The following is a 53,297-nucleotide window of genomic DNA, read 5'->3' on the forward strand; positions in this document are numbered from 1 at the left end:
CGTCGGACGTGCGCGGCCCCGGGACCGGCGCCGGCGGCACTGGCACCGGCACTGGCACCGGGTCGGGCGCAGGGGCGGGCGGCGGCGGAGGCGGCGGAGAGGCGACCCGGCCGACCATCATTCGCGGAATTGAGGGGCGAGACTATCCGCCACAGATCCGGCGCCGATGGCCGCGCGGCGGCGCCATCTTCCTGCGGCTGAGAATCGAGCCGAACGGGCGCCCAAGCCAGTGCGACGTGATGCGCTCTTACGGCGATCCCGTGGCCGACCAGTGGACGTGCAGCCTGATCATGGACCGCGGCGTCTTTCGGCCTGCGACCAATGCGCGCGGGCAGCCGGTCGCCGCCTGGTACGGCTACGTCCAGCGAGAAAGGGACCGCTGAGGAAGGGCGCTCGCCATTTGTCGGCGCTGTGCGTAGAGCCGCGCTTCAGGAGGGCCGAATGATTGAAGCGGAATGGTGGGAATATGACAGCGTCGAGGAAATGGCCGACGCGGTCGCCGGCGACGTCGGCTTCATCGTCGAAAGCGCATTGGACGCCCGCGACTCGGCGCTGATCGCGCTTCCGGGCGGCACGACGCCCAGGCCGATCTATCCGAAGATCGCCGAGCGCCAGCTGTCGTGGAAGCGGGTGACGATCATCCCGACCGACGACCGGCTGGCGCCGCTCGACAGCGACTTGAGCAACATCCGAGCGATCGCTCAGACGTTCCTGCCCACTGGCGCCCGGGTGTTCCCGATCGCGACCACCATCGAGGACCATAAGCTCGCCGGCAACGCGGCCGATGCGCGGCTCCAGGATCTGTCGTGGCCGCCCGACCTGGTCTGGCTCGGGATCGGCGCCGACGGCCACACCGCCTCGATCTTCGAAGGCCCCGACATGCAGGACGCGCTCGATGCGCCCAAGGCGCGCCGAGCGGTCGGGGTGATGCCCGATCCGATGCCGCAGGACGCCCCGGTGCCGAGGGTCACCCTGACCCGCGCGGCGATCCTCTCGGCGCGGACGCTGCTGATCACTATCACCGGATCGGAAAAGCGCTCGCTTCTGGAGCAGGCGATCGCCGATGGGCACAGCTCGAAGCTGCCGATCGGACGCGTGCTCGCCGAGGCGGAGCAGCCGATCGATATCCATTGGTGCGCCTAGACCGAGTAGCGGCGCCTCAACCCTTTTCTAACCCTTGCCTGCCACAAGGCGGGCAATGGCTGAAATTTTCTCCACGCTTGGGGCGCTGCTGCTCAAGATCGGGATCGTTGCGCTCGTCGCCAACGAGGTCCGCGGCTTTATCCTCGCCGCGCCCGTGCTCTACGGCATGTATCTGTCGGGTGGGACGGTCATGGCGCTGTGGATCGGCTTCTGCTCGCTGGCCGGCATCTTTCTCTCGGTTGCCGCGCCGCTGTTCGTCGCCAAGAAGCTCAAGCTGCTGCCCAGCCGCGCCTGAGGCCGCGCCCGGCTTCAAACCTCTTCCAGGGGCTTGCCGCGCGTTTCCTCGAGGAACAGCGCAGCCACCACCACCGACAGGCCGGTAAAGAAGATCGGGTACCACAGGCTCGCGTAGATATCGCCGGTGATCGCCACCAGCGCGAAGCTGGTCACCGGCAGGAAGCCGCCGACCCAGCCGGTCCCGACATGGTAGGGCAGCGACATCGCCGTGTAGCGCACACGCGTCGGGAACATTTCGACCAAGGCGGCGGCCTGCGGCCCGTAGAGCGCCGTCGCGGCGACGACGAACAGCAGCAGCACGGTGATCAGCAGTGGGTAGTTGATGCCCCGCGGCTCGGCCTTGGCCGGGTAGCCGGCTGCCGACAGCAGGCCAGCCAGTCGCTCGGAGGTCGTCGCCTTCAACGCCTTCAGCGCGTCGCCGGACAGACCCGCTCCCGTCGCGACGGGGATGCTGCGGTCGCCGGCGATGATGCTGGTCGAGCCCCCGTCCATGCGCGCCGTCGCATAGGAGATGCCGCGAGCCACCAGCAGGCTCTTGGCGATGTCGCAGGCGCTGTCGAAGCGTCGCGTGCCGGCGGGATCGAACTGCACCGAGCAGGTCTGCGGGTTCGTGGCGACCACCACCGGCGTGGTTAGCTGCGCCTGGACCAGTGCCGGGTTGGTGGCCCGGGCGATCAGGTGGAACCCCGGATAGTAGAGCACCAGAGCGAGCAGCATTCCGGCGAGCAGCACCGGCTTTCGCCCGACGCGGTCGCTGAGCCAGCCGAAGAAGACGTAGAGCGGCGCGCTGACGACGGTCATGATGATCAGCAGCATGTTGACCGTCGGCTCGTCGAGGCCAAGCGAGCGACCGAGGAACACCTGCATGTAGAAGAAGGTCGCGTACCAAACCGCACCCTGCGCGCACATGATGCCGAAGAAGGCGATCAGCACGCGCTTGAGATTCTCGCGCTGGCCGAACGCTTCGCGAAGCGGCGTCCGGCACACCTCGCCATCCTCCTTGAGCTTGGCAAAGGCCGGGCTTTCGGAAAGCTTGACGCGCATCCAGACCGAAATCCCGAGCAGGATCAGCGATACCAGGAACGGGACACGCCAGCCCCAGCTCAGGAACGCCTCCTCGCCGATCGCGGTGCGGGTCGCGAGGATCACCAGCAGCGCGGCGAGCAAGCCGAACGAGGCCGAGGACTGGATCCAGCCGGTGGCCGCGCCGCGCTGGCGATTGGACGAATGCTCGGCGACATAGATGGCCGCCCCGCCATATTCCCCGCCCAGCGCAACCCCCTGCAATATCCGCAGGAAGATGAGCAGCACCGGCGAGAGGATGCCGGCGCTCTCGTAGGTCGGCAAAAGGCCGATCGCGAAGGTCGCTCCGCCCATGATCGAAACCGTGGCGAGGAATGCGCCCTTGCGGCCCAGCCGGTCGCCGATCACCCCGAAGATGAGCGCGCCCAGCGGCCGGAAGGCGAAACCGGCGGCGAACAGGCCCAATGCGGCGATCAGCGCGGCGGTCGGATCGAGGCCGGCAAAGAACACCTTGGAGATGGTCTGGGCGAGTGCGCCGAAAATGAAGAAGTCGTACCATTCGAACGCGGTTCCGGCCGACGAGGCGACCACCACCCGCTTCATCGACCACGGCCTGTGCTCAGCCACTCGACGCTCCCCCAGATCGCACCGTTAGCGCTCGCTTAGGGTTAGCGGCTGCATTCGTGCGCGCAAGCGGCGGCTAGGCGAGCTCGCGATTGCCGGCCAGCAGCGCCTCGACCACGCCCGGGTCGGCGAGCGTCGAGGTGTCGCCGAAGCCGCTGGTCTCGCCCTCGGCGATCTTCCTCAGGATGCGCCGCATGATCTTGCCCGACCGAGTCTTGGGAAGCGCCGGGGCGAACTGGATTCGCTCGGGCGCCGCCAGAGCGCCGATCTCGCGCCGGACCTGCTGGCCCAATTCCCGCCTCAGCTCGTCGTCGCCGGCCTGGCCGGCGTTCAACGTCACGTAGGCGTGGATGCCCTGGCCTTTGATCTCGTGCGGGAAGGCGACCACCGCGGCTTCGGCCACCAGCGGGTGAGCGACCAGCGCGCTTTCGACCTCGGCGGTGCCGATGCGGTGGCCGGAAACGTTGATCACGTCGTCGACCCGGCCCGTGATCCAGTAATAGCCGTCCTCGTCGCGGCGGCAGCCGTCGCCGGTGAAGTAGCGCCCGGGGTAGGTGGTGAAATAGGTTGCGAAAAAGCGGTCGTGGTCGCCCCAAACGGTTCGCATCTGCCCCGGCCAGCTGGCGGCGATGCACAGATTGCCGCTCGCGGCTCCAGCCAGCTCCCGGCCTTCCGCGTCGACCAGCAGCGGCTTGATTCCCGGCAGCGGCTTGGTCGCCGATCCCGGTTTCATTGGAGTCGCTCCCGGGAACGGCGCGATCAGGATTCCGCCGGTCTCGGTCTGCCACCAGGTGTCGGTGACCGGGCAGCGGCCGTCGCCGACCACCCGCCAATACCATTCCCACGCTTCCGGGTTGATCGGCTCGCCGACGGTGCCGAGCAGCCGCAGCGATTGGCGCGAGTGGCGCTTCACGGGCTCGTCGCCCTCGCGCATCAGCGCCCGGATCGCGGTCGGCGCGGTGTAGAAGATGGTCACCCCGAGCCGGTCGACGGTTTCCCACAAGCGGCCGAAGTCGGGATAATTGGGCACTCCGTCGAACATCACGCTGGTCGCGCCGTTGATCAGCGGCCCGTAGACGACATAGCTGTGGCCAGTGATCCAGCCGACGTCGGCCGTGCACCAGTATATGTCGTCGTCGCCGGCACCGAAGATCCAGTCGAAGGTGGTCGCCGCCCACACGCCATAGCCGCCGGTGGTGTGGACCACCCCCTTTGGCTGGCCGGTCGATCCCGACGTGTAGAGGATGAACAACGGGTCCTCGGCGTTCATCGCCGCGGGTTCGCACTCGATCGGGAGCTTGTCGCGCACGTCGGAATAAGAGACGTCGCGACCCTCCTTCATCGGCACATCGGCGCCGGTGCGGGTGACGACGATCACCGTCTCGACGTCGCGCCTGGCGAGCGCGGTGTCGACATTGGCCTTGAGCGGAATCCTCTTTCCGGCGCGCACGCCCTCGTCGGCGGTGATCACCGCGCAGGCGTCGCAGTCGGCGATTCGGCCGGCGAGGCTGTCGGGCGAAAAGCCGCCGAACACGACCGAGTGAATCGCCCCGATCCGGGCGCAGGCGAGCATCGCCGCCGCCGCCTCGGGGATCATCGGCATGTAGATCATCACCCGGTCGCCGCGCCTGATCCCGCGGTCCTTGAGCAGATTCGCCATCCGGCAGGTCTCGGCGTGCAGCTCGCGGTAGGTGAGTGTCCGCCCGGTGCCTGGCTCGTCGGGCTCGAAGATCAGCGCAATCCGGTCGCCGCGCTCGGCGAGGTGGCGGTCGAGGCAATTGACCGACAGGTTGAGCTTGCCGTCGCCATACCAGCGAATGCCGAAATCGGCCTCGTCGAACGACCAGCGGCCGGCTTCAGTTGGGAAGCGGGACCAGTCGAGCCGCCGCGCCTGGTCGAGCCAGAAGGCGTCCGTTTCATGATCCGCCCGCCGGTGCATCTCCGCGAGTTCATCGGGCCCGATCTTCGCTTTGAAACCGTCCGGGACTGGGTGCACGGCTTCGGCCATTGCAAAAGGACTCCTAACCCGCTCGTGCGAGAACGCGCTGCGCCTGCAGGAGATGCGGGCGATCGACCATCTTGCCGCCGACCGACAGCACTCCCGAGTCGGGCTCCGCCTCGAACGCTGCGACAATCGCCCGGGCGTGAGCGATCTCGGCTTTGGATGGGGAGAAAGCGGCGTTGATGATCGCCACCTGGTCGGGGTGGATGGCAAGCTTGCCGTTGAACCCCTCGCTCCGCGCCGCTTCGGCCTCCGCTCGCAGGCCCTGCTCGTCCCTGAAGTCGGCGAACACCCCGTCGACCGCCTGCACGCCGGCGGCAGCCGCGGCGACCAGGCACAGGGAGCGCGCAAGCTTGTAGGTGAAGCTGAGCTCGCCGGCGGCATCATATTTGGACGACGCACCGAGCGCCGCCGACAAGTCTTCGGCGCCCCAGCTCATGGCGGCCAGCGGCGATTTCGGGTCGCGGTAGGACAGCATCCCGAACAGGCTCGCCGGAGTCTCGGTGACGATTGCATGGACCGGCAAATTCCCGGTGCGATGCGCAAGCTGGGCGACATCGGCTCCGCTTTCGGCCTTGGGCAGGACGATCCCTTCGAAATCGGCCGAAGCGAACAAGCCCAGGTCTGCCTTCAGATATTCGCTGCCGAGCGGGTTGATGCGCACCCACCAATGCGGTCCGCCGGAACGCGCGGGCAGCGACTTCAAAATCTCGCGCGCCGCTGCTTTTCGGGCCGGAGCGACGCTGTCCTCGAGGTCGAAGATCACCGCGTCGGCCTCGCTCGCCAGCGCGCGCGCGATCTTCTTCTCGCTGTCGGCGGGAACGAACAGCCAGCTGCGCGGGTGGGCCTTCATTGCGGTTTCGTCAGCAGCATCGCGGTGCGAGTGCACTCGCACACCAGCTCACCGCGCTGGTTGAAGCTGCGGTGCGCCCAGGTGACGATGCCGGCGTTCGGCCGCGACCTGCTGGGCCGTACCTCCAGGCACTCCGTCTCGCTCCGAAGTGTATCGCCGGCGAACACCGGGTTGGGGAAGACGAGCTTGTCGTAGCCCAGATTGGCGACCAGCGTTCCAAGCGTCGTGTCTGTGACGCTGACTCCGACCATCAGCCCGAACGTGTAGATCGAATTGACCAGCGGCTTGCCGAATTCCGACTGGGCGGCGACTTCGTGGTCGAGGTGCATCGGCTGCGGATTGTGGGTCAGCGCCGAGATCAGCACATTGTCGGTTTCAGTGACGGTCCGCGTGACCGAATGGGCAATCCGGTCGCCGACCTGCCATTCGTCGAAATAGCGTCCTGGCATGGCGGGCTCCCTAGGCTTTTGCCGCTTCGCGCGCCAGCAGCAGTTCGGCGACCCCCTCGGTGATCGCTTCCTGGTCGAGCCGGTAGGCGGCGTAGAGGTCGGGCAGGCTGCCGGTCTGGCCGAAGCGCTCGACTCCCAGCGGGGCGACGCGCTGGCCGAGGACTCCGCCGAGCCACGACAGGGCGGCCGGGGCGGCGTCGGCGATGGTCACCAGCCCGGCTCCCGGGGCGAGCGCGGATAGGAGTGTCTCGACATTGCTCGGCTCGCGCTTGCCGCCCCAGCGCTCGGCCTGCGCGCGAGTCCAGCCGCGGTGAAGCAGGTCGGGCGAGGTGACCGCCAGCAGTCCAAGGCCGGGGAGGTCGGAGCGAAGCTCGTCCCAGGCGGCGAGCGCCTCGGGCATCACCGCGCCCATCGCGACGATCGCCGCTTCGGCGCCGGGCTCGGGGGGCCGCAGCCAGTAGCCGCCGTTCAGGGCGCCGTCGCGCCAGCCCTCATCAGGTCGCTCGAGCTGGGCAATCGAGCGCGTCGACAGCCGGAAATAGCTGCTCTCCCCTTCGGGGTCGTCGATCAGCCGGAACGCGTGCTCGAGCATCGCCGCGAGCTCGTCGGCGTAGGCCGGCTCGTAGTGGCGCAGCCCCGGCTGGCCGAGCGCGATCAGCGGCGGGTTGATCGACTGGTGCGCGCCGCCTTCGGGACCCAGCGTGATTCCGCTCGGGGTCGCAACGAGGATGAAGCGCGCATCCTGGTAGCAGGCGTAATTGAGGGCATCGAGGCCGCGGGCGATGAACGGATCGTAGAGCGTGCCGATCGGGAACAGCCGCTGGCCGAACAGATCGCCGGACAGGCCCGCCGCGGCGAGCATCAGGAACAGATTGTTTTCGGCGATCCCGAGCTCGATATGCTGGCCGCTGCTTGTCGCCGACCATTTTTGCGCAGAGGCAATCTTTGCCTTGGCGAAGACATCCGGGAGTTCGCGCCTTCGGAACAGGCCGCGCTGGTTGACCCAAGCGCCGAGATTGGTCGAGACGGTTACGTCGGGCGAAGTGGTGACGATGCGGTCGGCCAGTGGCCCGCCTGCGCGGCTGAGGTCGTTCAAGATTCGGCCGAACGCCGCCTGGATTGATTGCTCGTCGCCGGTGGGCGCCGGAATCGCGGGCACCCGCACCGAGCCGAACGACCGCGGCCGCTTGTCGAGCGCCACCCGGCACTTTTCGAGAACCGCCTCGACCGCCGGCCGCGCGTTCGCGCCGACTCCTTCGAGCGGCTCCCACTCGCGCCCCTCGGCGACTCCCATTGCCTCGCGCAGCGCGGCCATCTGGGTTGGGTTCATCAGCCCGGCGTGGTTGTCCTTGTGGCCGGCGAACGGCAGCCCATAGCCCTTGATCGTCCAGGCGATGAACAGCGTCGGCACTTCGTCCCGCGCCGCCTCGAACGCCTCGACCAGGCTCTCCATGCAGTGTCCGCCGAGATCGGTGAACAAGGCAGCGACAGCGTTGTCGTCATGGGCCTTGAGGAACGCGGCCGCACTCTTGCCGAGATCGGCCTCGATCCGCGACCGCCACGCCGCGCCGCCCTGGTAGTGGAGCGCCGACAGCTCGGCGTTCGACAGCCCGTCGAGCCACTCGGCCAGGCTCGGGTGCTTCTCCAGCGCCGCGGCGAGCGTCTTGCCGTAGCGCAGCTCGACCACCCGCCACCCGCAGCTTTTGAAGATCTCGTCGAAGCGCTCGAACATCCGGTCGGCGCTGGTCGCGTCGAGGCTCTGGCGGTTGTAGTCGACGATCCACCAGCAGTTGCGGATATCGTGCTTGTAGGCTTCGATCAGGGCTTCGTAGACATTGCCCTCGTCGAGCTCGGCGTCGCCGAGCAGGGCGACGAAGCGGCCGCGGTCGGCCTCGTCCAGCCAGCCGTGGGCGGTGAGGTAATCCTGCACCAGGCTCGCAAAGGCAGTGATCGCAACTCCGAGCCCGACCGAGCCGGTCGAGAAATCGACCGGGATCCGGTCCTTGGTTCGGCTCGGGTAGCTTTGCATCCCGCCGAAGCCGCGGAAGTTCTCGAGCTGCCCGCGCGATTGGCTGCCGAGCAGATAATGGATCGCGTGCAGCACCGGCCCCGCATGCGGCTTGACCGCCACCCGGTCGTTGGGCCCGAGCGCGTGGAAATAGAGCGCGGCCATGATCGCGGTCATCGACGTGCAGCTCGCCTGGTGCCCGCCGACCTTGAGCCCGTCGGGCGAGGGCCGGATGTGGTTGGCGTGGTGAATGGTCCAGGCGGACAGCCAGCGCAGCCGCTCCTCGAGGATCCGGAGCGCGTCGAGATCGGTGGTTGCCGGCTTGAGCATCGCCGCGACGCCTAGACGAGGCGGCCCGGCCCGCTCAAGCGGAGTCAGTCGTCCGAGGCGCCCGAGTAGGTGTCGATCGCATCGAAGATGTCGGAAATGGCGGCGGGCTCGTCTTGGCCGAGCTCGGGCTTCCACACGTCGAACAGCAGGATGATGCGCGTCTCGCCGCTCGGATTCTTCGCCTCATGCTCGAGGCTGTCGTCGAAAATCAGAAGCTCGCCTTCGCGCCATTCGCGCTTCTCGTTGCCGACTCGCAGCCAGCCTCCAGGCGGGACGATCAGCGGCAAATGGCAGATCAGCCGGCTATTGAGCATGCCATGGTGCGACGGGATGTGCGCGCCCGGCAGAAGGCGCGAAAACAGCACGGCCGGCGTACGATGGCCGATTCGGCTGATCGGGACCTTCTCCAACGCCGCCATGGTCTGCGGACAGCGGCGGGCGTTCTCCTCGACGACCTTGCCCTCCTTCCACAGATACAGCGCCGTCCAGCTTTCGTCGCCGTGAAGACCGTGAAAGTCGCGGTGCGGCCGGTCCTCCTCGACCTCGATGTAGGGACGGAAGTCGGCGCCATCGACGAGGAGCGCCTCCAACTCCGCCCGGATGATCGGGGTCTGAGCTTCCAGTTCTTGGGCCCAGTCGAACTCGTCGCGCTCCCAGAACTGCCGCTGGGCCAAATAGGGGTAGTAAAAGACGGATGGCTGCTGGGGGTAGATGCTCCGTTTGCCCTTCAGCATGTCCATCGCGTGGGTCAGTCGCTGCCTGCCAATCGGGTCGCTCACGCCTGCGCTTTCGACGGCGCGATCGAGCGCCTGCTCGAACTCGGATGCGCGCTGTTGGACGTAGGCCTGCGCCCGGCGCAGGTCGCTCATGGTCTGGGCGTCCACATATTGAACCGCGCGCGCCGCACCGAGCGCCGCATGGTAGAAGGACATCGCCGCTCGCGCGTCGCCCTCGCCAGCACGGGAATCGCCGCGCCCGAGCAGCTCTCGGATCTTCCCCGTCTCTGCTGCCGAGCTCATGCCGCTTCCGCCTTGTCCAGCTCGGCGTCAAAGCTCGCCTGCGCCCGGTGAATCTGCTCGACATGATCGAGCGCCCATTCGGTCAGCGCCGTGACCGGCTTCAAAAGCGAATGACCGAGCGCGGTGAGCTCATAATCGACGCGCGGCGGGATGGTCGGAGTGACGGTGCGTTTGACCAGGCCGTCGCGCTCGAGATTGCGCAAGGTGAGTGTCAACATGCGCTGCGACACGCTCGGGATTTCGCGCCGAAGCTCGTTGAAGCGTCTCGATCCATCGCCCAGAGTCGCGACGACGAGCACGGTCCATTTGTCGCCGATCCGTGAAAGCAGGGTGCTGATCGTCCGGCATACCGGATTGCTCGGGTCCTTCATTGTCGTCCTCCGGCCACATGAGTGTTCCCTCGCCACAATCTTGTTCGTCGGCCACAAAAGAGTGCGTTCTTGCGGCGGGGTTTGATGTGGTTACTTAGGGTGCCTCGGTAACAAATCCATACCTAGGAGGCAATAGTGACCATCTTGCACATCGACAGCAGCATCAACGGAGACAACAGCGCCAGCCGGGCGATCAGTCGATCCATCCTCGAACAGCTGCGCTCGACGAGCCCGCAGCCGCGGGTCATTCGGCGGGACCTGGTCGCCCAGCCGCTGCCGCACCTCACAATGGCTTCGTTCAACGACCAGGAAGTGCTCGAGGAATTCCTGGCGGCGGATACGCTCGTCATTGGTGCTCCGATGTATAATTTCACGCTGCCGACGCAGCTCAAGGCATGGCTCGACCGCATTCTCGTCGCCGGCAAGACGTTCCACTATACCGCCGACGGGCCGGAGGGGCTGGCTTCGGGCAAGCGCGTGATCGTCGCGCTGGCACGCGGCGGAATCTACAACGCGGGCTCGCCGGCCGCCGCGCTCGAGCATCTCGAAAGCTATTTGCGCGGCGTGTTCAACTTCATCGGCATCGAGCCGGAATTCGTCGCTGCCGACGGCCTCAACATGGGGACCGAGCAGCGCGAGGCCTCGATCAGCCAGGCGCTTGGGCAGACCGTCCGCCTCGCCGCCTAGCTGAGCAGTCGCAGCGGGTTTTCGATCAGCGCCTTCATCGCCTGGAGGAAGCTTGCCGCGTCCCAGCCATCGACGACTCGATGGTCGCAGGACAGCGACAGGTTCATCCGCTTGGCGACCTCGATCTCGCCGTCGATCACAACGACCTTCTCCTCCACCTTGTTGACGGCGATGATCGCCACCTCGGGCCGGTTGATCACCGGGGTCGAGGTGATCCCGCCCAGCGGCCCGAGGCTCGACAGGGTGATGGTCGAGCCGGTCAGCTCGTCGCGGCTCGCCTTGCCGCTGCGCGCCGCCTCGGCGAGACGCAGGATTTCGGATGCGAGCTGCCAGACGCTCATCCGCTCGGCATTGCGGATGACCGGCACCATCAGCCCGCCCTCCGTCTGGGTCGCCATGCCCAGGTGCACGGCGCCGTGCCGCATGAGTTCCATCGCGTCGTCGTTGAAGGTCGCGTTGAGCATCGGCCACTCCGCGATCGACTTGCCCATCGCGGTGATCAGGAAGGGGAGCAGAGTCAGCTTGGGGTTGTCGCCGCGGTCGCGGTTCATCATTGCCCGGGTGTCTTCGAGCGCGGTGACATCGAACTCCTCGACGAGCGTGAAGTGCGGGATCCGGCGCTTGGCCTCGGCCATGTTCTCGGCGATCTTGCGGCGCAGGCCGACGACCTTGATCGTCTCGTCCTGGCGGTGGGTTGTTCCCCGTCCGGATACGCTGCCGCCATTGTAAAGCAGGAAAGCGTCGAGGTCGGAGTGGCGCACCCGGTCGCCCGCGGTCTTCACTTGCGCGAGGTCGATGCCGAGATCGCGCGCCCGTTGGCGGACGGCCGGGGAGGCGAGGGTCTTTGGCTTTGAAGTCTCGCTCGTCCTGAGCGAAGTCGAAGGGCGTTGCCCGGTGGTCGGTGCCGACCGCCCTTCGACTTCGGCCTTCGGCCTTCGCTCAGGACGAACGGGTTCCTCTTTGTCTTCGACATCGACGCTGGGCATCGCCTCTTCCTGAGCCGGCGTCGGCCGCTCGGCGCCGTCGGCGATCGGCACTTCTGTTTTCGATTCTTCGGCGGCCCTGGCGCCATCGGTTTCGATCACCGCGAGCACCGAGCCGATCGGGATCTGATCGCCGACCTCGCCGGCCAGCTCGACGACCTTGCCGGCGACCGGCGTTTCCATCTCGACCGTCGCCTTGTCGGTCATCATGTCGGCGAGCTGCTGGTCTTCCTCGACCCGGTCGCCGACCTTGACGTGCCAGGCGACGATCTCCGCCTCGGCGATTCCTTCGCCGATGTCGGGCAGCTTGAACTCGTATCGCGCCATTAGTCGGACATCACTTTCTCAAGCGCTTTCTGCATGCGTTTCGGGCCGGGGAAATAGGCCCATTCGTAGGAATGCGGGTAGGGCGTGTCCCAGCCGGTGACCCGTTCGACCGGGCTTTCGAGATGGTAGAAGCAGCGCTCCTGCACCAGCGCGGCGAGTTCGGCCCCGAAGCCGCTGGTCCGCGGGGCTTCCTGGACCACCAGGCAGCGGCCGGTCTTCTCGACCGAAGCTTCGATCGCTGCGATGTCCAGCGGCACCAGAGTGCGCAGATCGATCACCTCGGCGTCGATGCCCTGCTCCTCGACGGCGGCCAGGGCGACGTGGACCATCGTCCCGTAAGCCAGCAGCGTCAGCGCTTCGCCCTTGCGGACCACGGCGGCCTTGCCGAGCGGCACGGTGTAATGACCGTCCGGCACCTCGCTCGCCGGGTGCTTGGCCCATGGCGTCACCGGCCGGTCGTGGTGGCCGTCGAAAGGGCCGTTGTAGATTCGCTTTGGCTCGAAGAAGATCACCGGGTCCGGGTCTTCGATCGCGGCGATCAGCAGGCCCTTGGCGTCGTGCGGCGTCGACGGAATGACCACCTTCAGCCCGGCGATGTGGGTAAACAGGCTCTCGGGGCTTTGGCTGTGGGTCTGGCCGCCGAAGATGCCGCCGCCATAGGGGCTGCGGATGACCATCGGCATCGCCCATTCGCCGGCGGTCCGGTAGCGAATCTTGGCGACCTCGCTGACGATCTGGTCGTAGCCCGGGTAGATGTAGTCGGCGAACTGGATCTCGACGACTGGCTTCAGGCCGTAAGCCGCCATGCCGACCGCCGTTGCGACGATCCCGCCTTCTGAGATCGGGGAATCGAACACCCGCGATGAGCCGAACTCGCGCTGCAGCCCTTCGGTGGCGCGGAATACGCCGCCGAAATAGCCGATGTCCTCACCGAACACGACGACATCGGGATCGCGCGCCATCATCACCTTGTGGGCGCTGTTGATCGCCTGGATCATGTTCATGTTCGGCACGGGGCTACTCGCCTTTGCTTTCGGCGAGCGCGGCGTCGCGCTGCTCGGCGATGTGCCACGGCATGTCGGCATAGACATCCTCGAACATGCTGCCGATATCGTCCTTGCCTTGCTGGGGCAGGATGCCGAGCTTCTCGGCTTCCTTTTGCGCGGCGCGGACGATCGCATCGCACTCGTCGGCCATCGCCGATTGCCGTTCCTCGTTCCATTCGCCGAGCGCGATCAAATGAGCCTTCAGCCGCTCGATCGGGTCGCCCAGCGGCCAAGCCTTGGACTCGTTGGTCGGCCGGTAGCCGGACGGGTCGTCGGAGGTCGAGTGACCCTCGGCACGGTAGGTGAAGAACTCGATCAAAGTCGGGCCGAGGTTCGTTCGCGCGCGCTCGGCAGCCCATCGAACCGCGGCACAAACCGCGAGCGCATCATTGCCATCGACGCGCAGCCCGGCGATTCCATAGCCGACCGCGCGCTGGGCGAACGTTGCGCGCTCGGCGCCGGCGATCCCGGAAAAGCTGGAAATCGCCCACTGGTTGTTCACCACCGCCAGCACGACGGGCACGTTGTACACCGCGGCGAAGGTCATCGCGGAGTGGAAGTCGCCTTCCGCGGTCGCGCCGTCGCCGATCCAGCCCATGGCGATGCGGCTGTCGCCCTTGATCGCCGAGGCCATCGCCCAGCCGACCGCCTGCGGGAATTGGGTGCCGAGATTGCCAGAGATCGAGAAGAAGCCGTGCGCCTTGTCCGAATACATGATCGGCAGCTGGCGGCCGTGCAGCTTGTCGCCCTTGTTCGAGTAGATCTGGCACATCATCTCGGTCAGCGGGTAGCCGCGCGCGACCAGCAGCCCCTGCTGCCGGTAAGTCGGGAAGTGCATGTCCTCGCGGTCGAGCGCGGCGGCGGCCGCGACCGCGATGGCCTCCTCGCCGGTGCACTTCATGTAGAAGCTGGTCTTGCCCTGCCGCTGGGCGCGGTACATGCGGTCATCGAAAATGCGCACCGTGACCATGTCGCGCAGCATCTTCTTCAGCGTGTCCGGGTCGAGCCTGGGGTCCCACGGACCGACCGCCCGGTGCTGCTCATCGAGCACGCGCAGGAGATGCGTCGTCAATCCATGCGTGTCCGCTGGGGCCACGGTGACGTCCGGTCGCGGCGCCTCGCCGGCGGCGGGGATCTGGAGGTGCGAGAAGTCCGGCGTGTCGCCGGGCCGGAACGGCGGTTCGGGCACGTGCAGCGCCAGCTTCGGCCGGTTCGGCTTCAGCTTCGAGGGATCTCGGTCGCTCATGCGTTGCTCATTCTGGAGCAGCGCTTAATCGCCCCGCGCGGGGTCGGCAACTGCGCGCCCGCGTTGACCTTTCTCGGCCCGCGAGGCTAGGGGCGCGGCAATGGCCGACCAGGTTCCAGAGCTGCCCGACCGGCTGTCGCTCGATCCGCGCAGCCCGTTCTTCAACCAGGAAGTGCTGAGCCGCGGCGTCGGCATCCGCTTCAACGGCCAGGAAAAGACCAACGTCGAGGAATATTGCGTTTCCGAAGGCTGGATCCGCGTCGCCGCCGGGCGCAGCCGCGACCGCTACGGCAACCCCATGACCATCAAGCTCAACGGCAAGGTCGAGCCCTATATCGAGGAGCCGGCTCAGCCGGCGGGCGGCGAGGGCGTCGCGTCCGAGGGATAGGACGGGTTCAGGCGTCCGCGCCGGCCATAGGCGTAAAGCTTCTTCGCCCCGTATCCGAGGGCGAGCACGGCGGCCAGAGGTCCGAGCCCACGCCGGGCGATGGCCGCAATGCCTAGGCCCATCAAGGCGCCCTTGGCGCCGCTGTTGCGGCCGGCGATCCGGTTGCCGATCCATGCGCCTGCAAGCTTGCCAAACATCGTCGTGTCCCTTCTCCAAAGAGTGCTTCAGCGAATCAAGCGCCGGGAGGCCAATGGGTTCCGTCGTTCGCGCCGCGCCGACTTGGTGCGTTTCGCCAAGTCTTGGTTGGTGAAACCTCCCAACCGGCTCCCCGGCAGCTGGTAACGGATCGCTTTTCGCGGTTTTCCGGGATTGGCACGCACCTTGAATTGAACCAGGCAGCGAACCGCGATGATGAGCGGTCGAAAAAAGGGAGATTTAGGAATGTCTGGTCGACCGAAGATTTCGCAGTCCGTGATTGCAGCGTTCGCAGCGCTGCTGATGAGCACGCTTGCCGTCGGCGCAGCCGTCGGCCCGGCGCAAGCCGTCGCCAGCCCGGTTGGTGTCGGCCTCCATGCTTGAGCTTGGACTGATCGAGGCCCGGGTGCCGACGCGCACCCCGCGCATGCCCGAGCGTGAGCCGCGGCCAACCGCCCGCTTCGCGCCGCTCGCAGCGCTGTTCAAGGGCCCGATCTTCTCCCGCACGCGGGACATTTTCGCGGCCAACATGACCGAGCTTCTCGATCGCTCGGAGGATCCGGCGCGGATGATCCGGATGATCATCCTCGAGATGGAGGAGACTTTGGTCGAGGTTCGAGCTTCGGCGGCGCGGGCGATCGCCGACGGCAAGGAGATGCGCCGGGCGTGGAAGCGTCTGGATGAACTGCAGGCCAGCTGGACCGAGAAGGCCGAGCTGGCCTTGTCCAAGGACCGCGAGGACCTGGCCAAGGCGGCCCTGATCGAGCGCCAGAAGGCCGCCGACATGGCCGAGGGCTTAAAGGCCGAGATCGCGGTCATCGACGACACGTTGAAGGGCTATGAGGCGGACATCGCCAAGCTCCAGGCCAAGCTTCGCGAGGCGCGCGCCCGGCAGAATGCGATCGCCGCCCGCTTCGAGAGCGCGGTGAGCCGGGCCAAGGCGCGCGAGATCATGAGCGGCAGCCGCACCGAGGACGCGTTCTCGCGCTTCGAGCTTCTCGAGCGCCGCGCCGACTTTGCCGAAGGACGGGCCGACGCGCTCGGAATGACCGGCCCCAAAAGCCTCGAGGAAGAGATCGCCGAATTGAAGGCGGCCGAAAAGGTCGACGCCGAACTGGAAGCCATGAAAGCCGCCCGAAACGCGGCGCAAGTTCAATAAAGAAGGGGAAGGGCAATGGCCCGCAAGACATATCGCTATTCACTCAATCGCCGGGACGCCAAGCTGGTCGGGGTCTGCTCGACGCTGGGCGAGCGGTTCGGGATCGACCCGACGTTCATCCGCGTCGGCTTCGTCGCCGCGGTGTTCCTCATCAGCTGGGAAGTGGCCCTTGTCACCTACGCCGCGCTCGGGATCTATTTCACGATCCAGCGCAAGCGCGAGGTCGACGGCAGTCCGCGCCGCAGCGAGTTCGACCGCATGGCCGATACGCCGAAGGTGCGCCCCACCGTCCACGCGATGCGCACCGAGCTCGACGCGACCGACCGCCGGCTGATGGCGATCGACGATCACCTTGCAACCCCGAACCATGAGCTGGCGCGCGAGATCGACGCGCTGCGGGAGGAGAAGTGATGGACCCGCTTTCTATTGGGCTGCTGGCCGCAGGCATTTTCGCGGCGCTTGCGACGGCGAGCTGGGCGGCGCTCAAGGGCTGGCAGGGCTGGCTCGAGCTGAAGCGGTTCGAGCTGACCCATGGTGCCGCCGACCACAATCTGCCGCCGGCCACCGGCCGAATCGAGATAGCCGACCTTCGCGAGAGGGTGCGCAAACTCGAAGCGATTGCCGCTGGGATCGACCTCTAAAAAAAGGGAATTATATACGAAACTAGACGGAGCGGGGTCTAATTTGGCTTCCGCTTCGGCTTCTTAATCTTCTTGTCCGCTGCCTTGAAAATCGCCTTGGCAATCTTCTCTGGCGATGCAGGAATGCGCTCAACCTTGTTCGTGATCGGTCGGCCCCTTGGCCGGGCTGGATTCTCTGCCATATCTAGATGCTCTTACTGTAGGGAAGCGATTTCACGTAACCCTCCATGAAGGCCAAGTCCGGCTCGCCCGCCGCGTCGACAGGAAGCCGGATGATCGACTCTTTCATCCGGCCAAGGTGCCACTTCCGCCCGTAGCTAAACCGGAATTTCTCGCGTCGGATTAGCGCGCAAATGAACATGGCGACATAAACGTTCATATCGAATTTCGGGTAGAGAACATTGATGTCATCCGAGGCCCAGAACGGTGCCGACTGGTAGAACGCCTCGCCGACGCTGCCATTATAGCTGACGGTGATGGTCCCGGCTTCGTGGTTCGGAGCGGCGCTGACATACTGCCGGTAGCCGTTGCCTGAATCTATCGCACCGATGAAGGGCGTTTCGCCTTCCTCCATGGCGCTTTTGGTGAGCCGTTGCCCTTTCTTGATGTCAAACAGGGCGTCGTAGCGAAATGGCTTCCAGCTATCGGGCGCGATTGGCGGCGTCGGAGTGCAACTCACGCCCGCATCCGCGCCCATGATTTGATTCAGATCGACAGCATTCACCCACAATGGAATTTCGTCGACGGTAGGCACCGGTAACGTCGGAAGCGTCTTATTGGCCTGTCGGCCGTAGTTATAGCGGAAGCGGTTCGACTTGATGCAGAGGCAGTAAAACAGGACTTGCTGTTTCGTCAGCGCGACCTTCGGGCGGAGAATCGCGACATCCCTTCCGCAGTAGAACTCGGCTTCCTGGATAAAGGTGGTTAGGACGCCGTTCCCGCCAAGCGCGCACGATATGTCTCCGGCGGGGGCGGATTCCAGATCGTCGATTGGTGCCACGTAGGCGGAGATGCCGTTGTGCCCCATTTGACGGGAGACGAACGCTACCCCCTCACTCGCCGAAACTATCTCAAGCGCGTTAAGCTCTAGCGAGTGCCCATAACGGACATCAAAAACCTCGGAGACGGGGCACGTCATCCCATTGTCTCCAGTGTGAGCCGGTGGATTGCATAGTCTCTGACGGTCTTCAGAAAATCGGCTTTTGTGATCTTGGAGTAGTCAGTCTCCATGTATGCTTCGGCGCACCATTCGTCGGTTGCTGACACCGGCTGAAGCACGCTCAACTCGGGCACCTTTTCGCGGTTCACATAGGCGTCCAGCCAGCGAGCCTTGATTTTCTCCCAACGGCCCTTGTTGACGCGGCCCATGTGCTTTGTCTTGCGGAAGCCGTCGTCCTTGAAATAGCCAAAGAAGGTTTTGAACCCTTTGGGATGAGGCTTGTGCGCGTCAAAAACCATGGCGCACGTGATGACGCCTACCGGGTGAAACAGATCGTCGGGCAAGGAAAAAACGCCCGTCAAAGTGTGGCTGGCAAGCAATCGCTCTCGAACGGCCACAGTCTTTGCGTTCGAAGACGTAACGCAGCTCATCTGGACGACCGCCGCGCATCTGCCGCCCGGCTGAAGGCATGCCAGCGCATTCTCGATGAACTCCAACTGTCCATCCTCGCCGACATCGTAGGGCGGGTTCAGGAACCCCACTGTCGGCTTCAGTGAACGCACCATATCAATGATGCCCTGAGCGAAAGAGTCGCCCTGATAGATGTGCGATTTTCCGTCGCCGCTCATCATCATGTTCGAGCATGCGAATGTGAACATGTCGGTTCGCCGCTCAATCCCGAGAAGCTGGTTTTCCTTGATCGCACGGCGCTTCTTCTGATCGGATCCCGCCAGCTCGAGCATTTGCTTCATCGCCGAAATCAGAAATCCGCCGCTGCCGCAGCAGGAATCATACACAACGTCGTTCACGTTGAGGTTCACCACATCGCAGAACAACTCGGTGATGTGTTGGGGCGTCAGAACCAAGCCTGTCTTCTTGTCCGTTCCCGCGTAGCGGATGAACTCTCGATAGAAGCGCCCAAGGACATCATAGCCCTTGTCGCCCATCGTGATGAGCGGAAGCACGGATTTTTCGAGCCGCTCGGTGATGTCGCGGAGCACATAATTGTCTTGCTGATCCGATGCCTTCTTCTTCTTGATCTGGGGCGACTTTGCGATCGAATGGTTTTTGATCTTCGCATACTCGCCGCTCATCGATGCGACGCGCTCGCTATCAATCTCGGCATCCTTGAGCACGTTGCCGATGCTCGTCACGATGAACTGGGCCAAGCGCTCAGGCGTCGGCTCCAGTTTTTTCGATGTCGCTTGCTCCTTGTAGGACGCCTTGAAAGCTGCGTTCTGAAGCGCGAGCAAAATCGCGCTCACCAAAGTGCAGCGCTCATATTCGACAATCGAATAGTCATTCAGCTCTTTGTTGAGCTCAATGGCAGTTTTCGTGATTTCCGCGGATTCGATGTTTTGAGCCTGAACCTCGCCTTTGAACCGGGTGATGTAGGAGAAAATGTCGAGAAGCTTCGGGTCTTCCTCACTGACCTCGGTGCTACCCATCTTCTGGTAGAACGAGGACAGCTTCAGCTTGCTGAGCGTGTCGCCGCTAACGGCCACCGAGATGACGTTGTATTCTTGGGCCAGGAATGCTGAATAATGGAGCGCGCCATCAACGGCGAATGAAGCCGGGTTCTGTCCATCGTCGCTCTGATGAAACTTCGCGTCGGCCTTGCACTCGACCACGATGATGTCATCCGGCAACGCCGGGAACGTGATGATGAACTCCGGCGAGCCGCGTTTTCCCGTCAGATTCTTTGATGCCTTGGTTAGACAGCGCTTCGCCTTGGCTACCGACGCCTTCTGCTCATCGAGTTTGATAGCGCTGAAAAGCGGATCGCTCTTGAAGTGGGCGCGGACGTAATCCTCTGTGATCCGTTCGTTACCCATGGTGGGCTACCAGATCGTCATACCGGAGCCGCTTTCCGTCCAGCCCCTTCGCCAGAAGCGTCATTTGGGCGATGGTGTCGAGATCGCGGACGTTGTGGCGACCCGCAAATTCAGTGACGTAGCGCGCAAGGTGCTTAGCACTCATTTGGTGGTAAGTGCCCTTGTAGCCTCTCTTGAGCATCGCCCAGAAGCTCTCGATGCCGTTCGTATGGGCCATGCCGTTTACGTATTCGCCGACACTGTGTCTTACGGAGCGGTGGCCGAACGAGGCTGACAAGCGACGATAGCCGCCGTGCTCATCTGTGAAGACAGTCGCGCCAGTCTCCACGTTTTCCAAGACAAACCCCTCAAGCGTTGCGGAGTCCGTCCCCGCAATTACGCTCGCCCGGATTTTTCCGCTGCGCTCCTTGGCCCCGATCACCGTCGATTTGCCGACGGTGCCCCTACCAGCCCTCAGTCGCTTGCCCCCGTGCTTGTTACGTTCTTTGCCGCCGACGTAGGTTTCGTCAACCTCGACCTCACCGGCCAGCTTGCCACCGCCGTCAATCCATCCCTGCCTGATTTTCTGTGCGAGCAGCCAAGCCGACTTCTGGGTGAGGCCCAAATCGCGGTGGAGCTTCATGCTCGACACGCCCTTGAGGTTCGTCGACATCAGATACATTGCGATCACCCACTTCTGAAGGGTGACCTTGCTGGACTGCATGACAGTGCCGGTCTTGACGCTGAAATATTCCCGGCACTCGCCGCAGTGATAGGGCATCGGGCGCTCATTCGGGACGGGTGAAGTTTTCACCGAGCCGCAGTGCGGGCAGTGGCGCTGCCCCTCGGGCCAGCGAATGTCCTCAAGCCACTTGCGACTCGACGCCTCATCCGGGAACATCTGGAAAAGCTGAATTACCGTTAGACCAGTGCGGTCACTTCTACCGGGGGCCTTATGCGACATTACCACTCTCCCTGTGTCTAATCATCTACCGTAAATCAGGCAGGGATGCAAGCGGTTTTGTCTAGTTTCGTATATAATTCCCTAAAAAAAAGCCGCTCGACGGCTCCCCAAGCGAAGCGGCGCGGTCCGGAACTCCCCCGTACCGGACCCTCTTTTTACGCAAGGCCTGCGGCGGAGCGACTGAAATCAGGCACGGATCGAGATTCAATTCATTTGCCTGTTATAATGTATCGCCTAAGGCGCGGCCCGAAACCTTCGGAGTCCGCTGTTGCACCGCCTCACTTGCCTGCTCGCGTCCACATGCCTCTTCGCAGCGCCCGCGCTCGCTCAGGAGGCTGGCTCCGCTAAGCCCGATGCGGCCGATCCGCCGTCGCAGCATGTCGACCCCCACACGCACCACCACGGCGGCGAAGAGATCGTCGTGACCGGCCATCTGGTGCGCGAGCTCGATCTTCTCGCCGGCAAGACGGTCGTCAGCGGGACCGAGCTCCAGCGTGACCTGCGCCCGCAGCTCGGCGACACGCTGGCCAAGCAGGCCGGCGTCTCGGCGACATCCTTTTCGCCCGGCGCTTCGCGGCCGGTGCTGCGCGGCTTCCAGGGCGAGCGGATCCGAGTGCTGACCGACGGCATCGGTTCGATCGACGTGTCCAACACCTCGGCCGACCATGCGGTCACCATCGATCCGCTGACCGCCGAGCGGATCGAGGTTCTTCGCGGGCCCGCGGTTTTGCTGTTCGGCGGCCAGGCGATCGGCGGCGCGGTCAACGTCATCGATCGCCGGATTCCGCGCACGGTGCCGGAGGACGGCCATCACATCGACGTGACCGGCGGCCTCGGATCGGCCGCCGACGAGCGATCGATCGGTGCCGCCGCCGACCTCGCAGTGGGTGGCGGTTTGGTGCTCCATGTCGACGGCAGCTTCCGCAAGTCCGACGACCTTCGCGTCGGCGGCTATGTGCTGTCACCCGAGCTGCGCGCCGAGCAGTTGGAGATCGCCGAGGAGGAGCTCGAGGAAGGCCATGCCGAAGAGGCCGCAGAGGCTCTCGAGCTGGCCAGTTTGCGTGGAAAGATTCCCAACAGCGCGACCGAGCAGAAGAGCGGCGGCCTTGGAGTCGCGCTGATCCGCGACAACTTCAACATCGGTGCGTCCGTCAGCGTTTTCGACAGCAATTATGGCGTGCCGATGCGGCCGGGCGCCGAGCATCACCATGAGGGCGAAGAAGGCGAAGAGGGTGCCGAGGAAGAAGAGGAGGAAGGTCACGGGGAGGCGCCGGTATCGATCGACCTGCGTCAGGTTCGCGGCGACCTGCGCGGCGAGTATAAGTTCGACGAGGGCTTCCTCGAAGGAATCCGCCTGCGGGTCGGTGCCGCCGATTACGAGCATACGGAATTCGAGGGCGAGGAAGTCGGGACCGTGTTCAAGTCCAACGGTGTCGAAGGCCGGCTCGAGCTCGTGCAGCGCGACCGCAATGCCTGGCGCGGAGCGAGCGGAGCGCAATATTTCCATCGCGACTTCAAGGCCGTCGGAGCTGAGGCATTCCTGCCGCCCAACACGACCAGCCAGCTCGGGCTTTTCACGCTTCAGGAATTCGAGCTCGGCGCCGTCGGCGTCGAAGCCGCAGCTCGAATCGAGCGCAGCAATGCCGAATCGAAAAGCGTCGCGATCGAGCGCAGCTTCACCGCTCTGTCGGGAGCGCTGGGCGCGTCCTACGCGCTTGCGCAACATGTCGAGGCCGGCATCAACCTTTCGCGAACCGAACGCGCGCCTTCTGCCGAAGAGCTGTTCTCGAACGGCCCACACATCGCGACCCAGGCGTTCGAGGTCGGCAACCCCAACCTGCGCAAGGAGAAGAGCGTCGGTGCGGAAGCTTACTTCCGGGTCGACCGCCGGACACTGGAAATGAACCTCACCGGCTTCGTCAACTGGTTCGACAATTTCATCTACGAAGCGGCGACCGGCCAGGAGCAGGACGAGCTGCCGGTGTTCCAATACTTCCAGCGCGACGCCACCTATTACGGGTTCGAAGCCGAAATCTCGGCGCCGCTGTTCCAGGTGGGAGGTTTCCGCTTCGTCGGGGACGCGGTCGCCGATTATGTCCGTGCGACGGTCAAGGGTGCGGGACCGGTGCCGCGGATCCCGCCGCTGCGCCTGCTGGGCGGCCTCGAAGCGCAGTCGGATAGGATCGACGGCCGCGTCGAAGTTGAGTGGGTCGACGATCAAAAGCGCATCGCGCAGTTCGAGACGCCGACGGACGGACACACTCTGGTCAACGCGTCGCTGGCGTGGCGTCCATGGGGCAAGAAGCGCGAGACCGTGGTCGTGCTGTCCGCGAGCAACCTGTTCGATGTCGATGCGCGGCGGCACGCGTCGTTCACCAAGGGCTTCGTGCCGATGGCCGGCCGCGATATCCGACTGAGCGCCCGCTTCAGCTTCTAGGCGTCGGCCGGCGCACGGTTTGTCTTCGAGCGCAGCGGTGGCTAGTCCCGCCGCGATGAGCGCCGGACATTCCCATGGCCATTCGCCCCAGTACAATTTGGGCACGTCGGACTACGGGCGCGCCTTTGCGATCGGGATCACGCTCAACCTCGGCTTCGTGATCGTCGAGGCGATCTACGGGTTCATCGCCGGATCGATGGCGCTGATCGCGGACGCCGGTCACAATCTGTCCGACGTGCTCGGGCTGGTCGTCGCCTGGGCCGGAGCAAGGATGGCGCGCTCGTCGCCGTCGCGGCGCTTCACCTATGGGCTCAAAAAGGCGTCGATCCTGGCGGCGCTGATCAACGCTTTGCTTTTGCTGGTCGCGATCGGGGCAATTGCCGCCGAAGCGGTCCGGCGCCTGTTCAATCCGGCCGTCACGGAAGGCGCGACGGTGATGGCGGTCGCCGCCGTCGGAATCCTGATCAACGGCGCGACCGCCTTGCTGTTCGCCGGCGGGCGCCGGCACGACATCAATATCCGCGGCGCCTTCCTCCATATGAGCGCCGACGCAGCGGTTTCCGCCGCAGTGGTCGTGGCCGGGTTCCTCATCCTGACGACCGGCCAGCAGTGGATCGACCCGGTGATGAGCCTCGCCATCGCCGGCGTGATCTTCTGGAGCAGCATCGGCCTGCTCAAGGAGTCGGTGTGGATGTCGCTCGCGGGAGTTCCGGCCGGCATCGACGTCGACGAGGTCGAGGCCGAGCTTGGTTCGCTCGGCGGGGTGATCGCGGTTCACGACCTGCACGTCTGGCCGCTCAGCACCACCGAGACCGCATTGACCGCCCATCTGGTCGCGCCCGAGGTCGAGTCCGATCAACTGCTCGGCAGCGCGCGCGACCTTCTGCGCCGGCGCTTCCACATCGCGCACTCCACAATCCAGGTCGAGCGGCGGGCGCCCGGCGACTGCACCGACTGCTAGCGAGCGCGATGCTGGTCACCCACCTCGAATGCTCGCTGACCGGAGAGCGGTACGAGCCGGGCCAGGTGCATGGGCTGTCGAGCGCCGGCAAGCCGCTGCTGGTCCGCTACGACCTTCAGAAGGCGCGGGCGACTTTGACCCGCGAAGATGTCGCCCGGCGTCAGCGAACGATGTGGAAATGGAGCGAGCTTCTGCCGCTGCCTCCGGGTGTCGCACCGGTCAGCCTCGGCGAGCCGGAAACGCCGATCCTGCCGCTCGCAAGCCTTGGCTCGAACGTGCTGGTCAAGGATGAGGGGCGGCTTCCAACCGGCTCGTTCAAGGCGCGCGGGCTGGCGATGGCGGTGACCATGGCCAAACACTTCGGAATCAGCCGAATCGCCATGCCGACCAACGGCAATGCCGGCGCCGCGCTCGCCGCTTATGGCGCTGCGGCGGGCATCGAAACGGTCGTCATTTGCTCGGCCGAAACCCCGGAAACCAACGTTCGCGAGGCCGCGGCATATGGCGCGAGTGTCTATGTCGCCGACGGCCAGATCGACGAATGCGGACGACTGGTCGCCGAGGGCGCGGCCGAGGGGCGCTGGTTCGACTGCTCGACGCTCAAGGAGCCGTACCGGCTCGAGGGCAAGAAGGTGATGGGCTTCGAGCTTGCCGAGCAGCTCGGCTGGAGGCTTCCGCAGGCGGTTTTCTACCCGACGGGCGGTGGCACCGGCCTCATTGGCATGTGGAAGGCGTTCGACGAATTGGAGGCGGTCGGCCTGGTCGGCCCGGAGCGCCCGCGGATGTTCGCCATCCAGGCGGCCGGCTGCGCGCCGATTGTCCGGGCGTTCGAGGCCGGCGAAGAGTTCGCCGAGCGATGGGAGCATGCGGCGACCGTCGCCGCCGGGATCAGGGTGCCCAGGGCCATCGGCGATTTCCTGATCCTGCGCTCGGTCCGCGACGGCGGCGGGGCGGCGCTCGCGGTCGAGGAGTCGGCGATCCTGCAGGCGGTCGACGACGTCGCGCGCGATGACGGAATGCTGCTGTGCCCGGAAGGCGGCGCGGTGGTCGCCGGCTGGCGGCGGGCGCTGGAGCTCGGCCTGGTCGGGCGCGACGAGACGGTGCTTTTGTTCAACTGCGCCAATGGCAACAAATATCCGCTGGCCGATCGCGCGCGGCGGTTGATGCTGGCGGACGCCCGGCCGCGCGATCTTTGACGCCCAAAACAGGTAAGCCCCGGCAACCGAAGTTGCCGGGGCTCCCATGCTTCGCTTCCCGAAGGATTTGAAGCACGGGAATAGAACGATCCCGGCCTACGGTTGTTCCTGTCGGGATGGCCAAAAAACCAACCGTGCCCAAGAAAATTGTGGATAAATCCAGGGCGACTCGGCGGCTTCGGATCGCCAGCTACAACATCAACGGGATCACCACCCGGCTCGAGGTGCTGTTGCGCTGGCTCGGCGAGTTCCAGCCGGACATCGCCTGCCTGCAGGAGCTCAAGACGCTGGACGAGCGGTTCCCGGTCGAGGCCATCGAGCGCGCCGGCTATTCGAGCATCTGGCACGGCCAGAAAAGCTGGAACGGGGTCGCGATCCTGAGCCGCGTCGGAGAGCCGGTCGAAACCCGCCGCGGACTCCCCGGCGACCCGAACGACAGCCACAGCCGCTACATCGAAGCGGCGGTTTGCGGCCTGCTGATCGGCAACCTTTACTTGCCCAACGGCAATCCCTGGCCGGGCCCGAAGTTCGACTACAAGCTTGGGTGGATGGACCGGCTCCACCTGCATGCGCAGGAACTGCTCGACAGCGGCATCCCGGCGATGCTGATCGGCGATTTCAACGTCATCCCGACCGATCAGGATGTCTACAAGCCGGAGCGCTGGGCGAAGGACGCGCTTGCGTCACCCGAGGCGAAGGCGAAGTTCGCCAAGCTGGTGGCTCAAGGCTGGGTCGACGCCATCCGCACACTGCACCCGGACGAGCGCATCTACACTTTCTGGCATTACTGGAGGAACGCATTCGAGCGGAACTCCGGCATCCGCATCGATCACGCACTCTTGAGCCCCAGCCTCGCGCGGAAGCTTAAAGCGGCCGGCGTCGACCGGACGCCGCGCGGCTGGGAGAAGACCAGCGACCACGCGCCGATATGGGTCGAGCTCGAGGTATGATGGTGCGGCCGCAGCTTGCGAAACGCCAAACTGGCAAGCTGCGGCTGCACTCGCGGGTCCTAGTTCGGCGTAGTGATGTCGCCGGACTTCTGCCCCGACTCCGAGCCTTTCACATCGCTGCGCCGGTCCGAAAAGCTCTGTCCATCGACGCCCTTTTCCCCATCGGTCTTGGCGCGGGCATCGAGGTTACGAGCACCAGTGCCGTCGGGATCGGTAGCGTCTGAGTTCGCCTGACCCGTCATTTGGGCCGTGTCGGACGGCATGTCGTGGCCCTTGCCGAGGGCGGGGGCGGCCGTGCACATGATGAGCGCGGCGGCGGCCGGCGCGATAATATGTCGCATGTTGATTCTCCATTGTAAGCTGCGGTTCTCGACCGCTGCATCTGAACTACGAGCCGTGGCGGCCCTTGGATGCGCGCAGCCTGCCTGACTGATCGAAGACGCGTCTTCGCAGCACCAGTAAGGGACGTTGAGGCACGCGGCGGTGTTCGCGGCGCTGCCGTTCGCTTGCAGTTCGAGGCCGCTAATGGTCTGGTCGAAAGGGTGAAAATCCGTCTCCTCGCAGCCTGTGCATTCCCGCTTCTCGCGCCACCGGTCGCGGCGCACCCGCTCGACTCGTTGAGCGCCGAAGAGATCCGAGCTACGGTGGCGCTGCTGCGCTCGACGGGCGTGGCAGGTCCCGCCGCAAGCTTCCCGGTGATCCGGCTCGAACCGCCGGACAAGGCTGCGGTGTGGAGCTGGAGCCGGGGCGAGCGCACGGAGCGTCATGCGTTCGTGGTGGTGAAGGCCGGATCCGAGGTTCGCGAGGCGCTGGTCGACCTCACCAGGCGGAGCGTGATCCGGGTCGAGCCGAGGCCCAACGTGCAAACCGCCATCGTCCCCGCGGAATGGAGGCGAGCGACCGCTTTGGTGAAAGCCGACCCGCGCTGGCAGCGGGCGATGCGCCTGCGCGGGATTACGGATTTCCGGGGCATCTTCTGCGACGCGCTGTCGGTGGGCCAGTTTGGCGAGCCCGAGCGGCGGCGCCTGCTCAAGGTGCCCTGTTACGACGCTCGCGGCACGACCAACATCTACGGGCGCCCGATTGAGGGCCTAATGGCGCTGGTCGACGTCGGCGCCGGAGTGGTGGTCGAAGTCACCGACAGCGGCCCGGTCCCGGTCAGCCGGGCCGATCCGTCGCTCGAACAGGAGAGGCAGCGCGAGCTCCAGCCCGCTTTGCGGCCGATTGCCTCGTCGGCGCCGGCGGGGTTCAACTTCACGATGGACGACGGGCTGGTGCGCTGGGCCGCATGGTCGTTCCACATCGGCTTCGATCAGCGGGTCGGGCCGATCGTCTCGACTGTCCGCTACCGCGACGGAGCGCGCGAACGCCCGGTGCTTTACCAGGGCCACATATCGGAAATGTTCGTGCCCTACATGGACCCCGACCCGAACTGGGCCTTCCGCTCGTACATGGACGTGGGCGAATACGGCTTCGGCAACCTTGCCTCGAAGCTCGCCGCGGGCATCGATTGCCCGGCCGGCGCAGTGATGATCTCAGCGACTTTGCCCGGGCAGTCGGGCGAGCCGTACAGCGCGCGCGACGTCATGTGCGTGTTCGAACGCAACACCACCATGCCGCTGTGGCGCCGCTCGGAGATCGTCACCGGTTCCCACGAAGCGCGGCAGGACGTCGAACTGGTGCTTCGGACGATCCCGACGGTCGGGAATTACGATTATGTCTACGACTGGGTGTTCAACCGGAAGGGCGAGATCAGGATCGAAGTGGGCGCGACCGGCATTGCGGCGGCGAAGGGCGTACCGGCGGCCACGGCCGACGCGCGGGGCGGGGAGCAGCCGCACGGGGCGCTCATCGCTCCCAACCTGGTCGCCCCCTATCACGACCATTATCTCTCGTTCCGCCTCGACCTCGACGTCGACGGGCTCGCCAACTCCTTCGTCAGCGAGCGGCTTGTCGCCGAGACTCTACCCGCGGGGAGCGCACGCCGCTCGATCTGGAAGCGGGTGTCTGCAGTCGAACCGTCGGAGCTCGGGATCGACGCGAACCATGGCTCCGGCTTGTGGCGAGTAGAAAACCGCTCGGTCAAAACCGCGCTGGGATATTATCCGTCGTTCGAGATTGTCGGGGGCCACAATGCGGCGTCGCTACTTCGCTCCGACGACCCGCCGCAGCGGCGGGCCGGCTTCTCCGCCCGTCCGCTGTGGGTGACTTCGCACAAGCCGGGCGAAGTCTATGCGGCGGGGGACTACCCGAACCAGAGCGCCGGCGGAGAAGGGATCGCCCGCTTCGTCGACGGCGAGGCCATCGACGGCCGCGACCTCGTCTTGTGGTACACGATGGGCTTTCACCACGTGACCCGTCCCGAGGACTGGCCGGTGCTGGCGACCGTGCGCCACGCCGTCACGCTGCGTCCGCACCGCTTCTTCGCCCAGAATCCGGCGCTCGGTGTCCCTCGGGAGGTGGACCCCGCCTCGCGGGAGCGCCGGCAGCCTACCGAGCCCGCGGCACAGCGAAGGTAAGGCTGGAAAAGCTCGTTTGGAAATCGATACCCCGGACGCTCGACGGCTCGCTCCACACGACGTTCAGAAGCCATCGGCCTGGTCCCGGCAGGGCGAAGCTCACCCGGCCGTTGGCCGAGCTTCGAGCAGTGGCGGGCTCGTCTTTAGGACGATCGAGACTGATGAGGGCGACCAAGGCGCCGGCGAGCGGGCGGCCGCGGTACCAGATCGTCGCCGGCAGCCGGCTGCCCGCGGGAAGCAGATAGGGGTTCGCGCCTGGCACGATCTCCAGCCGCTGGCCCAGGCGGCGGGTCAACGCAGTCTGGCCGGCGTTGGTACTGCCCACGCGGATCAGCGTCTTCGCATATCTGCGATAGCTTTCGCGCACCTTGCGCGAGCGAATGGGCCTGCGCTTCGAGGCGGCCTCGGCAGCCGCCAAACCTTCTTCCTGGACGTATTCGGCGAACTCCTGGGGGCCCATGTCATTGCGGAAATCCGACGTGCTGAGCGACAGCAGGTGGAAGCCCGGCGCGGCCAGGCGAACGCCGAGTGCCGGGTTGAAGCCCTTGGTCTTCACCAGGTCGGTCGTTCCTGCCGGGCCATCGGAGCGCATCGACAGCAGCCATCGCGGCCGCGGCGACAGGCTGGCGCTGCGCTGCTCGCCGTGGTGCCCGACATAGAAGGTGACTGGAACGCGGCTGTTCGGCTGCGCACGGAAGCTCTTCGGCTCCAGCCAGGAATCGTGCGCGTTGGCGACGCCGGTCAATGCCAGGCAGAGTGCTGCGAACCGAAACAGTTTCACGAATGATCTCCCGAAATTCAGAAATTGCCGCTGACCGCCAGCGACAGCACCGGCCCGACGGACCGGCGCCGGCGTTCGATCGACTGCACTGGGCCGTCGCGCCGGCTCACGAAGATGAAGCGGTCGAGCTGCTGACCGCTCGAAATCAAATTGCTGACTCCGGCGCGAACCGTGAGGCCGGCGACATCCTTGTTTTCGACGTAGAGATTGCCGCTGAGTGGCCCCCGTCGGTAACGGCCCGTTTCGCCGATGCGGAAGTCCGCGGCCTGGCGGTCATGGAACAGCCCGCCGCCCCACGCCCACGGGGTGCCCGCGATGTCGTGACGGAGCGAGATGTCGAGCAGCCGCACCAGATTGTTGCTGATCTTGCGGGAGCGGCCGGTGACCGGATCGTCGACCGAGCTGTTCTGAAGCTGCACTCGACCGTCGAGGCGGCCTCCGCTCCAGCCGAGGCTGTCGAGGAGCAGGCTGGTCTTCCAGTCCGCCCCGTAAACGTAGGCCGTGCCGAGGTTTCCCGGCGCTTCCGCGGTTGCTCCGATGGGGATCTGGTCGACCAGATCCTCGATGCGCCGGCCGTACGCGCGCAAAGTCGTCGAGCCGAGAGCGCCGAGGTCCTGGCTGAGTTCGCCCTCGACGTCCCAGCTCTGCGGCGGCACCAGGTCGGGGTTGGCAGCATTTTCCCGGTCCTCGGAGAGATTGCGTGAGGCGAGGAAATCGAAAAACCTGATCTGGCCGACCCGCCGCTCGACCTTTGCAGTCGCGCGAAGCCCCGAATTCACCTGCCACGCAACCGCGGCATAGCCTTTGGGGCGCTGGAACGTGCGTTCGCTGCCGGCGCCGCCGACGACCTCGAGCTTCGAGATTTCGCCGCCAACCGACGCGCGAAAGGTGAGATCCGGCGACACCCGGCGAGTCAGCCGCACTGCCGCGTCGTAGCGCCTTTCCCGGACATCGCCCGATGCGTTTGCGAACTCCACCTCCTCGAAGCTGCCGTCGGGCAGAAGCTCGAAGAAGGTCGAGATGTTGTCGAGCCGGTTGAGCGCGCGCTCGGCCGAGACCTGCCAGTCGTCGTTGCCGCTGCTCCACCGGTATTCGGCGCGAAGCACCGTCTCGCGCTCGTCGGCATCGCGCAGGAAGCGATTGCCGATTGCATCGCTGTCGTCGTCGAAGCCGGTGATGGAGCGCGTGTCGATCGGGCTGCGCTCGGCCGCGTGGAGGCCGATCAGCTTGAGCCGCCCCGGACCGAGGATGAGGTCGACATCGCCGCCGAGCTCGTACCGGCGGTCGCTCTCGCGCTGCGTGAGGAAGCGCGTGCGATCGGGAAGTTCGGGGCCGGAGCGATCGGACTGTTCGCGGAAGCGGTAGTAGTAGCGCTGGTACGAGCCCCGAACTCCGGCCAGCAGCGTATCGGGGCCCTGGTATTTCAGGTCCGCGCTCAGGCGGGGACGGTCGCTCCGCTCGAAATAGCGCTCGCCGCGGGCATCGATTAGCGCCCCTTCGGGGCTCAGGATCCGCGACGGCCCCGAGGCGCCGGTGCGTAAGGCATCGTTGCGGACCCCAATGGTGTAGCCGAGAGCGCCGCTCCCGCCGCTGACCGAAGCGTCGCCATTGAAATAGGCGGGATCAAAGTCGCGCAGCCGAGTCGAAGGGCGCCAGGAGAACTGGCCGTTGGCGCGATCGGCAAGCTTGACCACGACGTTGGCGACCTGACGCCCGATCCCAGCGCCCTCACCCGACGCGCTGGCCCGGACCTCGATCCGCAGGACCTCCGATACCGTGATTCGGCTCAGTGCGTCGATCGCGTCGTTCGACTTGCCGGATATGGCGCGGCCGTTGATGAGGACGTTCTGCGACAGAGCGCCGAGCCCGCGGCGCTCCTCCTCGTCGGCGATTACGAACCCGGGGACCAGCTGGAGCATGTCGAGCGCCGTGCGCGGCGCGAAGCGGGCAAAAGTCTGAGAGGTGTAGGTGCGAACGACTTCCGCTTTCGCCGTCCCCTGCGCGTGCAGCGGCGACAGCGAGGGCAGCGGCGCCAGTGCGCCGCTGATCATGATGCAGAACACCAGCAGCCGGCAGCTTCGTGCTTGGCGCCGAATGCCGACGTCGCGAAGATGATCAAGAGCTGCCGTGGTCATGGGGGTTGTACAATCCTATCGAGGTGAGCCGTGCCGCCGTTGGAAAGGCCGGAGTAGCGCGCAGGACGCAGGGCGACCCGGCAACCGCACGCGACCACCTGCGGCACCCATCTTGGCTCCCTCAGGTGAACAGCATGCACCAAATGCCTGTGCGCTGTTGTATCGTTCTGGTGCGGTGACGTAACTTTGTGCGGCGCAGGGGGCTCACTTGCCTCGAGGTCTGCCTGGGAGTCCCGCAGCGCTTTACTGGGGGAGCCGTCGCGCTACTGCTCAGCGGCCGACGACAGGCGGAAAGCCGACGGGTCCAGACCAAACTTGGCCTGGAACGCTCGCGAGAAGTGGCTGCGGCTAGCGTAGCCCACCGATGCGGCGATCGACTTTACAGGTAAATTCGACCCTTTCAGCATGCGCGCTGCCGAAGCCAGGCGAGCAGTTTGCACGAACGCTTTCGGAGTGCAGTCATAGGCAAGCGTAAAATGATGGCTGAAACGGGACCTGCTCATGCCCGCCATCGCAGCGAGGCTGTCTACGGTGTGATTGTCCTCCGGTCGGTCCAGGATTGCCGCAACCACTCCGGCGAGGCGGGCTCCGCTCATCAGCAATATCGATGATTCGTTGTTTGGCTGGGAGCGCAACAAGACGATCAGCACCTGCTTCATCAGTGCGCTCACGAAAGCACGGGTGCCGAGGCGCGGGTTGCGAAGCTCGTCGAACATGGTCGTAAACAGCCCGCGCAAAAGAGGGTCTTCTGAATGCTCGATTAGTGGCCGCTTCGCCTGATCGAAAAGCGGCAAGTCTCCGCCGACGGTGCTGGAAAGTTCGGCGCAGCCCAGCACCAAATCGACATCCCCATTCGAGGCTCCGAACTTCACCAGCCCGTCTTGAAGCGTGCAGTCCGCTCTCGCATCTTTGATCTGCTGGATTGGCCCGACCCCCGACAACTTCTTGGGCAGCTTTTTCGGGACCACGACCGCAGTTCCCGGCTTGAGGGGGTACCGCCCGTGCCGGCACTCCATGAACCCCTCACCGCTTAGGACGAAGTGCACGACGACAGAGTTGAACGGCTCGCACCTCAAGCTGAACTGGCGCCCGATCTCACACACGCCAAAGGCTTCGACGCGGATTTCGACCGCCTCGAGGAACTGGTCTATTTCTCGTGGCTGGTCGCTCATTCGCCGAACCGGAGTAGGGGGCCAGAGGCGACACGCTCGCTAGGCGAGCATGACTGCAGCAGGGAAACGCCGGGTGAAATCACGGCGCAGCACTGGCTTCTGGAGGATCGCTGGTGCGGATTGGTCATGGGTCAGCAGTCCTGCAGAGTGCTGACCCACGAGGAGGCATCAGCAATGATGGCTAAACGGCTGCAACCTATGTTGGTTTCAGTTGCGACTGCCGCGAAATAAGTTGGAGCACCTGTTCTTCAGTCAAAAAAAGGCGGAAAATTCTGGTGCCGGATGCAGGATTCGAACCCGCGACCTTCGGTTTACAAAACCGCTGCTCTACCAACTGAGCTAATCCGGCCCCGTTGCGGTTTGCGTCAGAAGACGCCGAACGTCCACCCTTCGGTTCGGGTGATATGGCGGGTCAGTCCGGCCGGGGCAAAGGCTCGGGGATCGGCGGCGAGCGCGCGCATTCCCGCGGCCGTAACCAGCGCGTCGGTCTGGTGGTCGTTGGGCTCGAAGCGCAGCCGGGTCGGCCGACTGCCGAGGCCGACGAGCGCCTGGTTGAGCTCGGTCCGGCTGCGCAGTTTGCGCCCGGAAAGGCCCGCCCGCCGCAGATAGATGCGCGTGTAGATTTCGACCACTGCGCTGCCGCGCTCGGGCAATGGGTCCATCGGCCAGATCGCGACCTTGCCGTCGAGCCGGTGGAGCAGCCGCATGCCCGAAAAGCTCGCCTTGGCGACCTGCGCGGCGCCGATCGCGTCATAGGCGCTGGCGGTCTTGCGGCCGCCCTGCGCATTCAGCGCCTGGTCGCATTGGCGGAAGCGCATGAACGGCGCCTTCACCCCGTCGGCGATGCCGAAATAGAAATGCTTGCGGTGCGCATGCTCGAGGAAGCTCGCGGCGCCGAGGTCCTCGTCGTCGCAGCGCTTCTCGACATAGGCCCAGAACTCGCGCGCCGTCGCCGGTACGCCAATCTCGCCCGGGAGATATTCGCCGCGCTCGATCAGCGGCGGAGCGAAGCTGAAATCGAACCCGAACAGGGTCGGCTCGGAAGCGGCCCGTTCGAGCAACCAGGCCAGCGCCTCCTCGCGTGACCAGAGATGGGCGGGACGGATGAGGCGCGGCGCTGCATCGCCGCGCGCCTCGGCGATGGCGATGCCCTTGTGGCGCCGGCCCTTCGCGCCCGACCAGTCGATCGCAACGAAGGCGGCGAAGCGCCCGCTCACACGAGCGGCGGCTGAGCTTCGTCGTCCCGGTCGCTCGGCGGCGCCTTGCGGATTCTCGGCGGCGGCAGTTGGGCGGGCGGCGCCCGGTCCTCCGCCCATTGCTCGAGGATGCGCGCGGCGGCGTCGCGACCGCCGAGCCCGAACGCCAGCGCGGTGGCGACCGCAGCCGAACCGAGGATCAGCCCGAACGCCATCATCACGATCTGGTCGGCGAGACCCATGAAGGTCAGGCCGATGGCCGTGAACAAGGCGATGATCGCATATTTGACGATGGTCTGCGCATAGCCTGCCTCGCCGGTCGAGCTCCCGACCAGCCCCGCCAGGATGCGCGCGAGGAACAGCCCGGCGACGATAATCACCGTGCCGAAAATCACCTTGCCGCCAAGCTCGGTGATCTGGAACAGCAGCACCGCGACGCTGTCGCCGCCCAGCTGTCGCGCCGCCTCGATCGCCGCGGCCAGCAGAATCGCCGTCATCGCGATCGCTCCGACCACTCGCGACGGGTTGGAGCTCGCGGGCATGATGCCGAGCGCTCGGACGCTGTCATCGAAGCCGAGGCTTGGAAGCACCGTCTCGATGAGCGTCTTGACCCAGCGGCCGATCAAGAAGGCGATCGCCAGCCAAACGAGGGCAGCGAGAACGCGCGGAATTGCGAGCGCGATCGAGTTGAGCATCGCCGTCGCCGGGTCCGAAATCGCCGAGATCTGCAGGATCTGAAGGGCGGCGATGGCAGCGAAAATGATGATCACCGCCGAGACCGTGATTCCGACCGCCTTGGCGATCGAGCTTCGCGCCGGCGCCGCGCCTTCGGTGGCGACGCCGGTTTCATCAACCGCCAGCGCCGGCTCGCCGATGCTGATCCCGGCGCGCCCGAGCAGCCGTTCGATGTTGAGCGCGCCGAGCGCCGCTTCGATCACGTGGCGGACAATGCGCGCGAGGATCAGGCCGGCGAAGAAGAACAGTCCCGCGCCGAGCAGCCGCGGCAGGAAGGCGAACACTTCGTTGGTGAGGCTGGTGACCGGAGTGAGGACACCCGACAGTCCGAGCGGCTGGAGCGCGGCGATCAGCCCCACCAGCCACACCAGCCAGTAAGCGAGGCGCCCGAGCTCGACTCCGACCGACTCGCCGCCGGCTTCCGGGTGACGCTTCAGGACCGGCATTCGGTCGATCAGCTTGGTCACCCCCCACTGCACGATCTTGGCGATGAAGTGGGTGACGACCAGGATCAGGATCGCGAGAACCACCCGCGGTCCCCATTCGATCATCTGGTCGCGCCAGTAGGCGCTCGGCGCATCGCTCCGGTACATATTCGTCCTCCGCTATTCGATGTCGTCGTTTTCCTTAGCGCGTTTCGAGCGCATCTGGTCCCAATAAGCGATCCTCTCGGCGACTTTCGCTTCGAACCCGCGGCTGGTCGGCTGGTAATAGGTCTGCGGCTCCATCTCCTCGGGCCAGTAATCCTGGCCGGAAAAGCCCTCCTCGGCGTCGTGGTCGTACGCGTAGTCCTTGCCGTAGCCGATGTCCTTCATCAGCTTGGTCGGCGCGTTCAGGATGTGCGCCGGCGGAATCAGCGACCCGGTGTCGCTGGCGCTTCGCCAGGCGCTTTTCTGGGCGACATAAGCGGCGTTCGATTTGGGGGCGGTGGCGAGGTACAGGCAGGCCTGGACTATCGCCAGCTCGCCTTCGGGCGACCCGAGGAAATCGTAGGAATCCTTGGCGGCGAGGCACTGGACCAGCGCCTGCGGGTCGGCGAGGCCAATGTCCTCGGACGCGAACCGAGTCAGCCGGCGCAGGACGTAGAGGGGTTCTTCCCCCGCGACGAGCATTCGGGCCAGATAGTAGAGCGCCGACTGCGGGTCGGAGCCCCGCAGGCTTTTGTGAAGCGCCGAGATCAAATTGTAATGGCCCTCGCGGTCCTTGTCGTAGACGGCGACCCGCCGGTGAAGCAGCGCCGACAGTCCCACCGCATCGAGCGGACCGTCGAGATCGACGTCGAACAGGGTTTCGACCTGGTTGAGCAGGAACCGGCCGTCGCCGTCGGCGCTGGCGATGAGCGCGGCGCGCGCCTCGTCCGTCACCGGCAGCGAACGGCCGGCGTCGGTCTCGGCCCGCGCGATGAGCGTTTCCAGCGCCCGATGGTCGAGCCGCCGCAGGATCAGCACCTGGCAGCGCGACAGCAAGGCTGCGTTGAGCTCGAAGCTCGGATTCTCGGTGGTTGCACCGACCAGCGTGACGGTGCCATCCTCGACATAGGGCAGGAAACCGTCCTGCTGGGCGCGATTGAAGCGGTGGACCTCATCCACGAACAGGAGCGTGTGCTGGCCGGCCTTGGCCATTTGCCGAGCCTCGGCGAAGATCTTCTTGAGGTCGGCAACGCCCGAAAACACCGCCGAGATGGCGACGAAACGCACGTCGACCGCGTCGGCGAGCAGACGCGCGATCGTGGTCTTGCCTGTGCCGGGCGGGCCCCACAGGACCATCGACGACAATTTGCCGGCCGCGACCATTCGCCCGATCGCGGCGTCCGGGCCGGTCAGATGCTCCTGGCCGACGACCTGGTCGAGGTTCTTCGGCCGTAGCCGGTCGGCGAGCGGCGCATTGGCCGCGGCCGCCTCGGGCGGGTGTGCAGGTGCCTGGTCAGCGAACAGGTCGGCCATCGCGGATGCTCATAATGGTCAGGCACAAAAATGCACGGACCTCTTGCAGCCGATGCATCGAAGATATATCGCAGACACATCTAAGGAGCGAGCGATGACACGAAGGCATTGGCATGGGTGCGGGCCGCGCGGGCGGTTCGAGTTCAACATTCCCGAGGCGCTGATGGCGATGCGCGGCGGGCGCGGCTGGGGCGGTGACTGGGGACCATTCCACTTCGATTTTGGCGATGGCCCCTCGGGGCGCGGTCGCCGCCGCGGACGCCAGCGGATGTTCGGATCGGGAGAGCTTCGGCTGGTGCTTCTCAAGCTCATCGCCGACGAGCCGCGGCACGGTTACGACCTGATCCGTGCCGTCGAGGACCTGACGTCCGGCGATTATGCACCCAGCCCGGGCGTCGTCTATCCGACACTCACCCTGCTGCAGGACATGGGCCTGATCGAGGAGGCGAAAGCCGAGGGCCCCCGCAAGCCGTTCGAAGTGACCGACGAGGGTCGCAAGCATCTCGAGGAGAAGGCCGACGAGGTCGAAGCCTTGTTCGACCGTCTGGAGGAAGAGTTCGCGCCGCATGGCCGCAGCAGGGGCGGGCCGCCGATCGGCCGAGCGGTCGGCAACCTCATGAATGCGCTCAGCCATCGCATCGGCCGCGACGGGATCGACGAGGATCTGCTGCACGAGATCGCGACCATCCTCGATGACGCGGCCCAGCGCATCGAACGAGTGAAGTAGGACGCGCTAGCGGCGGGTCATGCGGGTGAGACGAGCACGCTTCTCGATCACTCGCAGATAGACCCGAACGACGGCCGAGTTGATTTGGTCCCAGTCCATCGTTTGCGCATAGGCGAGCCCGGCCTCGCCATGCCGGCGGCGAAGCTCGGGATCCTTCGCATAGGCCTCGAGCGCGTCGGCGAACGCGCCCTCGTCGCCGGGCTCGACAAGCATCCCTGTCTCGCCGTCGCGCACCAGGCTGGTTGCTCCCGTCGCGACGGCGGCGACCACCGGCAGACCGCAGGCCATCGACTCCAGCGTGACGTTGCCGAACGTCTCGGTAATCGAAGGGTTGAGCAGCACGTCGCTGCTGGCGATCGCACGAGCGAGGTCGTCGTCGACTTGCTCCCCGGTGAAGATCGCATTGGGCATCCTCTGCTCAAACCATGGCCGGGCCGGGCCGTCGCCAATGACCAGCACCCGATGCCTGACCTTGCGCTCGGCAAGCACATCCATCGTGTCGGCAAACAGGTCGAGGCCCTTTTCCATCACCACCCGGCCCAAAAAGGCGATGACCAGCGCGTCGTCGTCAATCCCGAGTCCGCGCCGCCATTCCATGTCGCGGCGGCCCGGATGGAACTGCTCGCGGTCGACCCCGCGGGTCCAGATCGAGATGTCCCGGTTCATCCGCTGGGCGCGCATCACCGCCGCGGTAGATTCGGCCGGAACGACGATCGCGTCGCAGCGGCGGTAGAGCCGCCGCATGATCGCTCGGGCGGCCGGCTCAAGAACCTCCAGATGGTAGTAGGACAGATAGGTGTCGAAGCGGGTGTGGATCGACGCGATCGCGGCGATGTTGCGCCGGCGCGCCCAGCTCACCGCGCGATGGGCGACGATGTCTGGGCTGGCGATGTGGACGATGTTGGGATTGTATTCGGCCAGGTCTCGTCGGGCCCGCCGGGTCAGTGCGAGCGGCAGCCGATATTCCGGCCGGAACGGGATCGGGACGGAAGGAATGTTGACGATCTCGACATTCGCCTCGAACGCGGGATTGGCGACTGTCGGCGAATAGGCGCGGACCTGGGCGCCCTGGCGGAGTAGATAGTCGCTCAGCCGGTTGAGCGCCTGGTTGGCGCCATCGCGCACATAATTGTAATTGCCCGAGACCAGGGCAATGCGAAGGTCGCTCGGCTGCACCCGGCATGCCCTTAGCTGCGCCATCGGCAAAGGCAAAGGCTGGGGCAACGGCCAACAAGGGGCGCTCGGATGGATAGCATCAAAGTCGGAATGCCGCCGATCGCCCGGGGCGACGCCCGCTTGTTCATCCTCGGCAGCCTGCCCGGCGACGCATCGCTGTCGGCGCAGCGCTATTATGCCCATCCGACCAACCAGTTCTGGCGGTTGCTCGGCCAAGCGATCGGCGAGGATCTCCAGGCGATGCCCTACGACGAGCGCCTGCAGCGGCTGGCCGAGCGGCGCATCGGACTGTGGGACGTGATCGCCTCGGCAGCCCGCCGCGGCAGTCTCGACCAGTCTATCCGCAGGGCAGCCCACAACCGGGTCGAGCAGCTGCGCAACGATTTTCCCGAGCTCCGGGCGCTGGCCTTCAACGGCTCGACCGCCGCTGCCGTCGGTCGTCGCCTGCTTGGGGCCGCGGAAGGATTGACCCTCATCGAGCTGCCGTCGTCCAGCGCCGCAAACACGCGGCCGTTTGCCCAAAAGGCCGAAGCCTGGTCGGTGCTGGCGCAATTCGTCGACTCATAGCCCCTTGCCCCGAGCGCCGCGCGCGCCAACATGTCAATCATGAACTCTCCCGCCGACGATGAAGCCGACCGGAGGCTGTCGATGGTTGACGAGGCGTTGGTCGCCGGCACCATCGCCAACACCAACGGCCTGCTGGTGATCCTCGCCAAGCTGGTCGCCCACGGAGTGCTCGACCGCGACGATCTGAAGACCTTCTCCGACAGCTATTCCAAGCCGCTCGACCATGTCGGGATGCGCGAGAACGAGCTGGTCAGCCAGATGCAGGACCAGATGGAATCGACGCTGGCGGAGCTGATGCGGTTCCTGAGCGAGCGCGAACGCAAGAAGTGACAAATGCGTTCAATCGACGAAGGAAGTGAGAATTGGACACGGTCCGCTCGTGCCTTCCGCGCACTCGCGCGCGAGGCGGTGGAGAGCGTCGCGAGCCCCCTTCAGCTCTTCGATCCTGCTGTCCAGTGCTTTGATCCGGGTCCGCGCAAGCTTGCGTACGCGGCTGCGGTCCTCGCTCGCGTCGAGGTCGAGAAGTTCGCCTATTTCCGCAAGTGTGAAACCCGCCGCCTGGGCTTGCCGGATGAACTTCAACCGGCGGAGGTTTTCCGAACCGTAGCGCCGGATGCCGACGTCGCGCGGGGGTGCTTCGAGCAAGCCTTTGCGCTGGTAGAAGCGGATCGTCTCGACCCCGACCCCTCCGGCAGCGGCCAGTTTTCCGATAGTAAGCATTGTGGGTCCTTGACTCTGTACCGTGGTACGGACGCTATACCGGCGCCGACTCGATGACAAGGAGATGTGAAATGTCGGCCCCAACTTCCCAGCAAGACGGTGCTCACGCTCACCAGCGTGGCGCGCATTCGCACCACGGACACTCGGGCGGTGGTCCGTTCCGCACGTCCGCGCAGGCGACCTTGCATTGCCTGACCGGCTGCGTGATCGGCGAGGTGGCCGGGCTTGCAATCGGGGTCACGATCGGGCTGGCGGTGTGGCAGACGATCGCACTTGCGACCGCGCTCGCCTATTTGTCGGGAATGACGCTGGGGCTGGTGCCGGTGATGCGCAACCAGGGCGTCAGCATGCTCGAAGCCCTGCGCATCATCTGGATCGGCGAGGTGATCTCGATCGGAGTCATGGAGCTGGTGATGAACTATGTCGACTATCAGATGGGTGGAATGACGGCTCCTTCGGTGGCGAGCTGGATGTTCTGGCGAGGGATCCTGTTCGCAATCCCCGCGGGTTTCATCGCCGCCTGGCCGGTCAATTACTGGTTGCTCAAGCGCGAGCTCAAGGCGTGCCACTGATGAGCGCAGTCATTGCCAGTCAATCTTCCGGGGCCTATTTCGCCTTCATGTCGTCGATGGTCATGAGGCTGCTCACCTTGGTCGCGCTGGTGCTGATGCCGTTCGGCATGGGCGCGGCGAGCGCGGTGCCGGCAGCGCACGCGCCCGCAGCCGCGCATTGCGAGGACCAAGGAAGCGAGCCCGCCGAGCGCTCATCCGACCAAGCCATCGACTGCGCCATGGCATGTTCAATGGTGGCGACTGCAGAGCCGCGTACCGGCGAGGCCGTTTCAAACCGTCGCTTGCCGGCCGATCGCCCGCTCGCCCAACAGGGCACCGGTCTTCATCCCGACACGGCGACGCCACCTCCCAAGCCCTCTTGAGATTCGCGAACTTCAATTTTTCGAACTCAGGAGAATGACCAATGTTGACCTTGATCACCGCCGCGCTCGCCGCCGCTCAGCCGGCCCCAGCGAACATGCAAGCTCCGCAAGCTCAGCACGCCCAGCATGCTCAGCATGGGCAAATGCAGATGCCGATGCAGCCTCAACAGCAGCAGGCGATGAAGGACGGCTGTCCCTGCTGCAGGAACATGGGCCAGGGCAACCATCACGGGCAGACGCCGGGCGAGCGGCCCTCACGCCGCTAGCGGCCCTCGCTGGTCGCCGGGGCGTGCCATTGCGCACCGCTTCGGCACTGTAACTTAGCTCGAAGCTGTCGGCGTGGCCCCCCTGCGTCGACGGGCATGGAGACGATCGTGAAGATCAAATTGTTTTCGGCCGTGAGCGCCGCCGCGCTCGCAGCGCTCGCCGCACCTGCGCCTGCTCAGCATGCCGGCCACGGCACGCACGCCCCCGCCAAGCCGGCCGCGAAGAAGCCGGCCGTGAAGAAAAAGCCGGCGGTCAAAAAGGCGCCCGCGAAGAAGGTCCCGGCGAAAAGGGCCTCGGCTAAAACGGCCCCGGCGAAGAAGGCTCCAGTCAAGAAGGCGCCGGCCAAGAAGGCTGCGGCGCCCGAGCCGCCGCAGCCCCAGCCGGCTCCCGACCATTCGCAGATGGACCATTCGACGATGGACCATGGATCCATGCCAGTCCCGCCCGAGCCGTCCCCAAGCTCTCCGGTGGACCATTCGCAGATGGATCACGGAGCCATGGATCACGGAGCAACGGCTTCCGCCGGCCACGGCGACCACGCAGCGATGCTCGGAGCGCTGGGACCGTACCCGATGACGCGCGAGGCCTCCGGTACAGCCTGGCAGCCGGACGCCTCCGAGCACATGGGGCTGATGACCGGTAGGGGCGAGTGGAGCTTCATGGCCCACGGGGCGGTCAATCTCGTCTACGATCGGCAATCGGGCCGGCGTGGCGACGACATGGCGTTCATCTCCGGAATGGTGATGGGCATGGCCCGGCGCCCGCTCGGCAACGGCACCCTGCAGTTCCGCGCCGCGCTCAGCCCCGACCCGTTGATGGGCAAGCGCGGCTATCCGCTGCTGCTCGCCAGCGGCGAGACCGCCAACGGGGTCGACCGGCTGATCGACCGGCAGCATCCGCACGATTTCTTCATGGAGCTGTCGGCATCCGCGTCACAAAATATCGGGCCGAGGAGCAGTGTCTTCCTCTACGCAGCATTGCCCGGCGAGCCAGCGTTCGGTCCGCCGGCATTCATGCACCGCGAGGCGATCCTCGACTCGCCGGAAGCGCCGATCACCCACCATTGGCTCGACTCCACCCATATCAGCTTCGGGGTCCTGACCGGTGGGCTGGTCCTCGACCGGATCAAGGTGGAGGTCAGCCGATTCAACGGCCGCGAGCCGGACGAGCACCGCTGGAACATCGAGACCGGGCCGCTCGATTCGACCGCCGCCCGGCTGTCGTGGAATCCGACCGCGGAGCTTTCCCTGCAGGGCAGCTGGGGCCGGTTCATCGAACCCGAGCAGCTCGAGCCGGGGGTGGACCAGACCCGCTGGTCGGCGAGCGCCTTGTACGCGCGCGAGATCGCGCCGGGGTGGAAGCTCGCGGGAACCTTGGCGTGGGGCCGCAAGTCGATCAAAGACCATCACGGCGACAGTCTGAACGATGACGCCTTTGCCCTCGAAGCTTCGCTCAAGCATGGTCCATGGACGGTCTTCGGGCGCGGCGAGATGACCGAGAACCGCGAGCTTATCGAGCTCGACGGTGAAGAGCATGGGCCGGCATTCAGGGTCGGCAAGATGTCCTTTGGGGCCGTTCGGGATTTCAGGGTCGCCGACCATCTGTCGCTCGGCGTCGGCGGCTTGCTCGCAGTGAATTTCGTGCCGGAGGAACTCGCCTCGCTTTACGGCAGCGACAACCCGTCCGGAGCGATGGCCTTTGTACGCCTCAAGGTCGACTGATTGACTAGGCTGACCCGAGCCCACATATGGCCCGCTCTCAGGCCGAGGCCCCTTCGTCTAGCGGTCCAGGACGTCGCCCTCTCACGGCGAAAACACGGGTTCGAGTCCCGTAGGGGTCACCAGCGCCTAAGTATCTGGTATATTGAGCTTTTTCTGCGCGTCTGAGGCCTAGCAGAATGGCTGTTTTGAGCCATTCCCCGCAGAACCAGGGTCAGAGCGGTCCACCAGAGACAACTCGGTTTCTCAAGTGATCCTTTCCGCTCTTGGACTCGCAGGTTCATTGACTCTGCGTTAATTGGGGTGTCCAGTTTCGACTCGGTCCAGAGGGGGGAAACTCATGGCAACCGTTGCCTCGCAGAACCACAAATATATGCTCGCCGCCGCGGGGGTCATCGCCATTGCCGCCGGGGCCTACGCGGTCGGCCGGGTCTATCCGCCGCTCGGGCCTTCCGCGGGCACGATCACGCCGGCCGAGCGCCACGTCGACAGTCAGCTTAGCGAGGGCGACGTCACCCTCGGCGATACTTCGGTCGCCCAGCTGATGCAGACCGATGCGTTCGAGGTGATGACCAAGGACCCGAACTTCCGCGCGCTTGCCAGGGATCCAGCGTTTGCGGCACTCGCGCAGAACCCAGCGGCGATGGCGGCGATGGCCGCCAACCCGGAAGCGTTCCAGGCGCTGGCGAGAAACCCGAGCGCCTTTGCTGCGATGGCCCGGGCGGCGCAGGCAAGTTCGGCCGCGGCACGCGACGCCAGTGCCCAGCAATCCGAAGCGCTTGCGGCCATGGCCATGCATTCCCGGGCATTCCAGACGCTTGCCGATCATCCGCAAGCCTTCCAGACGATGGCACGGCACCCGCAGGCTTTCGCGGCGCTTGCCGCGCATCCCGACGCGATGCAGGCGATTGCCGCCGACGCCGCGGCGTTCGCGAAATATGCGAACAATGCGCAGGAGTTCGCTGCCGACGCGCGCAACGCGGCGGCCGTCGCGTCCATGGCGCGTAACGCCGAGGCATTCCGAGCGCTCGCCGCCGACGCCAGGGCGATGGAGGCGCTGACCAGCGACGCTGCCGCGTTCCAGGCAATGGCTCGCAACGCGCAGTCGTTTCAGGCGCTCGCCCGCAACGCGCAGGCGTTCCAGGACTCGGCCAACGCCCAGGCGTTCCAGGTGATGGCGCGCTACGCCCCGGCTTTTCGAACGCTGGCGGCCAGCGCGCCGATGCTTGCTGCAGCGGCGCGCCAAGCGGAGGCGCTCAGCTCGCAGCTGCGCAGCGCCAACGCGATGAACGCGCACGCGGCGGTGTCGATGGCGTTCAACGCCGAGGCCTTCAACGCCTTGGCGCTTCAGCCGCAGGCGTTCCAGGCCCTCGCCCAGCACCCGCAAGCTTTCGCGGCGCTCGCAGCGCATCAGAAAGCGTTCCACGCGATGGCATCGCAGCCCCAGGCGTTCGCCAGCTATGCACGCAATGCGCAGGCATTCGCGGCGGACGCCCGCAACCCCTCGGCGGTCGCCGCAATGGCCCGCAACGCGGACGCCTTCAAGGCGCTCGCGGCCGACTCGGCCGCTATGCAGACCATGGCCCGCGATGCCGCGGCATTCCAAGCTCTGGCGCGCAGCGCCCAGGCGTTCCAGGCACTGGCTTCGAATGCGCAGCTTTTCAGGGCGGCGATGAACGAGCAGGCGCTGCAATCAATGGCGCGCAACGCCCAGGCGTTCCAGGCACTGGCCCGCAATAGCAATGCGCTCGCCAGCGCCGCCCGCGCAGCGCAGGCGATTAACGCTACGGCCATGGCCGCGTCAATGGCCGCGCAGGGACGGGTCAACCCCGAAGCGATGCAAGCGCTGGCGCAGCACCCGCAGGCGTTCGCCTCGATGGCGGCTCACCCACAGGCGTTCGCGGCGTTGGCCAGCCAACCCCAGGCGCTCGCCGCCTTTGCCCGCAACGCGCAGGCTTTTCAGGCGCTGGGGCGCCAGCCGGCATTTCAGGCGCTAGCGCTCAACCCGTCCTTCGCGGCGGCGATGCAAAGCCGGGGCTTCGCGGAAGCGATCAACGCGCGTTAGCCACGAGCGGCGTCGGGCACCGGGGGGGACATGATTGGCGTTAGTGGGCGGCCATGCCTGGCGATCACGGGCCTGGCTGCCGCACTGCTCGTCAGCGCGTCTGCAGCCGTGGCGCAGGAGCAAACGGATCCGCCGCCTGTGCAGCCCGACACCACGACCGTTGTAGAGCCGATCGGTCAGCCGGATTCGCCGCCCGAGGAACCGACGCCACCCAGCCCGGCGCCGGAAGGGCCGGAGCATGTGCCGCCCCACGCCGGCGGCATAGATCTGTCGACGCTCGAGACCAGCAATCTTTCGCTGCTCTACTTCGATCCCGCCCAGACCTACCTGACCCCGTACATCGCGCGCGCCTTCGAAAACGCGATCGAGTTCCACAAGCGGAAGTTCGAATGGACCCCCTGGGACCGGGCGACCGTGCTGCTCAAGGATTTCGGGGATTACGGAAACGCGGCCGCGCGCTCATCGCCGAACAACGCGGTGCTGTTCGACGTCGCTCCGCTTAGCCAGTCGATGGAGACCTTCACTCCTGGAGAGCGATTCTTCACGCTGACCAACCATGAGCTCGCGCACGTCGCGACGATGGACGTGTGGAACCGTCGCGATGCGCGTTGGCGCAAGTTCCTGCGCGGCAAGCCAATGCCGATTCAGGAGCATCCGGTCTCGATAGCGTACAATTTCCTGGCCACTCCGCGGAACAGCGTTCCGCGCTGGTACCTGGAGGGCAGCGCGGTTTTTTTCGAGACGTGGATGGCGGGCGGCCTTGGTCGGGCGCAGGGCGCCTATGACGAAATGGTGTTCCGCGCGAAGGTGCGCGACGGCGACAAATTCTACTCGCCGCTCGGACTCGAGTCCGAGGGCACCGCCGTCGACTTCCAGGTCGGAGTCAACGACTATCTCTACGGCACCCGCTTCTTCTCTTATCTCGCGCTGACCTATGGCCCCGAGCGGACGCTCGAATGGCTCAAGCGCGGCGAAGGCAGCGCGGCTTTTTATTCGAACCAGTTCCGCCGGGTGTTTGGCCGTCGGCTCGACGATGTCTGGGATGACTGGATCGGCTTTGAGAAGGTTTACCAGAAGCGCAATCTCGCCAAGCTCAGCCAATACCCGCTGACCGAGGCTGTCGCGCTGTCGCCGCGCGCGCTGGGCTCGATTTCACGCGGTTTTGTCGACCCGAAAACCAACAGCCTCGTCGCTGCCTTCCGCTATCCCGGGACGATCGGCTTCGTCGGAACGCTATCACTCGCCGACGGCAAGCTGCGCAAGCTTCGGGAAATCAAGGGCATGATGCTCTACAAGGTCACCAGCCTGACCTTCGACCCCGCGGCGCGCAAAGCCTATTACACCGAGGACAATTACGCGTTCCGCGACCTCGTCGAGGTCGACGTCGACACCGGTCGGAAGCGGATGCTGATCCGCGACGCGCGAATCGGCGACCTGGTCCTGCACCCCAGGGACAAGTCAATTTGGGGCATTCGCCACCAGAACGGGTTTGCGACGATCGTCCGGATCCCGCCGCCCTATGCGGGTTTCAATCAGATCCATACTTTTGACTACGGCCAGACTCCATTCGACCTCGATATCTCCCCCGACGGGTCGCTCGCCACCGCCTCGTTCGGCGAAATCAGCGGCAAGCAGACGGTGCGCGTGTGGAAGATGGACACGCTTGCGGCGGGCGGTGGCGCCGAGGAGGTCGCCCGGCTCGAGCTGGCGCCGTCGACCCCCGAAAGCTTCGTCTTCTCGTCCGACGGCAAGAGCCTATACGGAACCGCCTATTATACCGGTGTGTCCAACGTCTTCCGCTTCGACATCGCGAGCCAGAAATTTGATGTCGTCAGCAATGCCTCGACCGGTTTTTTCCGGCCGATGCCGCAGCCTGATGGTTCGCTGATCGTCTATGAATATACCGGCGAGGGGCTGACACCGGCGCGGATGCAACCGCAAGTCCGCGAAGATCTCGGCACGATCGACTTTCTTGGCGCCAAGGTGATCGCAGCGCATCCGCAGCTCAAGCAATGGGGTGTCGGTTCGCCCGCGCGAGTCCCACTCGACCAGCTTGTCACCGAGCGCGGCAAGTACCGACCGGGTAAGCGGATGAGGTGGGCGGCCGCCTACCCAGTCGTCGAAGGCTACCAGGGCTCGCTCGCGCCAGGCTATTATTTTCACTTCGAGGACCCGATGCAGTTCCACCAGCTGAATGCGACGATCAGCGTCTCGCCCTTCGGACGGATGCGAACGCGTGACCGGCTGCACGCCGAGCTCGAGTATAAGACGCTCGACTGGCGCCTGCGCTATTTGCACAACGATGCCGACTTCTATGACCTCCTGGGACCGGTTGAGCGAAGCCGCCGGGGCGACGTCCTTGTCGCCGAATACAAGAAGACACGCATCTATGATCCGCCGCGGCAGCTCGATTTCTTTGGGTCAGCGGCCGCCTATTTCGGGCTCGAGCAATTGCCCAGCGCACAGAACATCGCCAGCCCCAAGAACATCCTCTCGCTCGAGGCCGGCGCCCGTTACACCAACACCCGCAAGTCGTTGGGGGGAGTCGATCACGAGAAGGGCATCGCTTGGCGCGCCATGGGCAATCTCGACTTCGCCAAGGGAGAAACCTTCCCGAAAATCAGCGGCGGAATCGACTATGGAGTCCCGCTTCCGATCCCGAACAGTTCCATCTGGGTCTATGCCCACGCCGGCAACGCCTGGGGGCAGCGCTTTCACCCGCTGGCCAGCTTTTACTTCGGAGCGTTCCGCAACAACTACATCGATAACCGGCCCGAGAAGCGCTACCGGGAGGTCGAGAGCTTCCCCGGCTTCGATCTCAACCAGATCAGCGCTCGCCGCTTCGCCAAGCTGACGGGGGAAGTGAACTTGCCGCCGCTTCGCTTCGCGGAGATCGGCACTCCCAGCTTCTATCTCAGCTATGCCCGCCCGGCGGTGTTCGCCGGGGCGATGGCGACCCGGGCGCCGGATGGGCGGTCGCATCGCTATTTCAATCTCGGGGGGCAGCTCGATCTCAACTTCACGGTCGCCCTGCGTTTGCCGATGGTGCTGTCGCTCGGCGCCGCTGGCGGGTTTGAGGATGGCGATTACCAGAAGACCGAACTGCTCGCCTCGCTGAAAATCATGTAAGCAATCGTCGGATGGTTGTCGGCGAAATCATCGACTGGTCCGTCGCGATCACTCCAGTGCTGCTGATGGTCGCGCTGTTCATCTGGCTCGACGTGTTCAAGCTGATGACGTTCACGGAGACGATGGTTCTGCTGATGCTCGGCGGGCTGGCGGCGCTCGTCGCCTATCCAATCAGCGGCCGGATGCTCGATACTCTACCGATCGGCTTTTCGACCTACAGCCGGTTCGTCGCCCCGTGGATCGAAGAGGCGCTGAAGGGGCTGGTGATCGTCGCCCTTTTTGCAGTCAACCGCATCGGTTTCAAACTGGACGCAGTGATCTCGGGCTTTGCCGTCGGCGCCGGTTTCTCGGTCGTCGAGAATATCGTTTATCTGACGCGATTCCCCGAACTGGGCATGAACGTCTGGCTGGTGCGCGGCCTCGGGACCGCGGTGATGCATGGCACGACTCTCGCGATCCTGGCCGCGATCGCCCACGAGCTTGCCGAGCGCGAAACTCGCGGCGCGGCCGGCGATTACGGCTTCAATCCGCTGTGGTTTTTGCCAGGCTTCCTAGCGGCCGTGGCCATCCACACGCTTTTCAATCAGTTCCCGGATCGGCCGCTACTGGCGATGATGGGCACGATCCTGCTGGCTCCTTTCGCCCTGCTCGCGATCCTGCATTTGGGTGCACGCGAAGCGCAGCATTGGCTCGAGAGCGAGCGGGAGGTTCATCGCGCGATGCTTGAAACCCTCCGGGCCGGCGGCTTCCCCCAGGATGCCGCGGGCCGACGCATTGCCGCGCTCGCTGCTCGCCTTGGACCTGACGCATCCCGGCAAATGCGTGATTACTGGGAACTCCAGGCATGGCTAGTGCTCAAAGCCGAGGAAATTCTCGGCGGACAGCCGCAGGACGCCGAGCCGTGCACCGCTGCGGATATCGCTTCGCAGTTCGAGCGGCTCGCCGCACTCAAGCGAAAACTTGGTCCCACCATGCTTGCCACGCTGCTCCCGCTATTGCCGTTCAGCCGGAACGATTATTGGGAAATCGCGCAGCTCAAGGAGCGCCTTGAAGCAGGCAGGATTTAAATGTCTGCTCTTCAGCGAATGAAAAGGCGCCTGCTGTGACCCCCCGCTTCGCGCGCTGAGAGGAACAGGGGCTCGATAGTCAGCTACCCGCCGGCACTTGGGCGGTCTCGTCATCACAGGTCAGTGGCGATACAAGCTGCGCAAGGGGCAGTGTAGCGAATGGCGGACGTTTTTCTCTCATACGCGCGAGCGACCGTGGCCGCGGCAAAACGGGTTGCCGCTGGGCTGCAGTCCGCAGGCTTTTCTGTCTGGTTCGACGAAGACCTCCCAACCCATCGCGCTTATTCAGATGTGATCGAGGAGCAGCTCGATACTGCCCTGGCAGTGCTTGTGCTCTGGTCGGACGCGGCAGTGCGCTCGCAGTGGGTTCGATCCGAAGCGAACCGCGCACGCGAAAGCGGACGGCTGGTCCAGGCCCGGCTCGACGACACGCGCCTGCCGATGCCATTCGATCAGATCCAATGCGCGGATCTTCGCAAATGGTCGGACGATCAGCAGGCCTTGGGTTGGCAGCGCACTCTCCACAGCATCGGCGCACTTGCGAACCGGGAGGCGCAATGCACCGACCCGGCCTCAGCACAAACCGCCCCGCGGCTCATCAATCGCCGAGGCGTGTTAATGGCCGCCGGAGCGGGCACTGTCGTGCTCGGAGGGGTCGCCGCATGGCAGATTCACAGCAGGCCGCAGGAATCAGGTGAAGCTAAACTGCTACTACAAAAAGGGCTCGATGCACTCCAGAGCAACGACGCCCTTGATACCGCCGATCGCGGCTCGAGCCTCCAAGCGATCGCGCTCCTTACCGATGCGACGAAAGCCAACCCCCACTCCGCGATGGCTTGGGGCGGCCTGGCAATGGCCTATGCTGCTCGCAAGAAGTCCGTGCCGCTGAGCGAGCGGGCCGGCCTGGATTCCCGAGCCCGATCGGCCGCCAAGACCGCACTCAATCTCGACGCTCACGAGCCGCGCGCTCTTGGTGCGCTGCTAATGCTGCATCCGGCGCATCGGAACTGGTTGGCCGCCGAGCACGCGGCGCGCAAGACACTGCAAGAACACCCTCCAGCGCCTATTTTACTTTTCATATTGTCAGACGTGCTTGGACATGTGGGGCGGTGGCGCGATGCCACCGAAGTGTCGAAGAAGTTCGATCGCAAGAAGTTTCTGATCCCGGGTGCAGACCGGAAGGTCATCATCAACCTTTGGTGTTCCGGCGACCTCCAGCGTGCAGACGACGCCCTTGAGATCGCCGTGCAGCACTGGCCGCAACATCCGCAGATTTGGCGCATACGGCTGGCCTACCTGATGTACAGTGGCCGTCCGTCGGAAGCTCTGCAGATCTTGCGGAATGAGTCTGAACGACCGCCGGAACTCACGGCCGACTTCGTAAAGACGGTCACCGCCACCGCCGAGAGCTTGGCAAGCCAGCGCGACCGCAGGTCGGCCATCGAAACCAACTTGGCTTTCTTGAAAACAGACCCCTCTAAGCCTCACCAAATAGCTCAAGCCTGCGCAGCTCTTGGTGGGAAGGACGAGGCCATCAAGATCCTTCGAGGATACTATTTCGCGGAAGGTGAATGGGCTGCGGTTGCTCCCCCGGGCGGCGATCAAGACCGCATCACAAGCCCGCTGTTTCAGCCGCCAATGGCTAGCTTATGGAATGATCGAACTTTCACTCAGTTGATCGAAGAAATTGGGCTGAATGCCTATTGGCGCCGTTCGGGAACGAAGCCGGATTATCAACGCAGAGCGTGAAGCAATACCTGACCAACTAGGATCGGGCGCTCCTGTTTTTCCGCCAAATTGCCAGCAGGATCACGACAAACGCCGCCAGGCGGAACAGGTAAAGCCCGCTTCGCTCTTCCGCCGGCACATCGGCAAAGGCGAGGAGCGCTTGCCCCAGTCCGAGAAGCCAGAAGGCCAGCGTGAAGGCGAGGAACAGCTCGTCCCCGGTCTTCTTCCAGAACCGCAGGAAGAACAATCCCGCGACCCAGAAGCCCATCACGATGGCGCCGGAGATGAAGGAAAGCAGCATCCTAATTATCCAGGTCCCATACGAAGCCAAACAGCAGCACCAGGATGGCGGCCAATGAAAAGCCTTGCCGAACCGTCGCGAGATTGACAGCGGGGAGCACGAGAAGGTCAAGAATCAGGGCGAGATTATTGGCTGCGAGCAACCCGAAACACAGTGCGCTCCACAGCAGCAGTCGAGCGGCGGTTCGCAAATAGTTCCGGGCCAACAGATATGCGCAGGCCGTGCTGGTGACAAAGCACAGGACGTAGACGGCGGCAGGGAACGCCGGCGACACTATTCGCTCCCTAGCCGGAAGGAATCGGCAAAGGCCGAGATGCCGGTCGAGGAAACGATCATTCGGCGCACGGCATCCGGTTTCTTGGCGTAGAGCGCTTCCGTCTGGTCGACCAACTGGCGCAAATCAGCCGAGGCGGGCGAATAGCGTGCACTGCCATCGTTCTCCAAAACAATGAGACCCTCCGCTTGTAGAGTGTCCAGGCCCTTCGTGACTACCAGATCGCTCGCCCGCAGAGCTTCCACCAATGACTCCCGCCGCCACGCCGTCGACGGATCGTTCTTGAGGAACAACAGAATCTCCAATGCCCACACGGAGCGGAAATTGTCGCCGATGAAGGCTGCAAGGTCCGCGTTGGCCGGCATCGTGGGTGCTTCTAGCCACTAGGTTCCCGGTGGCAACCTCGGGTCGCATATGGCGGTAGCCGGAGTGGCCCGCACGGCTAGCTGCCCATGGATCCGGAGATGCCATGCCGCCGCCAACGCCTTTTTAATTGTTTTTCAAGGCGCAACATTGCACTTTGGAGGCGGCCCGGGGGCGCGTAAGTAAAGGCGATGGCCCCGAAAGGGTCGTCGGCTGCAAGGAGTGCGTCCCTTGAACGAGATGTCCCCGCGCGATTCGCTCGACCGCCGAAAACTCCTTTCTGCGCTGAGAGGATTGCGTCGCGGCGACTTCAGCGTGCGCCTGCCCGACGAGCTGACGGGGATCGACGGCGAAATCGCCCGGGTCTTCAACGAGGTGGTCAGCCTCGAGGAACAGATCACCGACGAGTTCGAGCGTCTCTCCGTGGTTGTCGGCAAGGAAGGCAAGATCGGCCAGCGCGGCAAGGTCAGAGGCGCCACGGGCGGCTGGGAGGCCAAGATCCGCTCGGTCAACGAGCTGATCGATGACATGGCGCAACCGACGGCCGAGGTCGCGCGAGTGATCGGGGCCGTTGCCAAAGGCGATCTTTCGCAATCGATGACCGTCGAGATCGAGGGTCGGCCGCTCCGCGGCGAGTTCCTCCGCATCGGCAAGATCGTCAATACGATGGTCGAGCAGCTCGCCTCGTTCGCCTCCGAAGTGACGCGCGTGGCGCGCGAGGTCGGCACCGAGGGCAAGCTTGGCGGCCAGGCCAACGTGAAAGGCGTCGCCGGAACCTGGAAGGATCTCACCGACAACGTCAACCTGATGGCGGACAATCTGACGGGCCAGGTCCGCAACATCGCCGAGGTGACGACCGCCGTTGCCCGCGGCGATTTGTCGAAGAAGATCACGGTCGACGTGAAGGGCGAGATCCTCGAGCTCAAGGACACCATCAACGTGATGGTCGACCAGCTCAATTCCTTCGCTTCGGAGGTCACTCGCGTCGCCCGCGAAGTCGGCACCGAAGGCAAACTCGGCGGTCAGGCGCGGGTCGAGGGCGTCGGCGGCACGTGGAAGGATCTGACCGACAACGTCAATCTCATGGCCGACAACTTGACCGGCCAGGTGCGCAACATCGCCGAGGTGACGACGGCGGTCGCCAACGGCGACCTGTCGAAGAAGATCACCGTGGACGTGAAGGGCGAAATCCTCGAGCTCAAGAACACCATCAACACGATGGTGGATCAGCTCAGCTCGTTCGCGGCGGAAGTAACTCGCGTCGCCCGTGAAGTGGGCACCGAAGGCAGGCTTGGCGGTCAGGCCGACGTGAAAGACGTTGCCGGAACTTGGAAAGACCTTACCGATTCCGTGAACTTCATGGCGAGTAATCTCACCGGCCAGGTGCGCAACATTGCCGACGTAACCAAGGCCGTGGCCGCCGGCGATCTTTCCAAGAAGATCACGGTCGACGTGAAGGGCGAAATCCTCGAGCTCAAGAACACCGTGAACACGATGGTGGATCAGCT

At 65.1% G+C, this 53,297-nt stretch carries 52 protein-coding genes and 2 tRNA genes; 27 read left to right on the forward strand and 27 right to left on the reverse strand.

Annotation, left to right across the window (positions count from 1 at the left end):
* From H0T81_RS00330 to H0T81_RS00340, 3 genes are all read left to right on the forward strand, one after another.
* A partial coding sequence (locus H0T81_RS00330) for an energy transducer TonB (RefSeq protein WP_294008715.1) occupies positions 1–383 on the forward strand: 383 nt, incomplete at its 5' end.
* Positions 384–441: 58 nt separating this feature from the next.
* Positions 442–1,143, forward strand: coding sequence for a 6-phosphogluconolactonase (gene pgl / locus H0T81_RS00335; RefSeq protein WP_294008717.1), 702 nt, complete (start codon positions 442–444; stop codon positions 1,141–1,143).
* Positions 1,144–1,198: 55 nt separating this feature from the next.
* A complete protein-coding gene (locus tag H0T81_RS00340; protein WP_294008719.1) occupies positions 1,199–1,438 on the forward strand; it encodes a hypothetical protein in 240 nt (79 codons plus the stop codon).
* A 14-nt stretch (positions 1,439–1,452) separates the two neighbouring features.
* Here H0T81_RS00340 and H0T81_RS00345 read toward each other — a convergent pair whose 3' ends face one another.
* From H0T81_RS00345 to H0T81_RS00375, 7 genes are all read right to left on the reverse strand, one after another.
* Entirely contained in the window at positions 1,453–3,090 is a 1,638-nt protein-coding gene (locus tag H0T81_RS00345; protein ID WP_366474077.1) for an MFS transporter, read from the reverse strand.
* Between the two features lie 73 nt (positions 3,091–3,163).
* Positions 3,164–5,095, reverse strand: a complete 1,932-nt coding sequence (acs, locus tag H0T81_RS00350) for an acetate--CoA ligase (protein WP_294008720.1) — start codon at positions 5,093–5,095, stop codon at positions 3,164–3,166.
* A 13-nt stretch (positions 5,096–5,108) separates the two neighbouring features.
* The gene (locus tag H0T81_RS00355) at positions 5,109–5,942 is read right to left on the reverse strand and encodes a CoA ester lyase (protein ID WP_294008722.1); all 834 of its coding nucleotides are present in this window, start codon (positions 5,940–5,942) and stop codon (positions 5,109–5,111) included.
* Positions 5,939–6,391 (reverse strand): MaoC family dehydratase, encoded by a 453-nt coding sequence (locus H0T81_RS00360; RefSeq protein ID WP_294008724.1) that lies wholly within the window; start codon positions 6,389–6,391, stop codon positions 5,939–5,941. The genes H0T81_RS00355 and H0T81_RS00360 overlap by 4 nt, the downstream gene beginning before the upstream one ends.
* A gap of 10 nt (positions 6,392–6,401) precedes the next feature.
* Positions 6,402–8,729: a transketolase gene (locus H0T81_RS00365; RefSeq protein ID WP_294008726.1), complete on the reverse strand. Its 2,328-nt coding sequence runs from the start codon at positions 8,727–8,729 to the stop codon at positions 6,402–6,404.
* A 44-nt stretch (positions 8,730–8,773) separates the two neighbouring features.
* Complete coding sequence (locus H0T81_RS00370) at positions 8,774–9,748, reverse strand: aspartyl/asparaginyl beta-hydroxylase domain-containing protein (protein WP_294008727.1); 975 nt, start codon at positions 9,746–9,748, stop codon at positions 8,774–8,776.
* Positions 9,745–10,119 carry a helix-turn-helix domain-containing protein gene (locus H0T81_RS00375; RefSeq protein ID WP_294008728.1) on the reverse strand — a complete coding sequence of 125 codons (375 nt, stop codon included), beginning with the start codon at positions 10,117–10,119 and terminating at the stop codon, positions 9,745–9,747. Before H0T81_RS00375 ends, H0T81_RS00370 begins: the two co-directional genes overlap by 4 nt.
* Positions 10,120–10,254: 135 nt before the next feature.
* Here H0T81_RS00375 and H0T81_RS00380 point away from each other — a divergent pair, with 135 nt between their 5' ends.
* Positions 10,255–10,806: an NAD(P)H-dependent oxidoreductase gene (locus H0T81_RS00380; protein WP_294008730.1), complete on the forward strand. Its 552-nt coding sequence runs from the start codon at positions 10,255–10,257 to the stop codon at positions 10,804–10,806.
* Here H0T81_RS00380 and H0T81_RS00385 read toward each other — a convergent pair.
* From H0T81_RS00385 to H0T81_RS00395, 3 genes are read right to left on the reverse strand one after another with little or no spacing between them, the layout of a single operon-like run.
* Positions 10,803–12,116, reverse strand: a complete 1,314-nt coding sequence (locus H0T81_RS00385) for a dihydrolipoamide acetyltransferase family protein (RefSeq protein WP_294008732.1) — start codon at positions 12,114–12,116, stop codon at positions 10,803–10,805. The genes H0T81_RS00380 and H0T81_RS00385 overlap by 4 nt on opposite strands.
* Positions 12,116–13,120, reverse strand: a complete 1,005-nt coding sequence (locus tag H0T81_RS00390; protein WP_294008733.1) for an alpha-ketoacid dehydrogenase subunit beta — start codon at positions 13,118–13,120, stop codon at positions 12,116–12,118. The genes H0T81_RS00385 and H0T81_RS00390 overlap by 1 nt, the downstream gene beginning before the upstream one ends.
* 13 nt (positions 13,121–13,133) lie before the next feature.
* Positions 13,134–14,408, reverse strand: coding sequence for a 3-methyl-2-oxobutanoate dehydrogenase (2-methylpropanoyl-transferring) subunit alpha (locus tag H0T81_RS00395; protein WP_294008734.1), 1,275 nt, complete (start codon positions 14,406–14,408; stop codon positions 13,134–13,136).
* A 100-nt stretch (positions 14,409–14,508) separates the two neighbouring features.
* Here H0T81_RS00395 and H0T81_RS00400 point away from each other — a divergent pair, with 100 nt between their 5' ends.
* Positions 14,509–14,796 (forward strand): DUF3297 family protein, encoded by a 288-nt coding sequence (locus H0T81_RS00400; RefSeq protein ID WP_294008735.1) that lies wholly within the window; start codon positions 14,509–14,511, stop codon positions 14,794–14,796.
* Here the strand turns inward: H0T81_RS00400 and H0T81_RS00405 are convergent.
* Complete coding sequence (locus H0T81_RS00405) at positions 14,757–14,993, reverse strand: hypothetical protein (protein ID WP_294008736.1); 237 nt, start codon at positions 14,991–14,993, stop codon at positions 14,757–14,759. The genes H0T81_RS00400 and H0T81_RS00405 overlap by 40 nt on opposite strands.
* A 244-nt stretch (positions 14,994–15,237) precedes the next feature.
* Between H0T81_RS00405 and H0T81_RS00410 the strand changes: the two genes are divergently transcribed.
* The 4 genes from H0T81_RS00410 to H0T81_RS00425 are packed head-to-tail and all read left to right on the forward strand — an operon-like array spanning position 15,238 to position 16,791.
* Positions 15,238–15,375, forward strand: a complete 138-nt coding sequence (locus tag H0T81_RS00410) for a hypothetical protein (RefSeq protein ID WP_294008737.1) — start codon at positions 15,238–15,240, stop codon at positions 15,373–15,375.
* On the forward strand, positions 15,368–16,150 hold the full coding sequence (pspA, locus tag H0T81_RS00415) for a phage shock protein PspA (protein ID WP_294008738.1): 783 nt from the start codon (positions 15,368–15,370) through the stop codon (positions 16,148–16,150). The genes H0T81_RS00410 and pspA overlap by 8 nt, the downstream gene beginning before the upstream one ends.
* A gap of 15 nt (positions 16,151–16,165) precedes the next feature.
* Positions 16,166–16,561, forward strand: coding sequence for a PspC domain-containing protein (locus tag H0T81_RS00420; RefSeq protein ID WP_294008739.1), 396 nt, complete (start codon positions 16,166–16,168; stop codon positions 16,559–16,561).
* Positions 16,561–16,791, forward strand: coding sequence for a hypothetical protein (locus tag H0T81_RS00425; protein ID WP_294008741.1), 231 nt, complete (start codon positions 16,561–16,563; stop codon positions 16,789–16,791). Before H0T81_RS00420 ends, H0T81_RS00425 begins: the two co-directional genes overlap by 1 nt.
* A gap of 184 nt (positions 16,792–16,975) precedes the next feature.
* On the opposite strand, the gene H0T81_RS00430 is transcribed toward H0T81_RS00425, so the two are convergent.
* The 3 genes from H0T81_RS00430 to H0T81_RS00440 all read right to left on the reverse strand — a co-directional run bounded on the left by H0T81_RS00430 (position 16,976) and on the right by H0T81_RS00440 (position 20,728).
* Complete coding sequence (locus H0T81_RS00430; protein WP_294008743.1) at positions 16,976–17,818, reverse strand: restriction endonuclease subunit S; 843 nt, start codon at positions 17,816–17,818, stop codon at positions 16,976–16,978.
* Positions 17,819–17,925: 107 nt separating this feature from the next.
* Positions 17,926–19,785 (reverse strand): N-6 DNA methylase, encoded by a 1,860-nt coding sequence (locus tag H0T81_RS00435; protein WP_294008745.1) that lies wholly within the window; start codon positions 19,783–19,785, stop codon positions 17,926–17,928.
* Positions 19,778–20,728, reverse strand: coding sequence for an IS1595 family transposase (locus H0T81_RS00440; RefSeq protein ID WP_294008747.1), 951 nt, complete (start codon positions 20,726–20,728; stop codon positions 19,778–19,780). Before H0T81_RS00440 ends, H0T81_RS00435 begins: the two co-directional genes overlap by 8 nt.
* 268 nt (positions 20,729–20,996) lie before the next feature.
* On the opposite strand from H0T81_RS00440, the gene H0T81_RS00445 reads away from it, so the two are divergent.
* From H0T81_RS00445 to xth, 4 genes are all read left to right on the forward strand, one after another.
* Positions 20,997–23,165, forward strand: coding sequence for a TonB-dependent receptor (locus H0T81_RS00445; protein ID WP_294008749.1), 2,169 nt, complete (start codon positions 20,997–20,999; stop codon positions 23,163–23,165).
* A gap of 55 nt (positions 23,166–23,220) precedes the next feature.
* On the forward strand, positions 23,221–24,126 hold the full coding sequence (locus tag H0T81_RS00450) for a cation diffusion facilitator family transporter (protein ID WP_294008751.1): 906 nt from the start codon (positions 23,221–23,223) through the stop codon (positions 24,124–24,126).
* A gap of 8 nt (positions 24,127–24,134) precedes the next feature.
* The gene (locus H0T81_RS00455; protein WP_294008752.1) at positions 24,135–25,322 is read left to right on the forward strand and encodes a threonine synthase; all 1,188 of its coding nucleotides are present in this window, start codon (positions 24,135–24,137) and stop codon (positions 25,320–25,322) included.
* 116 nt (positions 25,323–25,438) lie between these two features.
* Positions 25,439–26,272: an exodeoxyribonuclease III gene (gene xth / locus H0T81_RS00460; protein WP_294008753.1), complete on the forward strand. Its 834-nt coding sequence runs from the start codon at positions 25,439–25,441 to the stop codon at positions 26,270–26,272.
* Positions 26,273–26,331: 59 nt separating this feature from the next.
* Here the strand turns inward: xth and H0T81_RS00465 are convergent, their stop codons facing one another.
* Entirely contained in the window at positions 26,332–26,877 is a 546-nt protein-coding gene (locus tag H0T81_RS00465; protein ID WP_294008755.1) for a hypothetical protein, read from the reverse strand.
* A 12-nt stretch (positions 26,878–26,889) separates the two neighbouring features.
* Between H0T81_RS00465 and H0T81_RS00470 the strand changes: the two genes are divergently transcribed.
* A complete protein-coding gene (locus H0T81_RS00470; RefSeq protein WP_294008757.1) occupies positions 26,890–28,791 on the forward strand; it encodes a hypothetical protein in 1,902 nt (633 codons plus the stop codon).
* Here H0T81_RS00470 and H0T81_RS00475 read toward each other — a convergent pair.
* The 7 genes from H0T81_RS00475 to H0T81_RS00505 all read right to left on the reverse strand — a co-directional run bounded on the left by H0T81_RS00475 (position 28,763) and on the right by H0T81_RS00505 (position 36,753).
* A complete protein-coding gene (locus H0T81_RS00475) occupies positions 28,763–29,572 on the reverse strand; it encodes a DUF4198 domain-containing protein (RefSeq protein WP_294008759.1) in 810 nt (269 codons plus the stop codon). The two genes, H0T81_RS00470 and H0T81_RS00475, sit on opposite strands and share 29 nt — an antisense overlap.
* Before the next feature lie 17 nt (positions 29,573–29,589).
* The gene (locus H0T81_RS00480; RefSeq protein ID WP_294008761.1) at positions 29,590–31,707 is read right to left on the reverse strand and encodes a TonB-dependent receptor; all 2,118 of its coding nucleotides are present in this window, start codon (positions 31,705–31,707) and stop codon (positions 29,590–29,592) included.
* 263 nt (positions 31,708–31,970) lie between these two features.
* The gene (locus H0T81_RS00485) at positions 31,971–32,879 is read right to left on the reverse strand and encodes an AraC family transcriptional regulator (protein WP_294008762.1); all 909 of its coding nucleotides are present in this window, start codon (positions 32,877–32,879) and stop codon (positions 31,971–31,973) included.
* Between the two features lie 273 nt (positions 32,880–33,152).
* Positions 33,153–33,228 (reverse strand) — tRNA-Thr (locus tag H0T81_RS00490).
* A 16-nt stretch (positions 33,229–33,244) separates the two neighbouring features.
* Positions 33,245–34,096, reverse strand: coding sequence for a hypothetical protein (locus H0T81_RS00495; protein ID WP_294008763.1), 852 nt, complete (start codon positions 34,094–34,096; stop codon positions 33,245–33,247).
* Positions 34,093–35,403: a mechanosensitive ion channel gene (locus H0T81_RS00500; RefSeq protein ID WP_294008765.1), complete on the reverse strand. Its 1,311-nt coding sequence runs from the start codon at positions 35,401–35,403 to the stop codon at positions 34,093–34,095. Before H0T81_RS00500 ends, H0T81_RS00495 begins: the two co-directional genes overlap by 4 nt.
* 12 nt (positions 35,404–35,415) lie before the next feature.
* Entirely contained in the window at positions 35,416–36,753 is a 1,338-nt protein-coding gene (locus H0T81_RS00505) for a replication-associated recombination protein A (RefSeq protein WP_294008767.1), read from the reverse strand.
* 94 nt (positions 36,754–36,847) lie between these two features.
* On the opposite strand from H0T81_RS00505, the gene H0T81_RS00510 reads away from it, so the two are divergent.
* On the forward strand, positions 36,848–37,480 hold the full coding sequence (locus H0T81_RS00510) for a PadR family transcriptional regulator (protein ID WP_294008769.1): 633 nt from the start codon (positions 36,848–36,850) through the stop codon (positions 37,478–37,480).
* Positions 37,481–37,486: 6 nt separating this feature from the next.
* On the opposite strand, the gene H0T81_RS00515 is transcribed toward H0T81_RS00510, so the two are convergent.
* A complete protein-coding gene (locus H0T81_RS00515) occupies positions 37,487–38,656 on the reverse strand; it encodes a glycosyltransferase family 1 protein (RefSeq protein ID WP_294008771.1) in 1,170 nt (389 codons plus the stop codon).
* Positions 38,657–38,725: 69 nt separating this feature from the next.
* On the opposite strand from H0T81_RS00515, the gene H0T81_RS00520 reads away from it, so the two are divergent.
* Positions 38,726–39,223 carry a DNA-deoxyinosine glycosylase gene (locus H0T81_RS00520; protein ID WP_294008773.1) on the forward strand — a complete coding sequence of 166 codons (498 nt, stop codon included), beginning with the start codon at positions 38,726–38,728 and terminating at the stop codon, positions 39,221–39,223.
* Positions 39,224–39,262: 39 nt separating this feature from the next.
* Complete coding sequence (locus H0T81_RS00525; protein WP_294008775.1) at positions 39,263–39,553, forward strand: hypothetical protein; 291 nt, start codon at positions 39,263–39,265, stop codon at positions 39,551–39,553.
* Between the two features lie 9 nt (positions 39,554–39,562).
* Here H0T81_RS00525 and H0T81_RS00530 read toward each other — a convergent pair whose 3' ends face one another.
* Entirely contained in the window at positions 39,563–39,943 is a 381-nt protein-coding gene (locus H0T81_RS00530; protein WP_294008777.1) for a MerR family DNA-binding protein, read from the reverse strand.
* A gap of 71 nt (positions 39,944–40,014) precedes the next feature.
* Here H0T81_RS00530 and H0T81_RS00535 point away from each other — a divergent pair, with 71 nt between their 5' ends.
* From H0T81_RS00535 to H0T81_RS00575, 9 genes are all read left to right on the forward strand, one after another.
* Positions 40,015–40,515, forward strand: coding sequence for a DUF4396 domain-containing protein (locus tag H0T81_RS00535; RefSeq protein ID WP_294008779.1), 501 nt, complete (start codon positions 40,015–40,017; stop codon positions 40,513–40,515).
* A complete protein-coding gene (locus tag H0T81_RS00540) occupies positions 40,515–40,877 on the forward strand; it encodes a hypothetical protein (protein WP_294008780.1) in 363 nt (120 codons plus the stop codon). The genes H0T81_RS00535 and H0T81_RS00540 overlap by 1 nt, the downstream gene beginning before the upstream one ends.
* Before the next feature lie 41 nt (positions 40,878–40,918).
* Entirely contained in the window at positions 40,919–41,143 is a 225-nt protein-coding gene (locus tag H0T81_RS00545) for a hypothetical protein (protein ID WP_294008781.1), read from the forward strand.
* 96 nt (positions 41,144–41,239) lie between these two features.
* Positions 41,240–42,865 (forward strand): hypothetical protein, encoded by a 1,626-nt coding sequence (locus tag H0T81_RS00550; protein ID WP_294008783.1) that lies wholly within the window; start codon positions 41,240–41,242, stop codon positions 42,863–42,865.
* Between the two features lie 46 nt (positions 42,866–42,911).
* Positions 42,912–42,987, forward strand: a tRNA-Glu gene (locus tag H0T81_RS00555).
* A gap of 215 nt (positions 42,988–43,202) precedes the next feature.
* Positions 43,203–44,927 (forward strand): hypothetical protein, encoded by a 1,725-nt coding sequence (locus H0T81_RS00560; RefSeq protein ID WP_294008785.1) that lies wholly within the window; start codon positions 43,203–43,205, stop codon positions 44,925–44,927.
* Between the two features lie 30 nt (positions 44,928–44,957).
* Positions 44,958–48,056, forward strand: coding sequence for a hypothetical protein (locus tag H0T81_RS00565; RefSeq protein WP_294008787.1), 3,099 nt, complete (start codon positions 44,958–44,960; stop codon positions 48,054–48,056).
* Positions 48,057–48,067: 11 nt separating this feature from the next.
* On the forward strand, positions 48,068–49,123 hold the full coding sequence (locus H0T81_RS00570; protein ID WP_294008789.1) for a PrsW family glutamic-type intramembrane protease: 1,056 nt from the start codon (positions 48,068–48,070) through the stop codon (positions 49,121–49,123).
* Between the two features lie 159 nt (positions 49,124–49,282).
* Positions 49,283–50,872, forward strand: coding sequence for a TIR domain-containing protein (locus H0T81_RS00575; protein WP_294008791.1), 1,590 nt, complete (start codon positions 49,283–49,285; stop codon positions 50,870–50,872).
* Between the two features lie 16 nt (positions 50,873–50,888).
* Here the strand turns inward: H0T81_RS00575 and H0T81_RS00580 are convergent, their stop codons facing one another.
* Genes H0T81_RS00580 through H0T81_RS00590 form a run of 3 tightly spaced genes read right to left on the reverse strand, consistent with a single transcriptional unit; the run spans position 50,889 to position 51,791 of the window.
* Positions 50,889–51,152 carry a DUF5985 family protein gene (locus tag H0T81_RS00580; RefSeq protein ID WP_294008792.1) on the reverse strand — a complete coding sequence of 88 codons (264 nt, stop codon included), beginning with the start codon at positions 51,150–51,152 and terminating at the stop codon, positions 50,889–50,891.
* Between the two features lies 1 nt (position 51,153).
* Positions 51,154–51,426: a DUF5985 family protein gene (locus H0T81_RS00585; protein ID WP_294008793.1), complete on the reverse strand. Its 273-nt coding sequence runs from the start codon at positions 51,424–51,426 to the stop codon at positions 51,154–51,156.
* Complete coding sequence (locus H0T81_RS00590) at positions 51,426–51,791, reverse strand: hypothetical protein (protein WP_294008795.1); 366 nt, start codon at positions 51,789–51,791, stop codon at positions 51,426–51,428. Before H0T81_RS00590 ends, H0T81_RS00585 begins: the two co-directional genes overlap by 1 nt.
* A 238-nt stretch (positions 51,792–52,029) precedes the next feature.
* On the opposite strand from H0T81_RS00590, the gene H0T81_RS00595 reads away from it, so the two are divergent.
* Positions 52,030–53,297: HAMP domain-containing protein (locus H0T81_RS00595; protein ID WP_294008799.1), on the forward strand; the 1,268-nt coding region annotated here is incomplete at its 3' end.

It is taken from the genome of Sphingomonas sp. (assembly GCF_013812825.1).
GTDB lineage: Bacteria > Pseudomonadota > Alphaproteobacteria > Sphingomonadales > Sphingomonadaceae > Sphingomicrobium.

Excerpts from the sequence above, each read along its gene's own strand:
- pgl (WP_294008717.1), top strand. The coding sequence starts at position 442 with ATGATTGAAGCGGAATGGTGGGAATATGACAGCGTCGAGGAAATGGCC.
- H0T81_RS00340 (WP_294008719.1), top strand. The coding sequence starts at position 1,199 with ATGGCTGAAATTTTCTCCACGCTTGGGGCGCTGCTGCTCAAGATCGGG.
- acs (WP_294008720.1), bottom strand. The coding sequence starts at position 5,095 with ATGGCCGAAGCCGTGCACCCAGTCCCGGACGGTTTCAAAGCGAAGATC.
- H0T81_RS00355 (WP_294008722.1), bottom strand. The coding sequence starts at position 5,942 with ATGAAGGCCCACCCGCGCAGCTGGCTGTTCGTTCCCGCCGACAGCGAG.
- H0T81_RS00360 (WP_294008724.1), bottom strand. The coding sequence starts at position 6,391 with ATGCCAGGACGCTATTTCGACGAATGGCAGGTCGGCGACCGGATTGCC.
- H0T81_RS00365 (WP_294008726.1), bottom strand. The coding sequence starts at position 8,729 with ATGCTCAAGCCGGCAACCACCGATCTCGACGCGCTCCGGATCCTCGAG.
- H0T81_RS00370 (WP_294008727.1), bottom strand. The coding sequence starts at position 9,748 with ATGAGCTCGGCAGCAGAGACGGGGAAGATCCGAGAGCTGCTCGGGCGC.
- H0T81_RS00375 (WP_294008728.1), bottom strand. The coding sequence starts at position 10,119 with ATGAAGGACCCGAGCAATCCGGTATGCCGGACGATCAGCACCCTGCTT.
- H0T81_RS00385 (WP_294008732.1), bottom strand. The coding sequence starts at position 12,116 with ATGGCGCGATACGAGTTCAAGCTGCCCGACATCGGCGAAGGAATCGCC.
- H0T81_RS00390 (WP_294008733.1), bottom strand. The coding sequence starts at position 13,120 with ATGAACATGATCCAGGCGATCAACAGCGCCCACAAGGTGATGATGGCG.
- H0T81_RS00395 (WP_294008734.1), bottom strand. The coding sequence starts at position 14,408 with ATGAGCGACCGAGATCCCTCGAAGCTGAAGCCGAACCGGCCGAAGCTG.
- H0T81_RS00400 (WP_294008735.1), top strand. The coding sequence starts at position 14,509 with ATGGCCGACCAGGTTCCAGAGCTGCCCGACCGGCTGTCGCTCGATCCG.
- H0T81_RS00405 (WP_294008736.1), bottom strand. The coding sequence starts at position 14,993 with ATGTTTGGCAAGCTTGCAGGCGCATGGATCGGCAACCGGATCGCCGGC.
- H0T81_RS00410 (WP_294008737.1), top strand. The coding sequence starts at position 15,238 with ATGTCTGGTCGACCGAAGATTTCGCAGTCCGTGATTGCAGCGTTCGCA.
- pspA (WP_294008738.1), top strand. The coding sequence starts at position 15,368 with ATGCTTGAGCTTGGACTGATCGAGGCCCGGGTGCCGACGCGCACCCCG.
- H0T81_RS00420 (WP_294008739.1), top strand. The coding sequence starts at position 16,166 with ATGGCCCGCAAGACATATCGCTATTCACTCAATCGCCGGGACGCCAAG.
- H0T81_RS00425 (WP_294008741.1), top strand. The coding sequence starts at position 16,561 with ATGGACCCGCTTTCTATTGGGCTGCTGGCCGCAGGCATTTTCGCGGCG.
- H0T81_RS00430 (WP_294008743.1), bottom strand. The coding sequence starts at position 17,818 with ATGGGGCACAACGGCATCTCCGCCTACGTGGCACCAATCGACGATCTG.
- H0T81_RS00435 (WP_294008745.1), bottom strand. The coding sequence starts at position 19,785 with ATGGGTAACGAACGGATCACAGAGGATTACGTCCGCGCCCACTTCAAG.
- H0T81_RS00440 (WP_294008747.1), bottom strand. The coding sequence starts at position 20,728 with ATGTCGCATAAGGCCCCCGGTAGAAGTGACCGCACTGGTCTAACGGTA.
- H0T81_RS00450 (WP_294008751.1), top strand. The coding sequence starts at position 23,221 with ATGAGCGCCGGACATTCCCATGGCCATTCGCCCCAGTACAATTTGGGC.
- H0T81_RS00455 (WP_294008752.1), top strand. The coding sequence starts at position 24,135 with ATGCTGGTCACCCACCTCGAATGCTCGCTGACCGGAGAGCGGTACGAG.
- xth (WP_294008753.1), top strand. The coding sequence starts at position 25,439 with ATGGCCAAAAAACCAACCGTGCCCAAGAAAATTGTGGATAAATCCAGG.
- H0T81_RS00480 (WP_294008761.1), bottom strand. The coding sequence starts at position 31,707 with ATGACCACGGCAGCTCTTGATCATCTTCGCGACGTCGGCATTCGGCGC.
- H0T81_RS00485 (WP_294008762.1), bottom strand. The coding sequence starts at position 32,879 with ATGAGCGACCAGCCACGAGAAATAGACCAGTTCCTCGAGGCGGTCGAA.
- H0T81_RS00500 (WP_294008765.1), bottom strand. The coding sequence starts at position 35,403 with ATGTACCGGAGCGATGCGCCGAGCGCCTACTGGCGCGACCAGATGATC.
- H0T81_RS00505 (WP_294008767.1), bottom strand. The coding sequence starts at position 36,753 with ATGGCCGACCTGTTCGCTGACCAGGCACCTGCACACCCGCCCGAGGCG.
- H0T81_RS00510 (WP_294008769.1), top strand. The coding sequence starts at position 36,848 with ATGACACGAAGGCATTGGCATGGGTGCGGGCCGCGCGGGCGGTTCGAG.
- H0T81_RS00520 (WP_294008773.1), top strand. The coding sequence starts at position 38,726 with ATGGATAGCATCAAAGTCGGAATGCCGCCGATCGCCCGGGGCGACGCC.
- H0T81_RS00525 (WP_294008775.1), top strand. The coding sequence starts at position 39,263 with ATGAACTCTCCCGCCGACGATGAAGCCGACCGGAGGCTGTCGATGGTT.
- H0T81_RS00530 (WP_294008777.1), bottom strand. The coding sequence starts at position 39,943 with ATGCTTACTATCGGAAAACTGGCCGCTGCCGGAGGGGTCGGGGTCGAG.
- H0T81_RS00535 (WP_294008779.1), top strand. The coding sequence starts at position 40,015 with ATGTCGGCCCCAACTTCCCAGCAAGACGGTGCTCACGCTCACCAGCGT.
- H0T81_RS00540 (WP_294008780.1), top strand. The coding sequence starts at position 40,515 with ATGAGCGCAGTCATTGCCAGTCAATCTTCCGGGGCCTATTTCGCCTTC.
- H0T81_RS00545 (WP_294008781.1), top strand. The coding sequence starts at position 40,919 with ATGTTGACCTTGATCACCGCCGCGCTCGCCGCCGCTCAGCCGGCCCCA.
- H0T81_RS00550 (WP_294008783.1), top strand. The coding sequence starts at position 41,240 with ATGGAGACGATCGTGAAGATCAAATTGTTTTCGGCCGTGAGCGCCGCC.
- H0T81_RS00560 (WP_294008785.1), top strand. The coding sequence starts at position 43,203 with ATGGCAACCGTTGCCTCGCAGAACCACAAATATATGCTCGCCGCCGCG.
- H0T81_RS00565 (WP_294008787.1), top strand. The coding sequence starts at position 44,958 with ATGATTGGCGTTAGTGGGCGGCCATGCCTGGCGATCACGGGCCTGGCT.
- H0T81_RS00570 (WP_294008789.1), top strand. The coding sequence starts at position 48,068 with ATGGTTGTCGGCGAAATCATCGACTGGTCCGTCGCGATCACTCCAGTG.
- H0T81_RS00575 (WP_294008791.1), top strand. The coding sequence starts at position 49,283 with ATGGCGGACGTTTTTCTCTCATACGCGCGAGCGACCGTGGCCGCGGCA.
- H0T81_RS00580 (WP_294008792.1), bottom strand. The coding sequence starts at position 51,152 with ATGCTGCTTTCCTTCATCTCCGGCGCCATCGTGATGGGCTTCTGGGTC.
- H0T81_RS00590 (WP_294008795.1), bottom strand. The coding sequence starts at position 51,791 with ATGCCGGCCAACGCGGACCTTGCAGCCTTCATCGGCGACAATTTCCGC.